Annotated in this window: 68 protein-coding genes and 3 pseudogenes (2 of these 71 only partly in view); 44 read left to right on the top strand and 27 right to left on the bottom strand. The window is 64.7% G+C overall.

The window, feature by feature from the left end; genetic code table 11:
- From OG874_RS00490 to OG874_RS00655, 35 genes and pseudogenes are all read left to right on the top strand, one after another.
- Positions 1–988 carry the 3' portion of a hypothetical protein gene (locus OG874_RS00490; protein ID WP_330253129.1) on the top strand. Its footprint begins 518 nt before the window's first position, so 988 of the gene's 1506 nt are visible here — the last part of the coding sequence; its start codon lies beyond the left edge, outside the window; the stop codon is at positions 986–988.
- The gene (locus tag OG874_RS00495) at positions 985–1158 is read left to right on the top strand and encodes a hypothetical protein (protein WP_330253130.1); all 174 of its coding nucleotides are present in this window, start codon (positions 985–987) and stop codon (positions 1156–1158) included. Before OG874_RS00490 ends, OG874_RS00495 begins: the two co-directional genes overlap by 4 nt.
- Entirely contained in the window at positions 1158–2549 is a 1392-nt protein-coding gene (locus OG874_RS00500) for a phage portal protein (RefSeq protein ID WP_330253131.1), read from the top strand. Before OG874_RS00495 ends, OG874_RS00500 begins: the two co-directional genes overlap by 1 nt.
- A complete protein-coding gene (locus OG874_RS00505; RefSeq protein WP_330253132.1) occupies positions 2518–3450 on the top strand; it encodes an HK97 family phage prohead protease in 933 nt (310 codons plus the stop codon). Before OG874_RS00500 ends, OG874_RS00505 begins: the two co-directional genes overlap by 32 nt.
- A complete protein-coding gene (locus OG874_RS00510) occupies positions 3447–4904 on the top strand; it encodes a phage major capsid protein (RefSeq protein WP_330253133.1) in 1458 nt (485 codons plus the stop codon). Before OG874_RS00505 ends, OG874_RS00510 begins: the two co-directional genes overlap by 4 nt.
- 59 nt (positions 4905–4963) lie before the next feature.
- Positions 4964–5428 carry an aspartyl/asparaginyl beta-hydroxylase domain-containing protein gene (locus OG874_RS00515; protein WP_330253134.1) on the top strand — a complete coding sequence of 155 codons (465 nt, stop codon included), beginning with the start codon at positions 4964–4966 and terminating at the stop codon, positions 5426–5428.
- Complete coding sequence (locus OG874_RS00520) at positions 5425–5733, top strand: hypothetical protein (protein ID WP_330253135.1); 309 nt, start codon at positions 5425–5427, stop codon at positions 5731–5733. Before OG874_RS00515 ends, OG874_RS00520 begins: the two co-directional genes overlap by 4 nt.
- Position 5734: 1 nt before the next feature.
- A complete protein-coding gene (locus tag OG874_RS00525) occupies positions 5735–6151 on the top strand; it encodes a hypothetical protein (protein WP_330253136.1) in 417 nt (138 codons plus the stop codon).
- A complete protein-coding gene (locus OG874_RS00530) occupies positions 6151–6699 on the top strand; it encodes a hypothetical protein (protein WP_330253137.1) in 549 nt (182 codons plus the stop codon). Before OG874_RS00525 ends, OG874_RS00530 begins: the two co-directional genes overlap by 1 nt.
- The gene (locus tag OG874_RS00535; RefSeq protein ID WP_330253138.1) at positions 6696–7040 is read left to right on the top strand and encodes a hypothetical protein; all 345 of its coding nucleotides are present in this window, start codon (positions 6696–6698) and stop codon (positions 7038–7040) included. Before OG874_RS00530 ends, OG874_RS00535 begins: the two co-directional genes overlap by 4 nt.
- A 6-nt stretch (positions 7041–7046) precedes the next feature.
- Positions 7047–7322 carry a hypothetical protein gene (locus OG874_RS00540; RefSeq protein WP_330253139.1) on the top strand — a complete coding sequence of 92 codons (276 nt, stop codon included), beginning with the start codon at positions 7047–7049 and terminating at the stop codon, positions 7320–7322.
- The gene (locus OG874_RS00545) at positions 7315–7716 is read left to right on the top strand and encodes a hypothetical protein (RefSeq protein ID WP_330253140.1); all 402 of its coding nucleotides are present in this window, start codon (positions 7315–7317) and stop codon (positions 7714–7716) included. The genes OG874_RS00540 and OG874_RS00545 overlap by 8 nt, the downstream gene beginning before the upstream one ends.
- 74 nt (positions 7717–7790) lie before the next feature.
- The gene (locus OG874_RS00550) at positions 7791–8600 is read left to right on the top strand and encodes an IPT/TIG domain-containing protein (protein WP_330253141.1); all 810 of its coding nucleotides are present in this window, start codon (positions 7791–7793) and stop codon (positions 8598–8600) included.
- A gap of 92 nt (positions 8601–8692) precedes the next feature.
- Positions 8693–9016, top strand: coding sequence for a hypothetical protein (locus OG874_RS00555; RefSeq protein ID WP_330253142.1), 324 nt, complete (start codon positions 8693–8695; stop codon positions 9014–9016).
- Positions 9017–9275: 259 nt separating this feature from the next.
- Positions 9276–12353: a phage tail tape measure protein gene (locus tag OG874_RS00560; RefSeq protein WP_330253143.1), complete on the top strand. Its 3078-nt coding sequence runs from the start codon at positions 9276–9278 to the stop codon at positions 12351–12353.
- Positions 12353–13294, top strand: coding sequence for a hypothetical protein (locus OG874_RS00565; RefSeq protein ID WP_330253144.1), 942 nt, complete (start codon positions 12353–12355; stop codon positions 13292–13294). The genes OG874_RS00560 and OG874_RS00565 overlap by 1 nt, the downstream gene beginning before the upstream one ends.
- Positions 13295–13395: 101 nt before the next feature.
- Positions 13396–14421: pseudogene (locus OG874_RS44570) on the top strand (Gp37-like protein); the annotation flags it as partial.
- A gap of 92 nt (positions 14422–14513) precedes the next feature.
- Positions 14514–15038, top strand: coding sequence for a Gp37-like protein (locus tag OG874_RS44575; RefSeq protein ID WP_442943485.1), 525 nt, complete (start codon positions 14514–14516; stop codon positions 15036–15038).
- A gap of 35 nt (positions 15039–15073) precedes the next feature.
- Positions 15074–15580, top strand: a complete 507-nt coding sequence (locus OG874_RS00575; RefSeq protein WP_330253146.1) for an NUMOD4 domain-containing protein — start codon at positions 15074–15076, stop codon at positions 15578–15580.
- A complete protein-coding gene (locus tag OG874_RS00580) occupies positions 15556–16293 on the top strand; it encodes a translation initiation factor IF-2 N-terminal domain-containing protein (RefSeq protein WP_330253147.1) in 738 nt (245 codons plus the stop codon). The genes OG874_RS00575 and OG874_RS00580 overlap by 25 nt, the downstream gene beginning before the upstream one ends.
- Positions 16290–16475 carry a hypothetical protein gene (locus OG874_RS00585; protein ID WP_330253148.1) on the top strand — a complete coding sequence of 62 codons (186 nt, stop codon included), beginning with the start codon at positions 16290–16292 and terminating at the stop codon, positions 16473–16475. Before OG874_RS00580 ends, OG874_RS00585 begins: the two co-directional genes overlap by 4 nt.
- A gap of 10 nt (positions 16476–16485) precedes the next feature.
- Positions 16486–16623: a hypothetical protein gene (locus OG874_RS00590; RefSeq protein WP_330253149.1), complete on the top strand. Its 138-nt coding sequence runs from the start codon at positions 16486–16488 to the stop codon at positions 16621–16623.
- A complete protein-coding gene (locus OG874_RS00595; protein WP_330253150.1) occupies positions 16623–18074 on the top strand; it encodes a glycoside hydrolase domain-containing protein in 1452 nt (483 codons plus the stop codon). Before OG874_RS00590 ends, OG874_RS00595 begins: the two co-directional genes overlap by 1 nt.
- Complete coding sequence (locus tag OG874_RS00600; protein ID WP_330253151.1) at positions 18071–18424, top strand: hypothetical protein; 354 nt, start codon at positions 18071–18073, stop codon at positions 18422–18424. The genes OG874_RS00595 and OG874_RS00600 overlap by 4 nt, the downstream gene beginning before the upstream one ends.
- 70 nt (positions 18425–18494) lie before the next feature.
- Positions 18495–18725 (top strand): hypothetical protein, encoded by a 231-nt coding sequence (locus OG874_RS00605; RefSeq protein WP_330253152.1) that lies wholly within the window; start codon positions 18495–18497, stop codon positions 18723–18725.
- Positions 18718–19251, top strand: a complete 534-nt coding sequence (locus tag OG874_RS00610; RefSeq protein WP_330253153.1) for a hypothetical protein — start codon at positions 18718–18720, stop codon at positions 19249–19251. Before OG874_RS00605 ends, OG874_RS00610 begins: the two co-directional genes overlap by 8 nt.
- A gap of 171 nt (positions 19252–19422) precedes the next feature.
- On the top strand, positions 19423–19779 hold the full coding sequence (locus OG874_RS00615; protein WP_330253154.1) for a hypothetical protein: 357 nt from the start codon (positions 19423–19425) through the stop codon (positions 19777–19779).
- Positions 19780–19785: 6 nt separating this feature from the next.
- Entirely contained in the window at positions 19786–20643 is an 858-nt protein-coding gene (locus OG874_RS00620; protein ID WP_330253155.1) for a hypothetical protein, read from the top strand.
- Entirely contained in the window at positions 20643–21050 is a 408-nt protein-coding gene (locus tag OG874_RS00625; RefSeq protein ID WP_330253156.1) for a hypothetical protein, read from the top strand. Before OG874_RS00620 ends, OG874_RS00625 begins: the two co-directional genes overlap by 1 nt.
- Positions 21047–21460 (top strand): hypothetical protein, encoded by a 414-nt coding sequence (locus OG874_RS00630; RefSeq protein ID WP_330253157.1) that lies wholly within the window; start codon positions 21047–21049, stop codon positions 21458–21460. Before OG874_RS00625 ends, OG874_RS00630 begins: the two co-directional genes overlap by 4 nt.
- 46 nt (positions 21461–21506) lie before the next feature.
- The gene (locus OG874_RS00635; RefSeq protein WP_330253158.1) at positions 21507–21944 is read left to right on the top strand and encodes a hypothetical protein; all 438 of its coding nucleotides are present in this window, start codon (positions 21507–21509) and stop codon (positions 21942–21944) included.
- A 1-nt stretch (position 21945) separates the two neighbouring features.
- Positions 21946–22797 (top strand): hypothetical protein, encoded by an 852-nt coding sequence (locus OG874_RS00640; protein WP_330253159.1) that lies wholly within the window; start codon positions 21946–21948, stop codon positions 22795–22797.
- Positions 22798–22871: 74 nt separating this feature from the next.
- Positions 22872–24131 carry an SGNH/GDSL hydrolase family protein gene (locus OG874_RS00645; RefSeq protein ID WP_330253160.1) on the top strand — a complete coding sequence of 420 codons (1260 nt, stop codon included), beginning with the start codon at positions 22872–22874 and terminating at the stop codon, positions 24129–24131.
- 10 nt (positions 24132–24141) lie between these two features.
- Positions 24142–24531, top strand: coding sequence for a hypothetical protein (locus OG874_RS00650; RefSeq protein ID WP_330253161.1), 390 nt, complete (start codon positions 24142–24144; stop codon positions 24529–24531).
- Between the two features lie 117 nt (positions 24532–24648).
- On the top strand, positions 24649–25308 hold the full coding sequence (locus tag OG874_RS00655) for a hypothetical protein (RefSeq protein ID WP_330253162.1): 660 nt from the start codon (positions 24649–24651) through the stop codon (positions 25306–25308).
- Here the strand turns inward: OG874_RS00655 and OG874_RS00660 are convergent.
- The 8 genes from OG874_RS00660 to OG874_RS00695 all read right to left on the bottom strand — a co-directional run bounded on the left by OG874_RS00660 (position 25301) and on the right by OG874_RS00695 (position 27663).
- Positions 25301–25492, bottom strand: a complete 192-nt coding sequence (locus OG874_RS00660; RefSeq protein WP_330253163.1) for a hypothetical protein — start codon at positions 25490–25492, stop codon at positions 25301–25303. The two genes, OG874_RS00655 and OG874_RS00660, sit on opposite strands and share 8 nt — an antisense overlap.
- Before the next feature lie 156 nt (positions 25493–25648).
- A complete protein-coding gene (locus OG874_RS00665) occupies positions 25649–25945 on the bottom strand; it encodes a hypothetical protein (protein ID WP_330253164.1) in 297 nt (98 codons plus the stop codon).
- Positions 25938–26240: a hypothetical protein gene (locus OG874_RS00670; RefSeq protein WP_330253165.1), complete on the bottom strand. Its 303-nt coding sequence runs from the start codon at positions 26238–26240 to the stop codon at positions 25938–25940. Before OG874_RS00670 ends, OG874_RS00665 begins: the two co-directional genes overlap by 8 nt.
- A gap of 78 nt (positions 26241–26318) precedes the next feature.
- A complete protein-coding gene (locus OG874_RS00675) occupies positions 26319–26447 on the bottom strand; it encodes a hypothetical protein (protein WP_330253166.1) in 129 nt (42 codons plus the stop codon).
- A 62-nt stretch (positions 26448–26509) separates the two neighbouring features.
- Positions 26510–26638 (bottom strand): hypothetical protein, encoded by a 129-nt coding sequence (locus tag OG874_RS00680; RefSeq protein WP_330253167.1) that lies wholly within the window; start codon positions 26636–26638, stop codon positions 26510–26512.
- An 80-nt stretch (positions 26639–26718) separates the two neighbouring features.
- Positions 26719–26949: a hypothetical protein gene (locus OG874_RS00685; protein WP_330253168.1), complete on the bottom strand. Its 231-nt coding sequence runs from the start codon at positions 26947–26949 to the stop codon at positions 26719–26721.
- Positions 26946–27356 (bottom strand): hypothetical protein, encoded by a 411-nt coding sequence (locus OG874_RS00690; protein WP_330253169.1) that lies wholly within the window; start codon positions 27354–27356, stop codon positions 26946–26948. The genes OG874_RS00685 and OG874_RS00690 overlap by 4 nt, the downstream gene beginning before the upstream one ends.
- Positions 27357–27519: 163 nt before the next feature.
- Positions 27520–27663, bottom strand: coding sequence for a hypothetical protein (locus tag OG874_RS00695; RefSeq protein ID WP_330253170.1), 144 nt, complete (start codon positions 27661–27663; stop codon positions 27520–27522).
- Positions 27664–27878: 215 nt separating this feature from the next.
- Here OG874_RS00695 and OG874_RS00700 point away from each other — a divergent pair, with 215 nt between their 5' ends.
- Entirely contained in the window at positions 27879–29111 is a 1233-nt protein-coding gene (locus OG874_RS00700) for a helix-turn-helix domain-containing protein (RefSeq protein WP_330253171.1), read from the top strand.
- Between the two features lie 222 nt (positions 29112–29333).
- Here OG874_RS00700 and OG874_RS00705 read toward each other — a convergent pair whose 3' ends face one another.
- The 7 genes and pseudogenes from OG874_RS00705 to OG874_RS44580 form a co-directional block, all read right to left on the bottom strand.
- Positions 29334–29852, bottom strand: coding sequence for a hypothetical protein (locus OG874_RS00705; RefSeq protein ID WP_330253172.1), 519 nt, complete (start codon positions 29850–29852; stop codon positions 29334–29336).
- 76 nt (positions 29853–29928) lie between these two features.
- The gene (locus OG874_RS00710) at positions 29929–30096 is read right to left on the bottom strand and encodes a hypothetical protein (RefSeq protein WP_330253173.1); all 168 of its coding nucleotides are present in this window, start codon (positions 30094–30096) and stop codon (positions 29929–29931) included.
- A complete protein-coding gene (locus OG874_RS00715) occupies positions 30093–30599 on the bottom strand; it encodes a hypothetical protein (RefSeq protein ID WP_330253174.1) in 507 nt (168 codons plus the stop codon). Before OG874_RS00715 ends, OG874_RS00710 begins: the two co-directional genes overlap by 4 nt.
- 274 nt (positions 30600–30873) lie before the next feature.
- Positions 30874–31149, bottom strand: coding sequence for a hypothetical protein (locus OG874_RS00720; RefSeq protein WP_330253175.1), 276 nt, complete (start codon positions 31147–31149; stop codon positions 30874–30876).
- A 41-nt stretch (positions 31150–31190) separates the two neighbouring features.
- On the bottom strand, positions 31191–32801 hold the full coding sequence (gene mdlC / locus OG874_RS00725) for a benzoylformate decarboxylase (RefSeq protein WP_330253176.1): 1611 nt from the start codon (positions 32799–32801) through the stop codon (positions 31191–31193).
- A 439-nt stretch (positions 32802–33240) separates the two neighbouring features.
- Complete coding sequence (locus OG874_RS00730) at positions 33241–33735, bottom strand: AraC family transcriptional regulator (protein ID WP_330253177.1); 495 nt, start codon at positions 33733–33735, stop codon at positions 33241–33243.
- A 54-nt stretch (positions 33736–33789) separates the two neighbouring features.
- A pseudogene (locus OG874_RS44580) lies at positions 33790–34041 on the bottom strand (AraC family ligand binding domain-containing protein); the annotation flags it as partial.
- A 54-nt stretch (positions 34042–34095) separates the two neighbouring features.
- Here OG874_RS44580 and OG874_RS00735 point away from each other — a divergent pair.
- On the top strand, positions 34096–35085 hold the full coding sequence (locus tag OG874_RS00735; RefSeq protein WP_330253178.1) for a zinc-binding dehydrogenase: 990 nt from the start codon (positions 34096–34098) through the stop codon (positions 35083–35085).
- 583 nt (positions 35086–35668) lie between these two features.
- Here the strand turns inward: OG874_RS00735 and OG874_RS00740 are convergent.
- The 6 genes from OG874_RS00740 to OG874_RS00765 all read right to left on the bottom strand — a co-directional run bounded on the left by OG874_RS00740 (position 35669) and on the right by OG874_RS00765 (position 42459).
- Positions 35669–36502 carry a GNAT family N-acetyltransferase gene (locus tag OG874_RS00740; protein ID WP_330253179.1) on the bottom strand — a complete coding sequence of 278 codons (834 nt, stop codon included), beginning with the start codon at positions 36500–36502 and terminating at the stop codon, positions 35669–35671.
- A 75-nt stretch (positions 36503–36577) separates the two neighbouring features.
- On the bottom strand, positions 36578–37816 hold the full coding sequence (locus OG874_RS00745; RefSeq protein WP_330253180.1) for an MFS transporter: 1239 nt from the start codon (positions 37814–37816) through the stop codon (positions 36578–36580).
- Between the two features lie 2 nt (positions 37817–37818).
- A complete protein-coding gene (locus tag OG874_RS00750) occupies positions 37819–39483 on the bottom strand; it encodes an aKG-HExxH-type peptide beta-hydroxylase (protein WP_330253181.1) in 1665 nt (554 codons plus the stop codon).
- Positions 39484–39486: 3 nt separating this feature from the next.
- Complete coding sequence (locus OG874_RS00755; protein ID WP_330253182.1) at positions 39487–40728, bottom strand: FxsB family cyclophane-forming radical SAM/SPASM peptide maturase; 1242 nt, start codon at positions 40726–40728, stop codon at positions 39487–39489.
- Between the two features lie 97 nt (positions 40729–40825).
- The gene (locus tag OG874_RS00760; protein ID WP_330253183.1) at positions 40826–40957 is read right to left on the bottom strand and encodes a hypothetical protein; all 132 of its coding nucleotides are present in this window, start codon (positions 40955–40957) and stop codon (positions 40826–40828) included.
- Positions 40958–41541: 584 nt separating this feature from the next.
- Positions 41542–42459: a thioesterase domain-containing protein gene (locus OG874_RS00765; RefSeq protein WP_330253184.1), complete on the bottom strand. Its 918-nt coding sequence runs from the start codon at positions 42457–42459 to the stop codon at positions 41542–41544.
- A 634-nt stretch (positions 42460–43093) separates the two neighbouring features.
- Between OG874_RS00765 and OG874_RS00770 the strand changes: the two genes are divergently transcribed.
- The gene (locus OG874_RS00770; protein ID WP_330253185.1) at positions 43094–43405 is read left to right on the top strand and encodes a hypothetical protein; all 312 of its coding nucleotides are present in this window, start codon (positions 43094–43096) and stop codon (positions 43403–43405) included.
- On the opposite strand, the gene OG874_RS00775 is transcribed toward OG874_RS00770, so the two are convergent.
- Positions 43389–44090, bottom strand: a complete 702-nt coding sequence (locus OG874_RS00775; RefSeq protein ID WP_330253186.1) for an NAD(P)-dependent oxidoreductase — start codon at positions 44088–44090, stop codon at positions 43389–43391. The genes OG874_RS00770 and OG874_RS00775 overlap by 17 nt on opposite strands.
- 98 nt (positions 44091–44188) lie before the next feature.
- Between OG874_RS00775 and OG874_RS00780 the strand changes: the two genes are divergently transcribed.
- Positions 44189–44911 carry a TetR/AcrR family transcriptional regulator gene (locus tag OG874_RS00780; protein ID WP_330253187.1) on the top strand — a complete coding sequence of 241 codons (723 nt, stop codon included), beginning with the start codon at positions 44189–44191 and terminating at the stop codon, positions 44909–44911.
- 109 nt (positions 44912–45020) lie between these two features.
- On the opposite strand, the gene OG874_RS00785 is transcribed toward OG874_RS00780, so the two are convergent.
- On the bottom strand, positions 45021–46259 hold the full coding sequence (locus OG874_RS00785) for a serine hydrolase domain-containing protein (RefSeq protein ID WP_330253188.1): 1239 nt from the start codon (positions 46257–46259) through the stop codon (positions 45021–45023).
- A gap of 218 nt (positions 46260–46477) precedes the next feature.
- Between OG874_RS00785 and OG874_RS00790 the strand changes: the two genes are divergently transcribed.
- Positions 46478–47068, top strand: a complete 591-nt coding sequence (locus OG874_RS00790; protein WP_330253189.1) for a short chain dehydrogenase — start codon at positions 46478–46480, stop codon at positions 47066–47068.
- 55 nt (positions 47069–47123) lie between these two features.
- On the opposite strand, the gene OG874_RS00795 is transcribed toward OG874_RS00790, so the two are convergent.
- The 4 genes and pseudogenes from OG874_RS00795 to OG874_RS00810 all read right to left on the bottom strand — a co-directional run bounded on the left by OG874_RS00795 (position 47124) and on the right by OG874_RS00810 (position 51325).
- The gene (locus tag OG874_RS00795; RefSeq protein ID WP_330257679.1) at positions 47124–47258 is read right to left on the bottom strand and encodes a hypothetical protein; all 135 of its coding nucleotides are present in this window, start codon (positions 47256–47258) and stop codon (positions 47124–47126) included.
- A pseudogene (locus OG874_RS00800) lies at positions 47253–48305 on the bottom strand (AAA family ATPase); the annotation flags it as partial. The pseudogene OG874_RS00800 and the gene OG874_RS00795, both read right to left, overlap by 6 nt.
- Entirely contained in the window at positions 48211–48801 is a 591-nt protein-coding gene (locus OG874_RS00805; RefSeq protein ID WP_330253190.1) for a hypothetical protein, read from the bottom strand. The gene OG874_RS00805 and the pseudogene OG874_RS00800, both read right to left, overlap by 95 nt.
- Before the next feature lie 55 nt (positions 48802–48856).
- A complete protein-coding gene (locus OG874_RS00810; protein WP_330253191.1) occupies positions 48857–51325 on the bottom strand; it encodes a phosphoketolase family protein in 2469 nt (822 codons plus the stop codon).
- A gap of 234 nt (positions 51326–51559) precedes the next feature.
- Here OG874_RS00810 and OG874_RS00815 point away from each other — a divergent pair, with 234 nt between their 5' ends.
- The 4 genes from OG874_RS00815 to OG874_RS00830 form a co-directional block, all read left to right on the top strand.
- Positions 51560–52141, top strand: a complete 582-nt coding sequence (locus OG874_RS00815; RefSeq protein WP_330253192.1) for an FKBP-type peptidyl-prolyl cis-trans isomerase — start codon at positions 51560–51562, stop codon at positions 52139–52141.
- Positions 52142–52353: 212 nt separating this feature from the next.
- Entirely contained in the window at positions 52354–53730 is a 1377-nt protein-coding gene (gene tig, locus OG874_RS00820) for a trigger factor (protein ID WP_442943252.1), read from the top strand.
- 258 nt (positions 53731–53988) lie between these two features.
- Positions 53989–54597, top strand: coding sequence for an ATP-dependent Clp protease proteolytic subunit (locus tag OG874_RS00825; RefSeq protein ID WP_330253194.1), 609 nt, complete (start codon positions 53989–53991; stop codon positions 54595–54597).
- A gap of 47 nt (positions 54598–54644) precedes the next feature.
- Positions 54645–54788, top strand: the start of a protein-coding gene (locus OG874_RS00830) for an ATP-dependent Clp protease proteolytic subunit (RefSeq protein ID WP_330253195.1). It continues 525 nt past the right edge of the window; the window shows 144 of its 669 coding nt (coding positions 1–144); its start codon is at positions 54645–54647; the stop codon falls past the right edge of the window.

Raw genomic sequence — 54788 nt, forward strand, 5'->3', positions numbered from 1 at the left:
GTTCGCTCTGCAGGCGGTGCATACGGGGGCTGTGTTGCCGACGTTGGCGGCCCGGCCCCGTTCTCAGGTCGCCTACGGATCCTCGGCCGGCACAGCGGGCGCGGCGATTCTGAGAGGAATCAGAGACCGCGGTCGCGCAGGCGGCGATCCATCGTTGGGGTACATGGAGTACTGCGCACCGCCTGGCGGATGCGCGAGCGACGCATGTACCCACATGCTGGGCATTGAGGGGTGCGCCCTCGACGACCGGGAGAACTGGCGAGTCGCGAACTCTGCGCTCGGCCGCCGGATCACGATCGCGAAGATCGCTGCGTTTCGTCGGGCCGAACCGCCGATCGAGTTCGCTCGCGAGCATATGGGCTGGTGGGAAGAACCTTCGGCAGCTGAGCTGCCGCTGATCTCCGAGGACACCTGGCGCGACCTGCGTGACCGTGAGTCGAAGCCCAACGATCCGGTGGCGTTCGGGCTGTACCTGTCCCAAGACCGATCGGTCGCTGCGATCGCGGTAGCTGGCCGTCGGGCGGACTTCAAGATCCACATTGAGATCGTCCCAGCTCAGAGCGGTAACGATGCCGATTCGTTACCTGGTACGGCGTGGATAGCACCCCGGCTGGCGGAGTTGAAGGAGAAGTTCAACCCGTGCGCGGTGGTGATCGACTCGTTCTCCGCCGCGGCATCCCTCATCCCTGCGATCACTGAAGCCGGGGTGGAGGTGACCACCACCGGAGCATCCGATATGGCGCGGGCGTGCGGCCAGTTCTACGACGCGATCGTCGAGGACGAACTCCGCCACCTCGGCGCCCGCCCGCTGCAGGCTGCGGTGTGCTCAGCGAAGAAACGAAACCTGCGGGACGCGTGGGCATGGGACCGCACCAGTCCCAACACCGACATCACACAGCTTGTGGCGGCCACCTTGGCGGTGCACGGGCTGATCGCGCACGGACCTGTCGAGAAGACCGAGACCGAGGTTTGGGGGTTCTGGGAGTGACGCAGTTGACCCTGATCCTGCTGGTAATGGCGGTGCTGGGCGCGGCGGCTGTTGTCGCTGGCGTCGGGATGCTGGTCGGGGCACCGTGGGCGCTGATAACTGGAGGCGTGCTGGCGATCGTGGCTGCTGTGGTGCTGCTCGATCCTGCTGATATGCGCGGTCGGCGCTGATGGCGTCACTGCTGGAGCGTTTCAAGGGCGGCGAACGCAGCGTCCCTATCGTCACGACGATCGACGACTACGCCGCGATGCTGAACCAGTTCCAGTTCGGCGGATACAGCTACCAGACGGGGCTGCAGCAAACCCTGGCAGGGACGGACACAGAGCGGCCGTCGAACAACTTTGTTGGCCTCGCCTCTGGCGCGTACGCAGCGAACGGCGTGGTGTTCGCGTGCATGCTGGTCCGCCAGTTGGTGTTCAGTTCGCCGCGGTTCCGGTGGCAGCAACTGAGGGACGGCAAGCCCAGCGACACATTCGGCACCGCAGATCTCGGCCTCCTCGAACGGCCGTGGCCAGGTGGTACGACCCAAGATTTGCTGGGCCGGATGATCCAGGACGCCGACCTGGCCGGTAACAGCTATTGGGTGCGCCAGGGTAGCGAGCTGGTGCGGCTGCGGCCGGACTGGGTGGAGATCGTCGGCCAAAAGCGGTACATGAACACCGACCGCGCTGGCCGCAATCGCGGCAACGGTCAGGTGGGCTGGATCAAGAAGGGCTATTTGTATACGGAGGGTGGTCGGGCATCCCAGAGTGAGGGCGTCGCGTTCACGGTGGACGAGGTGGCGCACTTCGCGCCCATCCCCGACCCGCTGGCCGTGTTCTCGGGGATGTCGTGGCTGACGCCGATCCTGCGTGAAATCCAAGCCGACCACGCGATGACCCGCCATCAGCGGAAGTTCTTCGACCATGGCGCCACCCCGAACCTTGTCGTCAAGCATGACGTGGCCGCGAATGAGGAGAAGGTCAAGCGGTTCGCCGAGATGATGGCGGAGAAGCACGGTGGCGTCGAGAACGCGTACCGCACCTTGCACCTGTATCCGGGCGCGGATGTGACACCGGTCGGCGCGAACCTCAAAGAAATCGACTTCAAATCTGTGCGCGGCGGTGGGGAGACGCGCATCGCCGCAGCGGCGGGTGTGCCGCCGATCATCGTCGGTCTATCAGAAGGCCTCGCCTCCGCGACCTACTCGAACTATGGGCAGGCGCGGCGCAGGCTCGCGGACGGAACCGCCCATCCCCTATGGCAGAACATGGCCGGCTCGATGGAGCAGGTCGTCCCACCGCCTAGCGGCAGTGTGCGCCTTTGGTATGACGCGAACGATGTTCCGTTCCTCCGGGAAGACGAAGCCGACGCCGCAACGATCGCGGAAACCAAATCCCGGACCATCGAGGCCTATATCCGGTCCGGGTACACCCCCGACTCGGTTGTCGCCGCGGTGAACGCGAACGACCTTCGTCTGCTTGTCCATTCCGGACTCATGTCCGTCCAGCTGCAGAAGCCGGGCGCCGACCCAACACAGGGAGTAACAGATGGCAACGGAACTGACGTCTCCGGCGCGTGAGGACCTGTGTCGGTCGGTCCCGTTCACGCTGACCCGTGACGGCGATCCTGCGGGCGACGGGCTGACCTTCGAAGGCTACGGCGCAGTGTTCAACGCACCCACCAGGATTGATTCCTGGGAGGGGACCTTCGACGAGCAGATCGCCCCGGGGGCGTTCAAGAAGAGCATCCGGGAGAACACCCCGAAGTTCCAGTTCGACCACGGCCACCACCCGCTCATCGGGAGCATCCCAATCGGGCGGATCACCGACATCCATGAGGACACCAGCGGCCTGTACGTCGAAGCGCGGCTGTCGGACAACTGGCTGGTCGAACCCATTCGCGACGCCATCGCCGAAGGCTCCGTCGACGGCATGAGTTTCCGCTTCTCCGTGGTTCGGGAGGAGTGGCGCGACCAGGCCGGCAAGGTCGTCAAACCAGAAGACGTCATCGACATCCTCTGGCAGGACGCCGAAGGCCGCGGCCCGCTGATGCGCACCCTGAAAGAACTGAAGGTCGCCGAAGTGGGCCCCGTCGTGTGGCCCGCCTACGAGCAGACCTCCGCAAGCGTTCGTTCCACGGTGATCGACCTGGGACGGCTGAATGACCCCGAGCAGCGCAAGTTGCTCGCTCGTGCTGTGTTCATGGTGGACGCAGCCGACAACTCCGATTCGTCGGAGCGGTCCGATGAAGAGCCGCAAGACACCACCTCAAGGGTGGCCGTTGAGCACTCGGACGAGGACGCCGACCCGCCGCAACCCACCGAAAAGGCCGGGGAGCACGAGACGGACTCAACCGAACCCGCACCCACCGACGACGTTGACGCCGCCCGCGCTGCTGCTTTCGAGCACCAGTTCGAGGTCGCTCTCAACGAAGTCACATATGCGCGGGCATCAACCCCACCCCTAAGGAAACCGCAATGAGTACTGCACTCACCCATCAGCAGGCGGTGAACCGCGAGAAGGACATCCAGGACGAACTGGAGCGTCTGAAGACGAAGGAGAACAAGACCTCCGACGATCTCGCCAAGGTCGCTCCGCTCGTCGACGAATTCCGGACCGTGCATCAGCACCGCCTGGACCTCGAGCACGACGCGGCTCTCGCCGAGATCCGTACCGCCACCGGTGCGCCCACTCCCGCGGCGTCGGAGTACATCGAGCAGGCCCCGCAGTTCGACAAGGTTGACCAGGTCCGCAACGGCGCACCATCGCTCGGCGGCAAGTACCGCAATCCGTGGGACACCACCGAGATGCGGTACGGCCGCGATGGCACCAGTGGTGAACTCCGTTCGCGCGCACTGGATGCGATCGAGCGGATGCCGCACGCCAGCGACAAGGTGCGTGAAGTGTCGGCGCGCCTGGTCGAAGGTGAGGATGTCAAGTCCACGCGGATGTCGGAGTTCGTTCTCGGCACGACCAGCCCGGAGTACTCGAGCGCGTTCACGAAGATCATCCGAGCGAAGGGGCAGCAACTGGCCCTGAGCTCCGGCGAGCAGCAGGCGCTCTCGCGTGCCATGTCGCTCACCGACACCGACGGCGGCTTCCTTGTCCCGTTCCAGTTGGACCCGGCGGTCATCATCACCGCGAATGGTTCGTTCAACCAGGTGCGTCAGATCTCCCGGGTTGTACAGACTGCGGGCGATGTGTGGCACGGCATCACCTCGGCTGGCGTGACCGGTTCGTGGGATGGGGAAGGCGTCGAGGTTTCCGACGATTCGCCGACCCTGGCTCAGCCCGCCATCCCCGTCTACAAGGGCGATGTGTTCGTGGCTCAGTCCTTCGAGGTCAGCGCTGACGCGTCGAGTCTGGCGAACGAGATCGCGAACATGATCGCGTTCGAGAAGGACCGTATGGAGTCGGTGGCATTCGTCACCGGTTCGGGCTCCGGTCAGCCGACCGGCATCATTACCGCCCTTACTGGCGGCTCCAGCGTCGTCGCATCGGCCACCACCGACACCTTCGCCGTGGCCGATGTGTACGCCGCCGATGGCGCCCTCCCCGCCCGGTATGCGGCGAACGGTTCCTGGTTGGCGCACCGGATCATCTACAACACGATGCGCCGGTTCGACACCAACGGCGGTTCGGCCCTGTGGGGTCAGCTCGCCGAGGGCCGCAAGACCGAACTGTTGGGTCGCCCGGACTTCGTCGCCGAGGCGATGGATTCCAGCATCACCGCTCTGGCCGACAACCTGGTCCTGCTGTTCGGCGACTTCTCCAACTACGTCATTGCCGATCGTTTGGGCACCACTCTTAGTTACATACCCCACTTGTTTGGGGCATCGGGACGTCCGACCGGACAGAGTGGCTGGTATGCGCACTTCCGTGTCGGCGCGGACTCCGTTAACGACGCAGCTTTCCGGCTGCTGAACGTTACGTAGTCGCCCCCTACTGCGTAGTGGAGTTCGATCCCGAGCGGCTTCGCGCTGCTCTGGCTTCAGTGCCCGTGGATGCTTGGTCGCTGGCCAGTACCTACGCCGAAACCCGTGTACACCACGGCTACCGGCGGGTGGTGCTGGTCAGCGCCGGGCAACCCCAGCCCCACGCAGAACAATTCGACTGCGTCTTCGAAGCGCTGGCCCCGGTCCGCGAGGCGTGGCTGTCCTGGATCGAGCCCGGCGGATTCATCGCCCCGCATCGCGACGCCGGGCCGTGGCGGGAACGGTGGCAGGTCCCCATCAGTGCGACTGGGGATTGGTGCGGTGCGGACACATTCACCCCGGTCGATGGGCAGGCGTTCCCGGTCGAGCATTGGGCGCCGCACGCCGTCATCAACCGCACCGACCGCCCGCGTATTCACCTCGTCATCGACCGGGACGTATGGCTCGACAGGCCGCCGGAACCGTTCGCGGTCTACCCGATTCCTGACGAGATGTCCGACCTGGTTCGAAGGAGTATCCAATGAAGTACCGCTGCAACAACGGATTCATCTACTACACCGCCGCGGGCGAGAAGACGATCACCGGCGGCATGGAGGTGGACGGCGACGACCCAATCCTCCAGTCCCATCGTGCCCACTTCGTCGCCATGGCGGGTTCCGATCCGGAGCCTCCGGTCGCGGTCCGCACCGAAGTTGCGACCGCAGCCCCGGACGAGATGCGCGCCCTGCCCACTCCTAAGCGTGGCCCCAGTCGCGGCAGGAAAGCCTCACCTGCCGATGGGCCTGCCGAACCCGACCCGGCCGTCGAACCGGCCGCCAAGGAGAGCTGACATGCGCGAAACCCTCTACGTCAAGACCCTCGTTCGGGTCGCCCTGCCAGCGACCGTCCTCGATGACGACGAAGCCACCAACGGCACCACCGTCGACCTCGGAGTTTTCGGAAACGATTTCCGCACCGTGATGTTCGTGGTGCAGACCGGGACCGTCACCGACGGAACCCATGCCTTCACTCTGGAGGAATCCGTCAACGGCACCGACTGGACTGCGGTACCGGCCGCGCGGGTTCAAGGTGTACTGCCGACCGTGGCTGCGGCGCACGACGACGCCGTGTTCTCGTTCGGGTACATCCCGTCGACCCAACAGTATGTGCGCTGCGTTGTCACCTCGGCGTCGACAACCACGGGCGGCGTCATCGGCGCAGTCGCTGTGTGTAGCGAGGGCAGCAACTCGCCTGTCGCGCGGTCGTAATGGCGGCATTCGCGTCGACCACCGAACTGCAGAACTGGCTGCAGTTGTCTTCGATCGATACGAACGCTGCCACGCTCGCCGTGAACGTCGCCTCGAGCGCTATCCGGTCGTTCTGCGGTTGGGAGATCACTGAGCTCACCGTCGCCGCTGAGGTGATGGACGGGACCGGCGGGCGGTCGCTATGGCTGCCGACCCTGCGTCTCACCGCGGTCGCATCGGTAGTGGAGAACGGCAACACCCTCACTGTCGTCACCGATTACGACTGGACCAAGTACGGGCGGTTGATCCGTGCTGGATGCTGGCCGCGGACCGCCCGCTCTGTCACGATCACCTACACCCACGGGTATGCGACGGTTCCGGATGTGGTGAAAGGCATGTGCCTGATGCTGGCGTCACGGCTGTACAACAACCCGGAAGCCCTCAAATCTCAGTCGGAGACCTGGGGTCCGTTCGCCGAGTCGGCGTCCTTCGCTGACGGATCGGGTCCTGGCCTGTCGGTGCAGGAGATGGAGATTCTTGGTCCGTTCAAGTTGGAGCACGTCGGATGAGATCGAGGTTCCGGCTGCGCTGGACCGCCGGGCACAAAGTGTATAGCGAGACCGGCGGCCAGGATGCGCACGGTAATGACATCCCGACATGGGCTTCGGCCGTGAACATTCCTGCGATCTGGTGGTCACCGTCCTCGACGGAACCCGTTGTCGCCGGTCATGACCGGGTGCAGGTCGACGTGGTGATGGTGGTCGATTCGACGCTCCTGGTTTCACCACACGACCGGATGGTTGTCGCCGGCCAGGAGTACGAGGTGATCGGGTTCCCCGAGGACTACGACCGCGGCCCCGGACGGCCCGCGGGCCGCAAACCGGTGAACCTGGTTCGAGTGGACGGATAGAAGCGCATGGCCACCAGCAACGTTCGGATCGACTGGAACCTCGACGGATTCAAAGAGCTGCGCCGCGACGCGGGCGTCGTCGCTGATCTGGAACGCCGCGGCCAAGCCGTCCTGGACGCTTGCGGCGGCGAAGCTGAAGGCTACGGGATGGTGAGTCACCAGGGTGCTGCCCGGCCGGAAGGTCGCTGGCAGATCGAGGTCGGCACCGTCACCCCTGAAGCGATGGTCGAGAATGCCCGCGAAAACACCCTGATCCGCAATTTCGGGGCTGCAGGTGGGTGAGGTCGTCGCGCCCCCGGACGCCGAAACCATGTATGTGGCGTACCTCAAAGCCGCGTTCGTGTCCCGCAGCGAGACCGCGCGCGTCGGCACGAGGGTGCCGACGAACCGCCCGGATCGGATGGCCCGAGTCTCGCTGGTCAACATGGTCGAGCAGACCGACATCCACTTCTATGTACGGCTGCTGGTCGAATGCTGGGACCTCACTGAGACCGCTGCCTACGGGCTGGCACGCCTCGCGTACGCCCTCACTCGCGCAATGGAAGGCGGAACCAGCGGCGGCGTGTACGTCGCCGAGGTCGTCACCGTCGGCGGCCCTGTGCACCTCGACGACCCCGACGTTGGCCCCCGCTACCAGTTCACCTGCGACCTGCTGGTTCGCGGCAGCGTCATCTGACTTCCCCCGGCAACGGAGGAGAACAAGAAGAAATCCCCATCAGGGCCTGCGAATCCTGAAGGGACACAATACACATGGCCGGAAACTCCGTTGCCAAGATCGGCGTAGGCGCACCGCTGGCCACCGGCGGTGTCCTCGTCACCGCCGCGGGCACTACGCTCCCGACTGGCGTTTCGGGATCCACCTCGAGCTTCACCAAACTGGGCTACGTCGCCGACGACGGTCTGCGCCCGTCCGGTGAACGCAGCTCCAGCCCTATCTACGACTGGGCTGGGGACCTCATCTACTCGCCGCAGGATAAGCATTCGGCGCAGTTCCAGTTCAAGCTGTACGCCACGTTCGACAGCGACGTCCTCGCTGAGGTGTTCGGTGACGAGAACGTCAGCACCGTAGGCAGTCTGACGACAGTCCTCGAGACCGGTTCTCCGCTGGCGATTCACCCGTGGGTGTTCGACATGAAAGACGGCGACAAAAGGACTCGCATCGCGGTCCCCCTGGGGCAGATCACCGGCGTCAAGGAAGACCCGTTCGTCCGCAACGCGCTGCAGGCATTCGACGTCACCCTCGAGTGCTACAAGGACTCCAGCGGCCGGAAGGCATACCGGTACTACGACGACGGCTCCGCCGCGTCGGTGCCGACAATCTCCTCCGATCTCCCGGCCACCGTCGGGGCTGCTGGCGGCGACCTGGTCACCCTCGCCGGCACCAACTTCACCGGCACCACCGGCGTCACAGTCGATGGCGATGCCGCTGCTGAGTTCATCGTCGTCAACGACCAGACCCTGGTCTTTACGGCCCCGGCCCAGTCAGCTGGCACCTACGCGGTGATCGTCACCAATGCGACCGGCCCGTCCGCGTCGTACACCGGCGTCACCTACGTCTAACCTCACGATCCCCGGCGGCGCGGTCTACCTCGCAGGCCCGCCGCGCCGTCGGGCCCTAGGGCTTGCGAGGAAATGAAAGGGCCTGCACCCCAATGGTTTTCCAAATCCCCGAACCCGGCGGCAGCAAGCCGGAGAACCGGTTCGAGTTCGAGCTCAAGAGTAAGACGTATTCGATCCCGAAAGCCGAGTATCTGTCGTCGGATGCGTCCAAATTCCTTGAGGACATGTCCACAGGAAAGATCAGCGATGTCGGGTTCACCGAGTACATCCGCATCCTGTTCTTCAAGGCTGAACCGAAGCTCCCGAAGGCATTATTCGAGGGCCTGTCTCGCGATCAACTCACCGCACTGCGAGACGCCTGGTACGCAGCATCCAAGGTGACAACGGGGGAATCCTCGGCCTCCGAGAGTTCATAAGAGAACACGAGGAGGCGTTAACCGCCGACCTTATCGACCGCGGATATCACCTTCATGACATCGGGGTCCGGCTGTCGTGGTTCGAGCTCCGCTGCTGGATCAAATGGCTGCCCGAGAATTCCGCGGTGGTTCGCCTCCGGCGTGAACGCGCCGCCGAGGAAGCGATTCCCGAAGAAGCCCGCACTGTCGGCCGCGAAGCGCTCCCTCTCAACGAGATGGACGCCTACCTGGAACAACACTTTGGATAGGGCGGTGATAAGTGTCGGCTGAACTCGCTGCGGCGCACGTCTCCCTATACGCCGAGACCAGTCACCTCGCCCGAGACGCGGCACAAGCGATCGACCGCATCGGCCGCGACATGGAACAGACCCTCGGCCGGGCATTCGACCGCGCGGGCGACGACCTCCGGCGCGCGATGGGGCAAGCGACCAACCAGGCCGGCCGTGAGATGGAGCAGTCGTTCGGCCAAGCCGGGCGCGGCGCTGGACAGCACGGCGGCCAAGAAGCAGCGGGTGGCATCCTCGACGGACTCAAAGGCATCAAGGGTGGTGTTGTCGGGGAAGTCCTCGGCTCGGCGTTCGCTCTTGCGGGGGTGTCGGCCGGCGGGCTGTTCATCAAGGCGCTGCAGCAGGGCATGGAACGCGAGAAGGTACTGGACCTGAACCAGGCCCGCCTCGGCGTTGACGACGCGACCATGCAGAAGATCGGGTTCGCCGCAGGGCAAGCGTTCGCCAGCAACTTCGGCGAATCGGTCGAAAGCAACATCGACGTCGCCCGGCGGGCGATCAACAGCGGTCTGCTGGACCGGTCGGGGACCGCGCAGGAAACGCAGCAGATCATTCAACAGCTGACTAGCGTTTCGGACTTGATGGGCGAGGAAATCCCCGCCGTCGCCCGAGCTGCAGGTCAGGCCGTCAAGACCGGAATCGCAGGGTCGGCGACCGAGGCTTTCGACCTGTTCACCGCCGCAGAGCAAAACGGGCTGAACGTGTCCGAGGACTTCTTGGACACGATCACGGAATACGGCACCCAATTCCGTAAGCTCGGACTGTCCGGTCCGGAAGCTGTCGGCCTGATCAATCAGGCCGTGCTCGCAGGCGCGCGCGACACCGACGTCGCCGCCGACGCGATCAAAGAATTCTCCATTCGTGTCGTCGATGGAAGCGACTCCACGACGGAGGCATTCCAGACGCTTGGGTTCAATTCTGACGATCTGGCGAAGAAGTTCGCGCAAGGCGGATCGGTAGCACGCGGCGCGGTCGGGGATCTGCTCGGCAAGATCCGCGAGATCAAAGACCCGCTGGAGAAGAACAAGGTCGCACTGGCATTGTTCGGAACCCAGTTCGAAGACCTCGGTGGTGCGCTCGACCAGTTCAACCTCGACGACGCTGCGGCGAGCCTCGGCAACGTCGCGGGTGCGGCCGGTGCCGCGATGAACACGATGGGTGACAACGCCGCGGGCTCCATCGAGAGCGCGCAGCGCAGCATCCAGATCAGCACGGACGCGATCTCTTCGGCGTTGGCGAAGGCGTTCGGGCCGGAACTGGCGAAGGTCGCCGACTGGGTGAGCACTCATCAGCCCGAGATCCTGGGATTCCTGGGTAGTGTGGTGGATTTCGCGTTCAAGGGCGCGGATGCTTTCCTCGCGTTTTCGTCGTCCAGCCTGCGCGCCCTCGCGAACTTCGCTGAAGGCGCCGCGCCGTTGCTGGCCATGGTCCTGGATCCAGTCGGCAAGGTCGCCGAGGTCTTCGGAAAGCTCACCCACAACGGCGACCTGGAGAATCTCGGCAAGTCCGTCCAAGGTTTGGACGACAAATTCCGGGGTGTCGCCGACGGTGCGCGAGCCATCGCTGACGGAATCGACAACACCGCGCGCCCAGCGCTTGCCGGGCTGGGCCAGAGCGTCCACGACAACATCGAGAGCACTCGCCTCGCCCAAGAGGTATTTCGCGCGCTGGGCCAGGAAGTCACCGCGATCCCGACCGAGCACGACATCATCCTCAAGGACAACACCCCCGAAGCCACTGCCCGTCTCGAGGCGATGGGGCTCAAAGTCACCACCTTGCCGAACGGTGAGGTACACGTCACCGCCGACACCGCTGACGGGCAGGCGAAGCTCGACGCGTTCATCGTCAACAACACCGGCCGCGTCCTGCCGTTAAAGGGATACGTCAGCTTCAACCAGTCCATCCCGGTCGAGACATTGTCGAAGGTCCACGACATACCGCCCGGTCTCGCTGGCGGCGGCGTGTTCCGCGGGCAGGGTGGCCCCACCGACGACGCCAACCTGGTCCGCATCTCCGACCAGGAACACCTCGCCTACATCACCCGAGCTCAAGCCGTGAACCCGGCGACCATCCCGTTCCTGGACGCGATCAACGCTGGCTGGGTACCGCCGCCGGAGTTGCTGCACGGGATGGTGCCGGGGTTCGCCACCGGCGGGCTGGTTCCAGGTAAAGCGTTCGCCCAGTCGATGGATCCCGCCGTCTACGAGTTGGGCGGATTCTCGAAGTCATCGATCGACTGCTCCGGCCTGGTTTCTGCTGTCGTCAACGACGCACTCGGGCTTCCAGCGTTCTCCGAACGGATGGCCACAGCCAGCGAAGGCGGATGGCTGGCAGCCAAGGGTGCACTGTCCGGGCTCGGCGGGTCAGGGGATATCAGCGTCGGCTGGTACAACGGTGGCCCCGGCGGCGGCCACACCGCGATGACATTGGGCGACGGCACCAACGTCGAATCCAACGGCACCGATGGCGTCATCATCGGCGGCCCGGTCGGCGCGAACGATCCGATGTTCACCAACCGCATGCACATCCCTGCCGCGTTGTTGCGCGGCGGCGATCTCGGCGGCGGATCGGCCACCGGCGGCGGGGCAGGTGGGCTGGGCGGATCCGGTGCGCTCGGCGGCGGCGGGACCGGCGGCGCGGCAGGCGCAGGCGGCACTTCGGCCGGCGGCGGCGCGATCCCCGCAGGCGTCACACCCGTGTGGATCGTCGGCGGTGCACTCACGGGCAGCACCGGCGGTGCGAGTAGCGATACCACGGCGACGTCGTCGGAGTCGTTCGCACCGCAAGCGTCTACCTCTGGTGGCTCGAACGTTCAGACCGTGGACCAGGTGCTGGCATCTGTACCTGGCAGGGCAGCGCAAGCCGGACAGGGATTCCTCGACGCCAACATCGATCAGCTTCTCGGCGATGTCGGGTTGCGCCGATCTGGTGGCGGGATTCAAGCGCTCGTGTCGGCGGTTTGGGAAGCCGCTACCAATGCTGCGGCGGCGGAAGTGAAGAAGGCCATCGGGCAGCAGAACACCGCGATTGCACAGTTCGGGAGGCGTTAGTGGCCGGGCTGACAGTGATCCTGCACGGCGGTGACGGATCAACCTGGCATGTGCACGGTGACGGTGCCGGTGCTGAAGGCGTGTGGTGTGCCTACAACGCGATGAAAGGCGTGTGGGATCCACCGGTGCGCACAGCGTGGGCGTCCGGTGCCCGCCAGCGTGGCGGCAAACCCCGCGGCCGATGGTACGACCCACGTGACCTCGACCTGGGATTCCATCTCGTGGCGTCTCGGGTTCCGGGTGGCGACCAAGAATCGTTGATGTCGGCGTTCCGCAACGCCTTCGACTTCCGCGAAGACGACTACGACTTCGACGCGGTCCTGCCGCGTATACAGGTGATCTCACAGAAGTCGACCCGCGATATCGATGTGCAGCTACGTCAGCACATCGACTTCGACCCGCCGACCGATCCGGTGCGACGTCAGCACGCCGACCCGGTCCTTCCGCTGCGTGCAGGGAACCCGTTCTACTACGAGACGCCCGAGATCTCGACATGGTCGACAGGCAGTAGTTCGGGTAGCGGCACTGTGCCGGTCTGGAACCCAACCCCGATCCCGATGTTCCACAAGTGGATCCTGACCCGCGGGGATTGGACGCTGCCGGACCGGTCGATCGAAGGACCGAAGCATCACCGGTTCATCGGTTCCTCGAAGCGCACCGGTCGTGATGACAGCGGGCGTGACATCCTCATCGCACCGATCGGCACAGTGCAGGGCGGCGCCACTGTCGATCTTGATCCGGACGCGTTGATGATCCGTGACGCGCACGGCACGAACATGCTCGGCCAAATGCCAGTGCCGGGCATGTATTTCGAGTACGAGATCCCGCCGTGGACGCAGCCGCTCGAGCTACCGGTGTCCGTGACGAATGCACCCGCCGGTGGGGCGATGGTTCAGCTGGTCATGCCACGCCTGTGGCCGTTGCCGATCGGAGGCCAGTAATGCCTGCCCCGGCAACAGAAATCAACTTCGGCCTGAGCCTCGAAGACCAGTGCGAGCAGATCTGGTTGGCGACCCGCGAGCAGGAACGCCGCCAAGAACGCATGCGCCAAGCCGACCCCGTCGTCCGCCTGTTCGACGCCGAGATGCGGCTACAGCATTTGGTGCGCAACGAGTACGGCCAGAACCTCGTCATGCCCAGCAACGACACCGGTTCGATCGAACTCCCGGTGCCGTTCGATTCGCCTGTCGGCCAGTGGCTGTGGGAGGAGAAGGAACGCCTCGACCGCGGCGAGGGCAAGAACATCAACATCATCGTCGAGTACTGCGGCAGCAGGATCGGCGGATTGATCGACACGATCGATCTGGACCTGGACGAGAAGACCGGCGACCAGATCATCACCCCCAAATTCTTGACCGACATGGAGCGGCTCAAGTGGTATAGCTGCTGGTCAAACCCTTGGTTCCCTGAGTGGATCCAGTGGCCGCAGGTGTTCATCTGCCCGGGTCCGATTACGTGGGTTCTGTCCTTGATGCTCGACCTCCAAATCCAGCGTGAGGCCGGATCTAGTTGGGCGGTCGCCTCCGATCCCATGGACGGCGCGCAGCGCGGAGACCTCGACCAGTCCACGTATTCGATGGTGGTCAAACCCATCTCGTTCATCGAGGCCATGGCCTCCGGTGTGCTGTGGGGCATCGCCATCAGCAGGTTCAAAAACTTCGCCGCGCTCGCCAAGCCGATGATGGACGACGGCGAAGTCTGCGCGCAGATCGACATCTTCATGGAGGGCGATCCCGAACCGTGGCCGGGCGCGAACCTGCGGCCGGGCACCAGGATCGTACGGTTCGAAGACCGGTCCGGAACCTATTCCGGTACCTCGCATGGCGGCACGATCTGGGATGGGCTGATTCGTACGGTCGACGAATTCGTTGGCGACATGATCGACAGCACCACGTCGATCATCACCGGCGCGACCATCCCGCCCGAGTACTACGACCCCAACGCGCCACCGCGAACACAGAAAATCTTGCCGTTCGCTGTATGGCGCGACGGTGAGATATCAGGACTCGACAGATACAAATACCGAAGAACACACAGCAAGGGCATCCAAGTCGTCACAGGCGGGCACTCGATGCCGGGGGTCGTCGGTGCCCCAACTCGTAAAGGGTTGGGGCACCGGCGATCTCGCCAGTCAATGAACTTATCTCGGCCGCAATACAAATGGCCTTCGACCTCCTGTCGGCAGCGATCATTGTTCCCGCCCTTGGGGGTAGTGCTGACGCCCTGCTGGCCCCTATCTATACAGATGCGCTGCTCGCATTCATGGTGGCGCGCAGTGCATTACGCGCCGCAACCCAAGGCTGGACCCGCTACTTCGAACTGTTCCAGGCCAGCGGCGGAAAGGCGTACACCCTCTCCTCCTTGCTGGTCCTGCGTGCTGGTTTCTGGAAGACAAGGGCTTTCGACACCGTCCAATTCGGTGCGCGTGATGCCAGCCCGTTCGTCATCGGCGAAGCCGGGCACGTATGGCTGGATGACCGCTGCGGATTCACGATCCGCGGCGATCGCACCGGCCGCATCTACATGGACCGCGTCTCCAAAGTCCAACTCACCTGGGACCGGCAAACCCAACCGACGTGGACCATCACGATCGGGTCCGATGCGGAGATCCGAGACCCTGTCGCGGCGGCGTTCGAGCAGCTCGAGGAGTTCACCGACGCACTTCAGCAGCTCGGTTTATTCTAGATAGTTCTAATGCTAGAAATGCTAAACTGTTGGATATGGAAGAGATCTGGAAACCAATTCCAGGATTCGGTGGGGATTACGAAGTCAGCAACATCGGGAGCGTGCGAAGTCTGAAGTTCAGACAGCCCCGACTAATGAAGATTCATGTGCAGAAGAGCACAGGTTATCCGACGCTGACCCTGACGATGAATGGCAAATTCCGCCCGCACCATGTGCACCGTTTGATATTACTCGCCTTCGTTGGGCAACCGACCGGTGACGAAAAACAGTGCAGGCATTTGAACGGCGTCAGGACGGACAACCGACTAGAAAATTTGGCGTGGGGTTCAGTATCCGAGAACACCATAGACCAGGTCGAACACGGCACCCATCATCATTCCCGTCTGACCCATTGCAAACGAGGTCATGAGTTCACTCCCGAGAACACAACGACGCACGCCAAGGGCGGGCGCGTGTGTCGAGTTTGCCGCAAGATCCGGTGGGATCGTTGGTACGCGGAGAACCGGGCAAGCCGCTATTGGAAGAAACCCAATACGACCTAACTAAACTGGGGGGCCTGCGCATGGAAGAAACACGGCAGCAACGGCGCGCCCGCGAACGCGAGAAGAAGACCAAGAAAGCCTCGCAGGACAAGGCGCTCGGCAACATCGTCGGCGGCAAGATCGGCGGCAAGAGTTTCCATCAGTGGCCGGCGTGGGACGGGACCGGTGTCCCGCTCCGTACGAACTGCGACCTGAGCAACCCTCGCCAGAAGTTTTTGTGGATGTTCACGGCGATGCCGGGCATGCGGGGTGCTCCGTTGATGATGCCCGCCGAGTACTGGGAGATGCAGTCCTGGCGGATGTGCGTGCTCGGCGGCGACGTCGTCAACGAACCCACCCAGAAGTGGCAGGCCCCAGAGAACGCGGTCAACCCGCACATGGCAGCCGGATCGTGGGTCGACCTCGACGCCCCAGAGCCGCAGCGCAAGACCATCAAGGACATGATGCTCGCGCTGCCACAGAAGGACCGCGCCGATATCCACGCCGCGGTGCTGGCGGAGCTGGGCATCGACGACATCGCAGCAGGCAAGGATCGGCCCGGCCCGCCCGCCATGCAGTACACGGTGGCGACGCTGGCTGACCGGCTCAAGACCTCCGTGTCCGAGCTGCTCGAGGTGCTCACCAACCTGGGCATGTCCAACCTGCACGCAGGTAGCCGCGTAGGCCGCGATGTGGCCGACCGGATCGCCGCACATATGGGGCTCGACGGATGAGCTTCGACCCTGGCGACTATTCGTCGGAGGAAGTCCTAGCCCTGCTCGCTGACGCGGAGCCGTGCGAGATCGGCCGCGTCCTCGCCGCCGAGCGCCGAGGGCTCGCGCGCCCCGCAGTCCTGTCACAGTTCCCGCCGTCGTTGGGCGGCAGGACATTACCCACCGGAAAGGCAATGCCATGACTGACCACGCGTGGATCATTCTCGGCGTCATTCTCGACTGCGTCATCCTCGCAATGCTGCTGCTCGGGCGTTGGCGGCCGTGATGCGCATCGGCTGGATCGGACTGGCCGTGGTCATCGTCTGCATCATCGTGCTCATCGTGCTGTGATGCAGCTCCTCGACTTCTCCGCTGCCCTGATTGCTCCGCAGGCGATCAAGGACGCTGGATACGCGGGCGCCGTCCTGTATATGTCCGCCCGCCGGCCGGGCGCGGAATGGATGCTGGCAAAGCCAGCGACGCGCGACTACTGCGACCAGCTGCGCGTCGCCGGGCTGGAAATCGTTTCCTGCTACCAGTTCGGCAAAGGTCCGACCGCGGACTGGCGCGGCGGCTACGACGCTGGCGTCAGGCACGCTGAGATCGCTGCCTCCTTCCATGAGCAGGCAGGCGGCCCACCGAGCACGCCCATCTATGCGCCGGTGGATGACAACCCCACCCTGCGGGAGTGGAACACCTACATCGCGCCGTTCCTGCGTGGCTGGGCATCAATCGTCGGGCTCGGGCGGACGGGCATGTACGGCAACTCTGCCTGCATCGATTGGGCGCTGGAAGACGAAGCGGCCACCTGGTTTTGGCAGCACAACTGGGGAACCCCGAAGGGGTTCGTGCATCCGGCCGCGCACCTGCATCAATCCGAGATCGACAGGCGTCAGGTCGGTGGCGTCGGCGTCGACGTGAACAACGTCCTGAAGCCAGGCTTCGGCCAGTGGTCGGCTGCCGCACCAGCCCCGGACGGAGAGGCAATCGTGGTGAGCAAGCCCGACTTCAACGAAATCGACCAGACAGGCGTCTCGCCCAACTGCAGCTCCAGGGGCGCCGCGAAACCGATCTGGTTCCTGCTGCACACCCAGGAAGGTGACGGCACCGCACAGTCGCTCGCGGGCTATCTGCAGAACCCTGGCAGTGGAGTGTCCTACCACTACACGGTCGACAACGGCGGCACGGTCGTCGACGTGGTTGACACGGACATGGCGTCCTGGTCGGTGCTCGACGCCAACAACCGCGCGATCAATCTCTGCTTCGCTGGCAGCCGCGCAGACTGGGGTCCGACGCAGTGGATCGAGAACATGGGCCGCGCCATCGACATCGCCGCCTATATCGCGGTGAAAGACTGCCTGAAGTACGGCATCCCGCCGCGCATCATCTCGCCCGAGCAGCTGGGCCGCGGCGAGTCCGGCATCGCCGACCACTGGGCCATCACCTCTGGGCTCGGGATCGGCAGCCACACAGATGTCGGCGATGGGTTCGTGTGGGACCGCTTCGCGACTGCGGTCGACAAATACGCCAACACCACCTTGAAGGAGGCCGTCATGTCCCTGTCCGATGACGAACTGAGTAAGCGGTTCCCCTCGCGGTCGAAGTACCGCACCGACGACAACCCGGTCGACACGCTCGCCGGATTCGTCCTCAACATCGACGCCCGTATCCATGAGGAGCACGTCGAACGCGAGGCCCTCAAGGGTGTGGAGTGGGCGGTCACGCTGGTGAAGCGCGAAGCCGACAGGGGCGACGAGGGTGCACGCGCGGTGTTCGCCCAGGTCGAAGGCGGCCAGCGATGAATCCGATCGACTACCTGCGCGGGCTCCGCGGCAATGAGCCAGTACGAATGATCCTGTGGCCCGCTCTTATCGCGCTGATCGGCTGGCTCGTCGCAAGGGGCACGATCGACACCGACGCCGCTGACCTGATCACCGCGGTTGCCTTGCTGATCCTCGGACCGGTCGGTATCGAGGTGGCGCGCGCCCAGGTCACTCCTGGCGCGCACGTCACGACAGCAGTAGAGGCCACCGTTGACCAGGTTCGCGATCAGGTCGGCGAGCGCTTCGGTCAGCCCGGCCTCGACGTTCTGTCGCAGGTCCAGGAAGTACTCCAGGCGGCAGCAGAATCGCGCGGACGGCACGCGGAGTAAGTCGAATTGTCAAATAACACTTCGGGGCTTACAACTTTCGGCAGCGATCGGGGGTGGAGGGTGGTGGCTGGTGAACGAGACCCTTATATTGAGATTGATCGCTGGAATTACGATCGCCGTTTCTGTCGGCTGGTTCGTAGCCGTGGTCCTTTGGCCCCTCTGGCAACCAAATTTTCGGCCTCCGATTGAGATAACCGGCGTGATGACAACCGTTATCACTGCGCTATTTGGTCTATACCTCAAGGCCAAGAATCCGAAGAACGGTGAAACCCCGAAACGCGGTGGTGACGAGGATGATTGATTGGAGCTTGCTTGTTGGTTGCGCGATCGGCGCGGCTGGTGGCCTGCCGGTTGGATACTTTCTGGGATTCCGGAGAGTGCGCACCGATGACGGCGAACCCGCCCTCGAGCTGGTAATAGATAGCCGCCCACTTCGCCAGCGTATCCGGGAAGCAAATCCCAGGCAGGCGCTGCATTGGGCTGCGCAACGCTGGCTAGTTGTCTTGATGACCTGCATGGTTTTGGTGGGTTTGGTGCAGATCACGACGGTCAGCTACCGCTACCGGACATGCAGTGACAGGTTGTGGGACACCATAATAGATCGGTCGTCGATCGCGGGCGACACAGAAGCGGCACGCCGCGAGAACGACGAGGCCACCTATCGGTGGGCTCGCGAGTGGCTGGAGCTGTCGGAGAATCCCGCTGGCGCGAACCGGCCGGAAGCTATCGAGGCGTTGCGTCAGTACGTGGCAACGTATGAGGAGAACCGGGCGCGGCAAGAACAGAACAGCCGTCTGCGGGCCGACAAACCATTCCAGCGGTGCTGAGTGGCCGAACCTGGTCCGGGTGTCGATGCGTCTGGCCGACCCGTTATCGACCCCACCCAGAACGTCCTGCAGCTGGTCGAGGCTGCAATCAAACGGCAGGACGATCTGCGTGACGCTGAAGCGCGACATGTTCGAGAGATAGCCGATCTGCGCGAACTGCACGCGGAACGAATGCGGATAGCCGAAGCCGACCGCATCAACGCCATCCGGCAAGTCGACGTCAACGCGGTACAGCGTGCTGCGGAGGTGGCAGACAACCGGGCCACCACCCTGGCCGGGCAAGTCTCGACCGCGGCGGAGGCAATGCGCGCCGCGCTCGCGGCGGCACTCGAACCGATCCAGAAAGACATTGCCGACTTACGTCAGGCCCAATACCTGACGGCGGGCGGGAAAACGCAAATCGTCGAAACGCAAGCCAAAGGCGCCAGCGCCGGTTTATGGATCGGCGTCGCCGTCGGCGGATTCGGGTTGCTACTCACCATTCTGATCGCCGCCGTCACGGTCGTGATCACTCTCTCGGGGAGGTGATGAGTCTTGACCGCTCCTGATGGAGGGTCACCGCCTGGGGCTCTAGGCGTAGGGCTGTTCCATGCGCTGCAAACCAAGACCGTCGACGATGCGAAGGCTGCAATGTCCGGCGGCATCGTAGGTGCCGTCACCGGCGCCGAGGAGCAACTCGACGACGAGGTGAAAACCCCACTCGCCGGGAAACCCGACGTCGAAGAGATCCCGATCAACTCCGCGATCTGGCATTCCATGAATCAGAAGGAGCAGGCGACCTTCCCCCGCGCCTCGCTCGTCAAGGTCGTCAACTCCACTACCGGTTCGAGTAGCGGAACCGGCTCACATTCCCACTCTGTGTCCCAATACGCGACGATCCCCGACTATCAACCATCCGGCAACGGAAATGACTTCCTGGAGATCGGATTCATCCGGGTCACCAAGGACTGTCAATTCTCGCACGCCGGATTTATCACCGGGGATTCCGCGACATTCGCGGGCATAACTGGCGCGTATCTGGGCGTGTTCCGGATGAATGCATCTACCGGCGCTCTGACATTATTGAACACGGCGACAGCAACTTCGAACCTTAAAGCCAGCATCACCACCCAAAACACCGAACACATTTTCAACCTCGGCGTAACCGTGACGGCTTCCCAGGACGAGGTCTACGCGGTCGGGGTGTTGCAGGATACGAGCGCGTTCCAAAGCGCGGCAAGCCTGATGTGTACGCGCATCACCGATATCAGCCGCGATACGGGCGGATTGTTCCCTCGGAAGCAGTATTGCTATTCGGGGACATATGCGGCGATCCCTTCGTCGATCGCCGAAGCCAGCCTGAACTACTCGGCCTCTACGAAACTGCCGTTCTATTACCTGCGGGAGATTTGATGCCCGATCGGCTCGCCAACGTCAAAAACTTCTACTACTCCTTGGCTCTCGACGGGTTCGGGATTCGCCGACACATCGGCATTGACGCCCTACCTGACGACGTGAAGGCACTGCACAACCGGATCGTGCCAGCTTTGTTCGACGCGATCCGCGCGGACGACCCCGGCTACGACCCGCAGGGATTCCACATCGACGGCAAGCCCGGCACCGCCGCGAAGCGTACCGCCGCGGTCCGTTGGTTCCTTGAGCTGCTCGAAGCGAACAAGGCATTCATGGAGATAACCGGCGAAAAACATGGGGCGCTGTATGAGCGGCTGTATCAGCCGGGGCAGCACTCGTGTTTCCTCGACGACCTCACCGAAGCTCTGCGCAAGGACGATCCCAACTGGAGAGGGCCCGTCGAATGACCGTCATCTCAGAGCCGATCGAAGACATCGGCGGCGCCGACAACAAAACGAACTTCGAGTTCTCATCGGCCATCGTGCGCGAAAACAACGCTGGCACAGGGCTGATCACCCGACGCCCGGTGTTCCTCGTCGCCGAGGACGGTGTCCTTACCACCCCAGATCTGGATCCCGGCATGGCGACGGTGCGGATCGGGCAACGCGCCTATCTGATCGACATCCCCGATTCGGGGACGCCCGTCAGGCTGTGGCCGTTGATCGAGGCCGGATTGCCCATCCCTCCCGAACAGGAAGCGACGGCCGTCATCAACGGCGGCGGAGTCGCTCGGGTGCAAGCAATGACCGCCGCCGAGTACTCCGACCTCACCTCCAGCACCACGCCTGACCCGGGCAGCACTTTCTTCGTCTACTGATCTCCATCCCCGAAGGGCCTGCGAATCCTGAAGGGACACAACAAACATGGCCGTGAGTGCGAAGTTCTACGGCAAGTTCTTCAACAGCGCATTTACCAAAAAAGTGGACCTGAGCGCGGACACCATCAAGGTGATGCTGTGCACGTCCTCGTACACTCCCGACCAGGACACCCACGACTTCAAAGACGACGTCTCAGCGGAGGTCACCGGCACCGGCTACACCGCCGGCGGCGCCACGCTCGGCTCGCCCGCCTTGTCGTACACCGGCGGCACGAACACTCTAGCCTTCGACGGCGCTGATGTGTCCTGGGCGGCATCTACTTTGACTGCCAGGTACGCCGTTGTGTACGACTCGACACCCGGCACCGACGCCACCCGGCCGCTCATCATGTTCGTGGATTTCGGCGCCGACGTTTCGACGACCGCGGGCACGCTCACCATCACCTGGGATTCGGCCGGCCTGTGCTCGGTCACTGTGGCGTGATGTGTCTGTCTTCAAAGGCGGGCAGGCGCCGAGTGCGATCTATTACTGGGATTCCTCCCAGCACCTGATCGCCCAGATCTTCTACTGGGACGCCGCGGGCGTCGAGCACCTGCTCTACGACCAAAGCGTCTCAGCGGTGGTGTCTGCGGTGCGCGCGGCAGCGACAGCGACCGGGCGCGCCACGACTGTGTCGTCGTCCCCGCCCGCCGTCGCATCCCCGCGCGCATCCGCTACAGCAGCGGCAGCGGTTCCGGTGGTGTCTGGCTCGGCGTCCATCCTCGCGGCACACGCCCAAGCCACTGCCGCGGGCGTTGCTCCGGGTGCGACAGCGGACGCCATCGTGACCGTGACGGTGGCGACCGCGAACGCCGACGCCCTGCCGATCGTGCAAGACGCGACGGTCGCCTCTCCGATCGCAGCTGCCAATGGCATCGCGATCGTGCCCACGGTCTCGCCTCCTGGTGGCGCGATCCTCTCCCCGGTCGTGGTGTCCGCGACAGCAACAGCGCATGCGCCGGCGGTCGTGGCGGACATGACGCTCACCGTTTCTGTGGTCACAGCCTCTGCCACGGCGAACGTCCCGGTTGTGTCCGCGGGTGTCGGCATCGCCCCGGCGACCGTGACAGCTACAGCCATAACCCCGACTCCGGGCATGGGTGCGGGCAGTTCGGTTGTGGCACCCAAGGCGTCGGCCACCGCGGCTGGATCCGTCCCCGTCGTTTCGGGTGACGCGAACATCACCGCCCCCGCTGCGACATCCACCGCTGCAGCAGCAGTGCCGACGGTGACCGGCACGCCGTTCCCCGCCACAGACCTGTATCCGTCCACGACTCTCTACCCGGGAGCACCTTAATGGCGTATTCACAGCAGACGTGGACAGACAGCCCGTCCACAGCCTCCCCGATCAGCGCGGCCCGCCTCAATGTCATGGAGGACGGGATCGCGGCGTCTGCCTCGTCGCTGAGGTATTACCCCTCTGTAACTCGCACGCTGTCATTTTCAAACGGCGGGCAGGGTGGCCAAAGCGCGTATTTCGTTGGTGGCGCTGCTACTACCTTGGCGTCGGTAACTAATCTCTCGTTTCGCCTGCCGTTCCGTCTGCCCGCCACTACCACGGCATGGCGGATAAAGATCAGGAACTACAACAGCAGTACGTCGGCGAATGGCACAAATTCGCTGACGATCGACAGCATCAAGGTTGGTCAGGCGACCGTGCAAACCGTGGGGACGGCAGGCCCAACGGGCAATTTTCTCGGTAGCACGGCCACAACCGTGGCGACATCGGGGACCATTCCCAATACCACGTCCTACTACACCAGCTCCGATATCACTGCGGGCGGCGATCAGGTGCTGGACAATACGGACTGGTTGATTGCGATCGCATGTCACGGTTCATCACAGACCCTGCAAACCGGTATAGGTAAGGTCTGGCGGTGGGCTGATACGACATCAGCCGTTAACGCTGCAACGGCAAGTTCCGGCGGCACCGTCGACTGGGTGCCTCTGGATGTCGTGATCGAATACGACACCACGAGCCGTAAGAAAGCCCTGCTGGTGTTGGGCGATTCAATTCCCGAAGGGTCGCAAGGTCCATGTTTCGCTCTGGCGGGTACTTCCAGCACCGGCGCGGCGACCAACATTGTCCCCACTCCGCTGTACGACCGGTTCTGGGATCAATGGGCTGCCCAGCGCGGCGACTGGATGGTCCAGAACCACTCGCTGTACGGGATCACCGCTCAGACGCTGGTGAGCTCATCTCACACCGAGTACACGCGCCAGAGCACGGGTAGTGCTCATTTCGACGCGGCTGTCATCGCAATTGGCTGCAACGACATGGCCTTAGCTAGGACGCTGGCCCAGATCCAGGCCGACTGGACGAGTTGCTTGACCAACATCCGAGCCATTGTGGGCACCACTGTTCCGATCTACACCGTGAACTTCACTCCATACTCCGGAGCAACTGCGGGGAAGGAGGAGGTCAGGAAACGATTCAATCAGTGGCTATCGCAACGTCCGTACGGGATTGCGGGGGTAATCGACGCGGACAAACAACTGAGCGTTCCTCTGGCTGCGAGTGGTTACCAGACCGCATCCAATATGGACGCGCATCTCACTTGCGACGCGGTCCATCCGAGCTATCAGGGTACGACCGCATACATCAAGGCCATTAGCGCCGTTATTCCGTAGGAGTTATGTAATGCAACTATCGCGCCTTAAGGTAACCATCACCGATGAGAAGACTGCCATCTTCCTCCCGCGCGATTCCGTGCCCGTCGATATCCAGTATATTCCCGAGGATGAATCCTTCCTGTACTACAATCTCCCGGATATCGCCTCAGTCGACCAGTTAGGTACAGACAAATGGCTTATCTGGAGTGTGATACCCGGCGGTATCGCGCCGGTGACCGATCCCGCGTATCAGCCCGCTCCGGCAGGGGCGATTCTTTTGAACATCAAGGGCCTGTGGACGGAAGACGAGCACGCCGTCTACGTCTACCGCGTAGGCTCTGAGCCTATTTATCAGGACGAGAACAGTGTGATCACAGAGTCTCCGATCAACGCCTCTTACCCAGCGCCGCCTGAGTAGTCCTGCTGAGGGCCGTCCCGTAGACGTAACATCGGACGCCTTCCCAACCGATAACCGGCCGTGGAAGAATCGCGACCCATGCAGCGCGCATGGACGCTGGCACTCACACTCCTGGCGATGGGGATCGCAGGATGTAGCGCCGAGGAAACGTCCAGTCCGTCAACACCATCCACTACAGCAGCGCCGCCGCGCACTACCCAAGCCGCGGCTCCGCGTTACGAGTTCTCCGAGAAGGGTCGCCAGCTGACCGCGCTGGTATGGACCGACGACACCGAACAGCTCAGGCTGGCGTATCGGGAGATCACGAAGAACGTCCTGGCCACACATGCTGAGGGCGGCTACTTCCTGAACCTGGACTGCGGCATCGGAAACGACCCGAGCAAAGCAGCGAACCGGCTGGCGGTTGCGAAGATCGCGGTCGGGAAACTCGGTGCCGCACAGACCGGGTTGGCTGAAGGTAAGTCGAGCATCGACTTCAACACCGGCCGCACCTGTCGTGAAGACCAAACCCCAGCAACGTTCGACCCGAACCGCCAGTTGGACAAGGACTACGCCGTCGAGCTGTGCAGGGGAAAGATCGAAGAGAAGTACGTCGCCGATCAACGCCCCGTGAAGTTGGCGAACGTGTCGACCACCGAGGCCGGCGGCCGATGGACCACCACCGGGAAAGCACAGGGCGCCAGCAAAACCGGAGGCGATATGGCGTTGGTGACGTTCGAATGTGTCTCCACCAGCGGTCCGCTACGAACCGAGCTGACGAAGTTCAACGTCAACTAGCCGCCTCGGTCGCGGGCACCAGATACCGGATGGGTGTCGCGAACGGGTAGATCCCTGGCCGTTCCTCGCCGACCGCCTGGACCAGGGCCTGATCCGGGTCGCCCGCGGCACCGATCTCCAGCACCTCGAAGACGTGCACCCCGCCCGCGACGAGATAGACGCGGTCGCCCTGTTTGATCTCCACCGCCGCACACTATCCGGTCCACCTGAATCGCCCCGCCGTCGAGGTGGGGCGATTTCAGCGTTTCTCGGGCACGGCGCACCAGCTGCTCTACCCCGACCCAGTAGGTGGCGTACTCGCGGCTCAGGTCGGCTGCCGCACGCAGCATCCGCAGTTCAGTCAACGGTGGATATCCTCCTCGGCTATCGCTTGCTCGAGCCATGCCCAGCCCGCGCCGGCGTCGCCGCTGTCTTGCTCGGCGATGCGCTTCTTCATGGCCTCGAACAGTTCGCCTACCTGCGCGCGCCGTTGAGGGAGGTCGCCCGCGACTGTGTCGGCCTCTCTCGGTTGTGCGGGGGTATCCCAGCCAGCCTCCCGCATGCGTTCGAAGATGTACGTCAGCTGCTCGGCCGTCGGCCGTACCCGCAACTGCTGGAACACCTGCCGGTAGTCGATCTGCTGCGGGGTATCAGGCATCGGCCCCCCTGCGACTTATCGTGCGGGTCGGCGTCACCAGCATGCACGCCAACGCGACCGCGCGGGTTGCGGCACCGAAGTGGTCCAGCCCTGGCGCGACTATCGCTGTCGCGCCCACCTGGGATGCGGTGTGCACGATCAACGTCGTCGGCATGTAGGTGTTCTCGTCGACGGTGAGTAGTCCCGCTGACTCGTAGCCGCGTGAGCGGATCAGCTGCGCGATCAGTTGTTCGTCGCGTGCACGGTGCTCGCCGGTCACTGCGGAGTTGATCAATCCGATGGCCTTGTCAGGCATATGTTCTTCGCTCCTGTTGCAAGACAGCCCCGAACCTCATCGCGAGGTTCGGGGCTGTTTCGTCATTTCCGGGCTAGATCAGTCCTGGGCGTTGATCTGCCGGAAGTCTTCGCCGAGCCGGTACTTCGGCGCATCCGCACCACGCGGATCCTTGTTGTGGCCGTCATCGGAGTTGCCACCCATCGAACCCGGGTTGTACTGCGGCATAGGAGGTTGTCCCTTCTCACTGTCCCCGGCTGACTGCCGGGGAGGTCTGTGTCGCGCCGTTGCTACCGCTTGCCCCACGGGCTGATCACGCCGTGACCGCGCACGTCTTCGCTGCCGCGATCCTCTTGCGGGTCGGTGTTCCAGGTGTCGGAGTTGTTGCCATCCGGTCCGGGGTCATGCAGATACGCCATTAGATCCACTCCCTAATCGGTTGATTCCTTCTATCCGCCCCGGCGATGCCGGTACGTTTATGCGGGCAACTGCCCGTGTTTCATCTCCGGCTCACGACGCGGGTGAACATCGCGGAGAGCTTGCGTTCACGCTTCAGGTACTGCTCAAGCTCGTCTAGCGACCCGTATGTGGCGACACCTCCGCCGTTGTAGAGCTCCCAGCCGAAGGGCTGTCGGTATTTCGGGCGCAGCAGCAGGCCGTACTCGGCTGCCGCTTCCGCGACGTCGGCGTACCAGGCGGCGATCGACGGCGGCGGCGTGTAGGTGCTCACATCAGCCACCCGGGCCGGTCGTCCACCCACACAACCGGTTTGGGGATGGTGCCGTCGCCGATGCACGCCCACAAGACCGATGTCGGCATCCCGTGGTAGCGGGCTTTCATCGCGGCCTGATCCGCGAATTTCACGGCGCGCGGCCGGTTGAACGGTGGCCCGCCCAGCGACCACGCGCGGATGCAGGCCAGGGACCAGCCGGGGCGCCCGCCGACTTCGATATCCGGCCCGGGCACCCAGGTCATAGCGCTGTGCCGCCACGTGCACAGCTGCCGGTAGGTGGCGTTGCTGAGGAGCGCGAACTGTCCGATCCCGTAGTAGCGGCGCACTCCAGCGTCGTGAGGGCCGGGCTGGTATGAGATCGGTTTCGGCATCGCCGACGCAGGGAGCCTCACGGGGACGCTCATCCGCATACCTCTGAGCTGTGGCGCAGCGCAGCATGGAACTGGATGCAGCCATGTCCGGCGTGGGTGGTGAGCGCGAACCGTGCATGCTCGATGCCTGCGATCAGCTGGTCGTCGCACGGTTGGAGCCGCCACAGGTCCAGGACGCGAGCGGGCGCTACGGCGTTCACGGCTCGACCCGCTCAGTCGGGAGTGCCTCAGCAGCGCGCCGATCTCTCGGATCGAGAATGGCCGGGCGGCCGACGGCGAAGACGAGGAACCCACCCCAGATCAGGGCGACGACTACGACGGTGATGATGACTGCGGGCATTGGGCGTACCCCTGTGGTGTGGTGTCTGGCGTGCGTTGGAGACGCTCAGCGCCGGGGAGTCCTCGCTGCCGGGGTCGGGGTTGAAAACCGTTGGCGATTCGCCGCCCGGCGCTGTGCGTCGTTAATGAGCCTGACGCCGAACGGACACCCGAACTAACAAAAACTTTGTTAGTTTTGTAGGCGAGGGGATAGTCCAATGGGATCGTGAGCACACAATGACCCGAACAGATGCAGGCAATGGTGTCGCCGAGCGTGTACGCCAGGCACGGAAACTCAAGGGCTGGACACAGGAACGGCTAGCCCAGGAGGTGGCAGCGGCAGTCGGGAAAGAAGCCCGGGTGTCGCTCAGCCTGATCCGCGGGGTCGAGCGGGGGGCGGTCCAAGCCTCCCCGACATTCCTGTCGGCGGTATCGAAAACCCTCGGCACCAGCGTGCCCGAACTACTAGGACAGCCATACGCGCATACCTCCACCGAGGACAGCGAGGTCGCCACAGGGATAGCGGTCATCCGCCGCGAGCTGGCCGCCTACGACCTGCCCAACTCGATCACTCCACGGCCTATCGAGCTGATCACCGCCGACGTAGACCAGCTGCGCGGGTACCGGCGAGCAACCAACTTCCGGAAGCTGTCCGCCGCCCTGCCAGCCGTGCTCCCCGAAGCGCGGGCGCTGGCGCACAGCAGCAAGGGCCGCACGCGGGAACTGGCATTCGGCCTGCTGTGCGACCTGTACTCGGCGTCATGGAGTTTGGCTCACAAGCTGGGCTACGCAGACTTGGCGACGATCGCAGTGGAGCGGCTGTCGTGGGCGGCGAACCTTTCCGGCGATCAACTGTGGATCGCCGCGGCACAGTTCCAGCGGGCGTCGGTTTTGACGTCGGTGGGGGATTGGGATGCGGCACAGACCTACCTGGATGTGTGCCGTGCCGCGCTGGATGTGAAGACCGACGACCGTCGCAGTCTGGTGAGTTGGGGTGGGCTGCACCTGCAATCCGGGCTGGCTGCAGCGCGCGCCGGGGACAGGCAGACATCCGACGCGCATTTGGCTGAAGCTCGCGAGACCGTGGCACGTATCGGCGACAACGAGTTCCAGGATCCGGTGCTCGTGTTCGGGCACTCGAATGTGGGGATCTGGTCTGTCGGGTTGGCGGTGGAGATGCTCGACGGGGTCGAGGCGATCCGCCGCGCCGGCCAGATGCAGATCGTGCCGGGCACCCCCCGTAGCCGGGTGGGTCACCTGTATATAGATCTGGGGCGAGCGTATCTATTGAACGGGGATCGGAAGCGAACCTTGGAGTCGTTGCAGCAGGCTCGTGAGATCGCGCCGTCCCAGACCCGCTATCACCCGATGGTGCACGAGACGGTGCGGGTGCTGGCCCGCAGGGAAGCGCGGAGCACGGAGTCCCTGCGGGGGTTCGCCGCGTGGTGCGGCGTCACCAGCCTGGACTAGAGGTAGGCTGACAGCCCTAACAACAATCGAGCTGCCGCAATGCCCGATTGCTACAGAACAGCCCCGGTCATCTCTCGATGGCCGGGGCTGTTTGTTGCGTTCAGGGGTGACCGGTGATCGTCGCATGGGACACCGACAGATTCAGGAGTCGTCCCGCATCCTTCCATCTGCACGCACCCCGCCTCCCAGAACGGGAGGCGGGGCGACTTTTGCGTTCGGGGTCTATTCCGGGACGAGCGTCCAGGTGCCGCACCGCTTCGGATGGAACGCTCGGTCCGACGCAAGGATCGTGACGAACTGGGGGCCGTCGCCGAGTTCGTTCGCGATGATCCCATCGAGGGTGCCGGTCAGGTCGGACAGGCGTTCCCAGTAGCAGCCGCTCCCGCCGGTGGCCCGCCAGGTGCCGGGCAGGATGTCGACCCCGACGAGGTAGGTGCCGTCCCGCGTGATAGTCGATGCTGGCCCTGCGGGCACCGCCGGCAGGGCGGAGGTCTTCGGCGCGATGGGCAGGGTGGAGGTTGGGGCGGTCCAGTCCGCGACCGCCGCGGCGGGTACCCGCTTCACTGTGGTCGGGGCGGTGCTGTCCATGTTGGAGCCGACGCTGGCGACCACGGCGGTACAGCCAGCGAACAACAGGACCGGGATGGCCAGCAGAAACCACGGCCACACACGCTTCTTGCGGGGCGGGTAATACAGGTGATGCAGTTGCCGTGGGGAGTGAGGCGGCAGCGGACTCGTCATCAGTGGATCCTTTGCGTGGGGAATGAACATCTCGAGGTCCGGGCGTCCCCTCCAGCCCGGCGAGAAATATGGGGGGTTACTGCTGTGGGATGCCGACGAGCTGCACGGGAATACATGGCTCCCAGCGCCGACCGTCGGAGTGCACCCATGTGCCCAGTGGGGTGCGGGCGGCGAGGCGGCCATGGTCGGAGATGATCGCGCCCAACGGAAGCGCCTCAAGCGCCTCGAGACTGGCGATGGTCATCTGGCGTCGAACGCAGCCTGATCGGTGATCACCCAGACCTTGACGTGCCAGCCGTCGATGACGCCAGACCAGGCTCGGGTGCCATCGCTCGGGTCGGGAGCCTCACGTAGGCGCAGCTCCGTCGCCCACTGCTGCGCTACCGGGACCGGGTCGTTGTGCTCCCATTCCGAGATGAGGGCGCTCACCTCCCGCATGTACCGGGCGAGCCCGTTGGTGTCGCGTAGTTGCGAGACGGGACCGTAGCGGCGATGCCACCTGAGTGCAGGCAACGATGACCGCTCGGTGATGGCGGTCACCGACTGCTCGGCCTCGCTGGTGTACAGCGACACATCACCGAGGACGAGTTCGGCCATCGCCTTCGGGTGCTCGCTGGCGAGTGCATCGCGGAGGTGAGCGAAGATCCAGTCGGGATCGCGGACGGCCTCCGCACTGGCCGGGGCGTCGGGCTCGACGGATGGTGTGGCTTCCCATTCAGGGAAGGCGGGGGATTCGAGGGTGGTCATGGGTAGATCTCCGAAGAGTCATAGCCCACAACTTGGACTACAGTCCGGGGAAAATATGACTCTGACCATGCGATATTGTCCTGACAACTCCGCTTTGGGAGCGGAGGGTCGCAGGTTCAAATCCTGTCACCCCGACAGTATCGGCAGTTCGGAGGCCTTTTTGAGGCTGGCCGACCCACCGGCATTCGACACGGTTTCACGCCGTCGGCTTGTGCAGGTTCGGCACATCGGAAGTTGTTTGGTTCGAACGGGGTTCCGTCGCGGCTGGTGAAGATCAGTTCTTCGCTGCCGGGATCCATTCCCGTCGTGGCGCGGTCGAGGGTCTCGGCCGGCCGGGCAGGATCACGATCCGGTACCCCTCGTCGGTCTCGGTCCAATCCTGCCGGTGCGGACCCAGTGTGTCGGTGCGGACCATGGCTCCGGCGATGGTGCGGGTCGGAGTGGTTTGCTGGTAGCCGCACCGGCGGATAGCCAACGCTTCGCCCGGGCGCGCTCCGGTGTCGAGCAAAACGTCGGCACGCAGCGCCTCATTGAATCCGTCGACGGTCACCCGCTGGACTGACACAAGCCCGCAGTCGGCAGGCGCGGCCCTCAGAGCATGGCCTTCTCCGGTTGGGTGGTCACCACGATGACCGTGGTGGTGCCGGATTCCAGCGCGAGCCTGAACTCCTTTTCGAGGTCTCCGGTGGATGTGACATCGACGGCGTGGCAGCCCAACCCCCGTGCCACCGAGGCGATGTCCAGGCCCGGTAGGTCGAGCCCGGGCACACCCGGCGTCTCTTCCAGTGCGGCGAAGGATTTGAGGATCGAGTACTCGTGATTGCGCATCACTACGTACACGATCGGCAGGTTTTGCTGTACTGCGGTCCACAGGCCCTGGACCGAGTACTGGAACGACCCGTCCCCGATCAGACCGATTACCGGACGCGTGACCCCACGGTCCCGGTCGCCGAGCGCGACACCGACGGCAGCCGGTGCGGCCCAGCCGATACCACCACTGGCGGTGGTGAAGAACGAGTCGGGCTCCACGGTGGGCAGCCACTCGGCATGTTGGGCCATGGTCGAGGTGGACTCGTTGACGAAGACGGCGTGCTCCGGACGGACGACACTGAGGGCCGCGTAGACCTCGGCCGGTGTCAGCGTGCTGCTCGGGTTTTCCGGCAGTTCCCGGGGCCGCGGCATGGGCTCGGGCTGCACACGGCCGCTGCCGTCACCCACCAGCTCGGTGAGCAGTTCGATCGACAGCCGGGCGTCGCCGAGGAGGCTGTCACCGACACGGGCCGCTGCGGCGACCGTTGGGTCGTCGGTGATCTGCAGCAGTTCGGTCCCGGCGGGGAGGAGGTCGCCGGGCACATAGGGGTAGTAGCGGAAGACCTCGGCCCCGATGACCACGACGAGATCGTGCCCGGCGAGCCGCTCGCCGACCTCCTTGACCGACATGCCGACCGACCCCTGGTACAGGGGGTGATCCTCGGGGAAGGAGGCGCGGTCGGGAAGCGGCGGGCTGTAGACCGCGGCCCTCAGTTTCTCGGCCAGCGCGACGCCGGCTTGCCAGCCGCGGGCGCGGTCCACGTCGGGCCCGAGGATCAGGGCCGGCCGCCGGCTCGCGGTGATGCGCTCGGCGAAGCGCCGCACACGCTCCGGGGCGGGCGCGTAGGTCGTGCTGACATCACGCAGCACGGCGGGCCCTTCCAGGGGCTGGTTCCAGTCGTCGAGCGGGATGGACAGGAACACCGGTCCTGCAGGCGGCTGCACGGCCATCGCGTAGGCCCGCATGAACGCTTCGGGCACGGCCTCGGCGCGTGCGGGCTCGTAGGACCACTTCACCCACGGCCTGGGCATGTTCGTCGCGTCGCGGTTGCACAGGTATGGATCGCCGATCATCAACTCGCGATGCTGCTGGCCGGCCGTGACGATGAGCGGAGTGTGCCCGTGATACGCCGAGACCAGGTTGCCGATGCTGTTGCCCAGCCCCGCGGAAGAGTGCAGGTTCACCAGTGCCGGACGCCGGGTGGTCTGGGCGAAGGCGTCCGCCATGGCGACGACGGACGCTTCCTGAAGACCCAGCACATAGGTGAAGTCGTCCGGGAAGTTCTTGAGGAAGGTCTCCTCGGTGGATCCCGGATTACCGAAGACTGTCGTCAGGCCCAGCGACCTCAACAAATCGTATGTCACGCTATGGACGCTCGATTTCTCGGTCATGGTGGTCAGTCAGCTCCCTTCGCTAGCGGGCACCAGCAGACCAGGCGAGCTTCATCGTGTGCGCATGGATTCCGGCCGATGGCCTTTCTCCAGCCGTATGCCACACAATCCAGTACAGGCTGCCGGCGGCGGGTGTAAGCGCAATGACGAGGAACAACGCTACCCCGCATCAAGATCTTGTGCTGAGGGATCGAAGGTCTCTTCGCGATGGCCGGTGGGCGATCGATCACCCGACATACGTGGGCGACATTCTGACAAGCGCAGCACCCCGCGAGCGCGGTCAACGAGTACTCGGCGCCGGCCGGAAAGCGAGATCGAACAGATCTTTCCTACACGGTGTTCGGCCACGGATTACGTGATTCCTGATCACCCGGCGCACGCCTGCCCAGCGTGATTACATTCTGGGCCGCAGCGGATCTCGCCCTGCCGCCTATGTTCGCTACTTCGCCGGATGCGTTGCTCGGTAGCGGCCGGGTGTTGTGCCGATGATATTGGTGAAGGCAGTGATGAAGCTGCTGGGGTTCGCCCATCCGCAAGCGTGGGCGACGTGGGTCGTGTCGTGGCCGTCGGCGAGCAGGACCAGGGCGTGATAGATGCGTAGCTGTGTACGCCACTCGTAGAAGGTCATGCCGAGTTCGTTGTGGAACAGTCGGCTGAGAGTGCGAGCGCTGGCTCCGATCGTCCGTCCGAGTTCGGCCAGCGACGTGTTGTCCGCGGGCTGCTCGCGCAGCATCCGCGCAATGGCTTGCAATCGGTCGTCGCGTGGTTCCGGCAGGATCAGTGGCTGCTCGTGTGCTTCGTGGAGTTCGTCGACGAGAACTCGACGGAGCCGAGTGCGCGCGGCGCGGTCATGGTCGCTCGCCACGCGGTCGTAATTGCGTGAATCGGTGAGGGCGAGCAGGACTTCGCGGACGAGACCGGATGCCGTGAACACGGCAGGATGAGCCGGTACGAGCCGGGCCAGGGACGCCGGTAGAAATACGATCCGCATCTCGGTGTGGCCGTGAGCACGGTGGTAGTGCGTGAATCCGGCAGGGGTCCATGCGACTCGATTGGCGGGAACGATGGATGTGCCACGGTCGGTGTGCACCGACAAGACGCCACGGGCCGCGTATACGAGATGTCCACGTGGATGGGAATGCGACGAGCTCGTTCCTCCCGACGGCCATCGATGAACCCCTCCGGACGGCCATATCTGCGACGTCTCACCGGGCCGAGGATATTGGCGGCGAACAGGCATGAGTTGGCATTCTATCGGTGGCCGGCCAGACTGCCTCCTGGCGACAGTGAACACATGAGTACGACGATGCGAGCGGCGGTATGTGTCAGGGCTGGTGGTCCGGAGGTGCTGGAGATCCGTGAGCTGCCGGTACCAGCGGTTCGGGAGGGCTGGAGCCTGGTGCAGGTGAAGGGCGCGGGCTTGAACCGGTCGGAACTGAGGACCCGGCAGGGGCATTCTCCGAATGTGACGTTCCCGCGTGTGCTCGGGATCGAATGTGTGGGAATCGTTGCGGCGTCAACCGATCCCGAGTTGCCGGATGGCGCGACCGTTGCGGCGGTGATGGGCGAGATGGGCCGGGAATTCGACGGCGGTTATGCGGAGTATGCGTTGTTGCCCAATTCGCTGCTGATGCCGATCACTACCGCGTTGCCCTGGGACGTCTTGGCCGCGCTACCTGAGACATATTTGACCGCGCAGGGCTCGCTGGACGCGTTGGGGGTCGTGCCGGGTGGCCGTGGGCGGTTGCTGATCCGTGGCGGGACCTCGTCAGTGGGGATGGCGGCCGCGTCGATCGCGTCCGGCCACGGTATCGAGACTGCGGCCACGACTCGGCAGCCGGGCAAGATCGATGCGTTGGCCGCGGCCGGCGTCGACTACGCACTCCTCGACGACGGTGGGTCGCTGGCGGTGAGCATGCATGCGCTCTGGCCCGAGGGGCCGGACCAGGTACTGGATCTGGTCGGGGCGAGCACGGCCGTGGATTCGCTGCACCTGGTCCGTCGCGGCGGGACCGTGTGCGTCGCGGGCTCGCTCAGTGGGTGGGCGATCCAGAACTTCGAACCGGTAGCGATGATCCCCTCCGGAACCAAACTCACGGCTTTCCACAGCGACAACATGAAGGGCAGCGCGGGCACGGCCGTGCTGCAGCGGATCGTCCACGAGGTCGAGGCCGGCGTGTACCGCCCCAACGTGGACCGTGTCTTCGGCCTGGACGAAATCGTTGCGGCCCACCGGTACATGGAGCACAACCAAGCCACCGGAAAGATTGTCGTCGTGCCCTGACCACGCGGCGACGATCAGCGCGACTCGCATGCTCAGTGGCTCTGCCGGTAGGGCTCGAGGTACACGAGCAGCCGAGGGTGGTGCTGCTGCGGCCGCTGGTCACCTCGCCGCTGGTCGAGGTCGGGGACCACCCAGCCGGTACTCCAGCGCTTACTGCTTCCTCCGGTGGAAACGTCCACAAGGCTTCCCGTAGACGGGCGTCCATCGCATGGTCAGTGCGCGGACCAGTGAGGTGACCACGTCCCCGCGGGCGGCTATATCGTTGTATTCCTGCCCGCGTTGAACCGCGACCCCGACCTGGCGCCATGTCCGCACGCCTACCTACCCGACCCGGCATTCCGCCGATATATCCGGGGATGTCCCTCTTCGGTCGTGGCGCATTCGGCTGTGTAGCAAGAGAATTCAGTAAGACACCGACCGCCGTCACGCTCGACAGTCTGCTGACTCGCTACGGCCTGGCTCTGCTCGCCCCGCCCCCGACCGTCGCTGCCGGGTTCACCTCACCTACCCGTCCGGTCGGACCCTGGTCCGGGTCGAGTGCCGGGCCGGCGCATCGACGTCACTGGATTGCTGAGTTGGTGGCCTACCGATTCCAGAGCCTCAGCAGTGCCGCCCGGGCGTTGCGGTCCATGCGAATCGCCTGCTGTTCACCGACGAGCCCGGCAGCCTGCATCGGGGGCGGGGTTGCTGTCAGCGCTCCTTCGGGTTCGAAGCCGAGTTGCAGGTATTTCTGGTAGGCCTCGGTGCGCTGGGTTGTGCCTGAGTAGACATCGACGTCGCCCATAGTGTCCAGCGCTTTGTGCATCAGGGCTCGCGCGACGCCCGTCTTCTGCCATTCCGGTTGTACATACCAGGAATCTATCTGGCCCGCGCCGTCTGAGCGCATGGACATCCCTAAGAAACCGGTGACCTCGCCTTCGGGCGTCCGATGGACGAAAATCGTTGAGTTGCCGTCAGATAGGCTGTGGGTGAAGGTGCCCGGTAAGCGTGTTTCCATATCTGCTATCAGACGGTCCACCCCGCCGTTTTCAGCGCCCGGGAGGTTCGCGTAGCCCTTCCGGATTGCTGCGAACAATGTGCGGACGATGCCGGATACATCCGCCGTAGTGGCCGGAACAATCTCGAATGTTCGCCTGACGGCCGCGGTGTCGGCACGACTGCTCGCCGCGAGTAGTTGCTCTGCGCCCATCGTCGTGCCGGCGCTTTCTCCCCTGGTGTGTAATCGTGCTTCTCGGCCGCCGGCGGTGTTGATCACGCCAGCGCTGTCATGATCGAGCACCGCTGTGCGCCTGGCAATTTCACGTAGGTCGCCACCCGCCTTCGTATAGTAGCGATCCACGCTGACACCGGCTGCCATGGCCGCGTCGACTGAGCGTTTGGCCAGCCCGACAACGGTTCTGGCGATATCCTCAACCACGGATGGACCTTCCTGCCGCTGATAGCCGCGCCGTGCATTGACCTCGGTAGCCCCCGTACCCGCTCAGCTCGAGCGTTATCGATCCGCGGCGGTGGCGCTTCCCGCCGGTTCGGCGGGCAGGTTACGGGTCTGTGGCAGTGTAAGCCCGAGGAAGGCGACGCCGAATTGGATCAGCCCGGCCGACCACAGCGTCGCGGGGATGCCGATCGCGGCGGCGACCGGGCCGGCACCGGCCTGTCCGATCGGTTGGGCCGCAAGCGATCCGAGCTCGGTGAATGAATTGACGCGCGACAAAACGGCCGCGTCTATATGCCGCTGCTGCAGGGTTCCCCACATCACATTAGATACCGTCGTGCCAGCACCGGCGAAAAGGCACAGCGCCATGAGCACAGGTATGGGCAAGTGTGCGGCGAGGCCGATGACAGGCAGGGGGATCAGCATTTGCATCCGGGAGGCGATCCGAGCGGGATAGCGTGGGGCGATTTTCGCGGCCACCGTGCCACCGAGCAGTGCACCGATGCCGATGGCGACGGCCAGCGCGGACCATTGGGCGGGACCGGTGCCGGCGCGGCCGACGACCGCGGGACCGAGCACTATGAACACCGCGAACAGCATGTTGTTCAGCGACACTATCGACAGGTATGCCCACAGCCAGCCGCGCACCCGGAACTCGGCCCAGCCCTCGGCGAGATCGCGCAGCATCGACTGCGAGCGTCGTGGCTCCGCGATACCAACTACCCGCAACCGGGCCAGTTGGTAGGCGCTGATCGCGAAGGACAGCGCGTCCAGAACGAACACCCAGCCTGGGTTGGTGGCAGTGATCATGACCCCCGCGACCGCGGGTCCGACCAGATAGGCGAGCGAGATGGCTTGCCCGCGTAAAGCGTTGGCCTGTTGCAGTCGTTCACCGGCGATCTGCGGCAGCAGTCCGGTGACGGCCGGAGTGAACATCGCGGTGGCGGCCCCGTACACCACCTGCATTGTCGCCAACTCCCAAATCCTGGCATGCCCGGACAACAGCAGCACCGCCATTCCGGACTGGGTGAGGATGCGGACCACGTCGGCTGTGAGCATCACCCGTCGCCGTGAAAACCGGTCCGCGACAACACCACCGGCCAGCATGGCCGCGAGCAGCGCGATTGTGCGGGCGGACAGCACCGTGCCGAGGTCGGTCGGTGACCCGGTGAGGTCGAGCACCGCGAAGGCCAGCGCCATACCAACCATGCCGTCACCGAGCAGCGATGTGAAGTGCCCGGCGAAAAATCGGCGGGCGTTAGGATCCCGGAGCACCGTCCCCGCGGCCGAATTCGCCACCGCTACGTCGCCTGTGCGAGCCAGCGAGCCAACTCCACCGGCTCCGGATCGACGGAGCCGAGCAGGGTGGCCTGCCGATAGCTGCCGGCGACCACCTCGGGGATGGTACGCAGGGAATGTCGTGCGGGGTCGTGCGGGGGAACGGACAGCGCCAATCCGGCCCAGGCGTCGAGGTCGTCCGGATCGCGATGGATCCGATCGGCATAGGCATCGCGGGCCTGCTCGTAGCTGCCCAGCGCACACAGCAGGTCGGCGTCGGCGTCGGTTCCCGGCCGCAGGGTGCCCGCCATCCGGCAATACATCAGTTGCGTGCGAACGGCGCTGATCTCCCGCGGTTGCGGCGTTCGTTGGACCAGGCTGTCGACGGGAGGCAGGTCTGGTTGTTCCTGCGCGAGCCATGCCGCGGCGATCTGGGTAGCGGCATGGGGATCGACGGCGAAATTCCGCAGGCGCCACGACACCGCGTGGTCCAGCGTGATGCGCTCGGCAAGCTCGGCCGCTGCCACCTGAACCGGCTCCTTGCGGAGCCGGTTCAGCTCAGCCGCGAGCGCCTCGACAAAAGCTCGTCCGACGTCGGTGAACGCCGGATCGCCGACGATACCTTGGCATGCCTGCCAGGTGTCGTCGCGCCAGCGAGCGAATTCGGTATCGGCGCGCAGGGCATTTTCATGCGCGGTGGTCCGGTGGGTGCCCCAGAACTGGGCGACGCCCAGATGCGCGTACACGCCTTGCAGAAGAGCGCCTAGCGGGCGGGGGTCGCCCCGCCACGGGGCGTAGTGGGCCGCTTCGTCGTTCTTGGTGTAGAGCACCGCAATATCCAGTGCCGCAGCCAGTTTCGCGTGCTGGAATTCGTGCACGAGGGTGACCGCGGCCGATGCCGGATCCTCGGGGAATGACATATACACCGCGCCGAACATGCCGTCGATCGTGCAACTGGTCGCATCGCCGTTCGGCTCTGCGGGGATCGGGACGATCGTTCGCAGACCGGCGGCGAGAGCTGCCGCGTGGCCGGGCCGTTCGGCCTCGAGCAGCCGCCAACCGGCCCCGATCGCCTGCTGCCAGTCATCGAGTGAGTGGCTGCGGAAGATCTCCGGCGCACCGTAGACGTCAGCGAGTGGGCCGTCGGTGGCCAGCGTGAGGTTCAGGTGGGCTGTGTGGCCGACCGCGATGCGTGGCAGCGGTTGCCACGACGCGGTTGGTGTCGTCAGATCATCGGGCAGTTCGACCACCACGCCTGCGGCGGTCGTGGACACCGCGGTCCGGCCGTCCTGGACATCGACATGGATCGTCGCGCTCTCGCGGTGGAATCTGTTGCTGGAGAGTGGAAACCGAATAGTGCCCAAGGTCGGCAGGGTCACTTCGCCGTGGCGCAGGTCCACACCGACGGTTGCTGGTACTCGGGCGGCGATGGCGGCCGCCGCGGCCAGTGGGCCGGTGTCGCGGCGGGCACCGGCCACGATCCCCGGGTCGAGCAGCAACCCTCGGAACACCTGTGGCGCGGTGGACTGTACCTCGGTCAGTAGCGTGAGATTGGCACGGGACTGCCGCTTGGCGAGCGCGGCGATCTGTACCAGGTGCTTGCCGAGTTGTGCCTTGGCCAGCAGCTGGACCAAGTCGACGTCATCGGGTGCGGTGGCGAGCCGGACCACGAGGTTCTCGACATCCATATCTCACGCCTTTCCGATGGTCGCAAGGTCCGCCCGCATCCGGGCGGCCACATGGTCGAGGAAGGTCATCAGGTCGCCGCAGTAGACCGAGGGATTAAGGAATCCGCTGCCGGATCGATAGCGGTGCGAATAGTGTCCGCCGCCGCAGGCATCACGCAATCTGCAGTCCTGGCAAGTCTCGCTGAGCGCCTGGATGCCGATCTGCCGCGCAACCACCCCGGGGTGTGCGAACGCGGCGTCGAGTTCGTCGCGCAGTACATGCAGGCCAGTCCAGGCCGCGCCTTCGAAGGCCCCCTTCAGCGAATCGACCTGTTCGATGGCTCCGTTGGTTTCGATCACCAGGAACGACAGGGTTCCGGTTCCCAGCTGTTCGGAGGCGCCTTGGCGGCCCAGCAGCTGGCGGATCGCACTGCGGAACAGTCGAACACCGATTCTGGACTTGCCGAGCCCGTACCAATGATCGAAGGCAGTGTTCAGCCAATTGCCGTAGCTGGTATCGGAAGTGTCCGCACCTGCTCCGGAGGTGGCTCGGCCAGGGGGTGGGGCGGCCCAGGTGGCGTGCGGGAGGAGGAAGTCGATACCGGGCGGGGAGAACGCGGCGAGACTCTCATAGGTGCCGACCGGGTCGTTGCGCAGGTCGATCACGGTGAGTAAACCGTCGAACAGATGCTGATAGCGGGACGTAGTGAGCAGCTGAAGGCCTCGGACGACGTCGTCATAGCTGCTGTCGCCGCGGCTGTTGCGCCGGTGCCGGTCGTTGGCCACCCGGTCGCCGTCCACGCTCACCCCGACCCCGATGTCGTGATCGAGCAGCACATTCAGCATCCGCTCCGACAGTAGAGCGCCATTGGTTTGAAGGCCGAGCTTCAGTCGGACGCCCGGATCCATCGCCGATCGGAATTCCTGTGCCGCCGAGGCGATTCGATCCGGTCCGGCCATTAGTGGCTCACCACCGTGTAGGCCGATCGTGACCGAATCCAGGTCGTGCCGCCGGGCGTGGTCGGCAATGCGTTTCGCCGTCACCTTGACGACATCGGGCGACATCGTTTTGGGTTGATTTCGCCAGCTTTGGTCGGCGAGCTCGTACATGTAGCAATAATCACAGGCCAAATTGCATCGACTGTGAATCTTGACGACGAACTGATCAAATGGAGAAGGGCGCCAACCCGAACCCCTCAACGCTTCGATGTCCAGGCCTCGGTCCGGCCATTCCGGAATGGGGGGTGAAGAGATGTTTACAGGCACGATGAAACTCTCATACCAGCGTTGCGGGGATATTGGTCAAAGGAACGGAGCTGGGACTGGTGGCCATCTGTCTGCGTGGATGGCCACCAGCTGTTGCTCAGGGGTGCATGGACGTGAATCGCATGCGGTCCGGCGGGGTGTCGTCCTCGAGCCGTGCTTCGACGAGCGGGGAGTCCCCGAGCTCGGCGACCTTGTCCAGCGGGAGATCGGCGAATTCCATGAAGCTCATGATTTTTTCTCCAGACAATTATTGATGAATAATTCGTGAATAATCGAAATTTCTGGTCAGGTCAAAGTATCTCCCGTCTGGTGTTGGTGTCCGCCAGCGGTTTCCTTCTTCTTATGGACTGCCGGAGAGAGTTCGTGGTCGGCTTTAATCGCCGGAAGGGTTAGGTAAGGAACTCGAGTCGCACCCACGTGACGGCGCGGTCGGCGCACGGCCTCACGCTAATTCGGCATCGAGGATTCGGGAGTGGCGAAAATCTGCTACATAATGCATGAACACCCTTAATCGCCCCTGTCGGCCCGGGACTTGACCGCCGGCCGCAGCACGGCGGTTGCTATCACGCAAAGCGTACCCCCAACTAGCGGCACAATCAATAGTGTACCGTCATCTAGTGGTAGGCGTTGTCTGAACCGGATCTTGTTGCCGGTTGGCGTGTCGGCCCGAGGGGTTTGCGACGGGGTTTGTGTCAACCCTTACGGTCGATGGGCGTGTGCGCTCATCGGGTCGACTGCCGGGCTCCGCGAGCCAGCGGGGGTTGGCATCCGCTGGTGGGTAGGCGTTGCGAGGCCGGCGGTCCGGTTCCCTGCTCAGGTGCTGAGCAGGGTATTGAGGTGGTCGCCGTACAGGCGCAACGATTGCGGCTGAAGCATGGCAAAGTGGCCGCAGTCGATCGAATACTTGCGTACACTGCCGGTCGCGTGTTGTTGCCATCCGCCCGCATCTCGGGCGTCCGACCGGCTCTGCTCGGCGACTATGACGTCAATATCGCCCTCAAATATTCCGGGGGTATGGTTCGCAAGGAGGCGGTTGTTGAACCTGGAGTTTTCCGCAATCATTGTGAAGAATTTCTCGGATGGTATCAGGCCGGTTAAACCCCGCTGCTCCGCCAATTCTTTGGTCTTGCGGTATGTGAGTGGCTCGCGCAGCGTGAGAACGTCGATGCCACGGCTTCGCAGATAGTCGCTGAGCACGTCGTGTTCTGCCAGATCGTCCTCGATTTGCGGTTGCTCGCGTTCGGGGTCGATATATGCATCCAGGACGACAAGGTGATGTACCGAGTGCCCGCGTTCGCCGAGGGCAATGGCAACTTCGTGTGCCACGATGCCGCCAAAAGACCAGCCCAGCACACTGTATGGTCCCTGCGGGTGAATGTTCTGTAGCAGATCTGCGTATCCGCTTGCCATATGACGGATCGACTCCGGGCGAATTTCATCGTCAACTTGTCGAATAGCGATGATCGGGCAGTCGAGGTAGTCGCGGAGGTGTCGATATGGTGAACCCATGCCCCCGCTGGGATGAATGCACAACAGGGGTGTTCCTGCCCCTTCTTGGTAGACCTCCACCGGAGTGGACGGCACTCGATTGTCGGGCCCGCTATTCGTAGGTTCCGTAGGCTCTTTCGTTTCTTGACGCAGGTCGCTCAAAATCTTTCCTCGGGTCATGATGGGTGAATTGCCACTGAGTTGGTCAACTGTATTGCGTTTCCGTGATGAATACTCGATCACGATAGATGAATACCCTGGATGCGACTGCCGGACATGGGAACTGGGACCACCGGCGGTGCGACCAGCTGCTGCTACCGCTGGGGTTCGAGCCGACTCGGCAGTGTCCGCGTGATGCGGTTACGTGCCCGGCCAATTGGTGGATCGTCCCTGTTCGCGCAGCCCCTTCCGGCCGCAGCGGATGTCGGCCACGCGAGGGTGCCGCCCGGCGAAAGCTGATCATTGTGGTGCGCCAGGCGTGCACCTCCTGCCGGGTTCGGGTCCCTTAGGTTCTTCCCAGCGGCGGGAAGGGTGTGCCGTGGCGGTGGAACAGCTCACGTCAGCCCGCGCCGTGCCGGAGGTGACCGCCCCTGCAGCACACTCAGGCCCGCCAGAACCAGCGCTCGACACGCCATCGACACCACGCCTCGAACGCGGGTCCCCGTGCCCTGCAGTCGAATCCGCCGAAAACAGCTAGCGATACCGCACCAGCCGCACCTTGAGCACCGGCGCCGACAGCCCCCGCGGCCGATTGGTCGCCCCCCGGCGACCCTGCGGCTGATATCGGACGGCGCCTGCGCGGGAGGCGTGGGCGGGCAGGACCCGGCGCGGGCCTGCTCATGTACATGGATATTCGTATGCCACAGGATATTTCGTCTTGGCGGTGCTGCGCCTCTCGGCCGGAGTGATCGTGTCCGCCGCTGCGAACATCCAGGACACCCACGAATCCGCGACCCGCGTCGTCAAGGACATGGGTTCGGTCTATTCGGGATATTCCTACGAGCAACTGGTCGCGGCGTGGGCCGCGATGAGCGCAACGCATATGGCGGACCTTGATCTGGCGTGCAAGGTTGTGGCGCGGGTGTTGGAGGTGGCCGCGGAAGTGATCACCGTGGTGAAGGTCGCGGTATTGGCCGAACTGGCCGCCGCGTGCACGGCCGGTCCGGGGCGCGCTAGTAGCCGATGGTGAAGCGGCGCTGGACGAATCGCGGCAGCTCGACCTCGTCGAGCAGGGCGACGGCGGCGTCCTCGATCGAGATGCGACTGTGGCCGTCGGTATCGCGGACCGGCTGGTCGCCGCCGACCCGGTAGCGGCCGGTGCGTTCACCGGGTGCGATCAGCTCGGCCGGGCTGAGATAGGTCCACAGTCGGTTCGAGGTGCGCAGGACGTCGAGGGCGGCGCGGTGGCCGCGGACCGCGGCGGCGTATTCGAGGGGTAGGCCCAGCTCGCTGAGGGTGTCGGTCAGGAGTTGGTCGTCATCGGCCGTGACCCGGCCCGGCGCGTATTCCAGGCTGCCCGCGCCGCCGACCACGATGAGGCGGGTGCGCGGGTGGGTGTCGAGTGCGCTCAGCAGCGAGCGTGCGGCGCTCGCGTAGACCGTCGGGTCGGCGATCGATCGGGCGACCGTGTCGTTGAAATCCGTTGCGGCATTGCCTGGTTGGTAGCAACTGAGCAGGACGTCCATGCCGGGCAGGGCCGCGGCGATGGCTGTGCTGTCGAAGACGTCGAGGCTCTGCCAGGTGACATTCGGCTGGGTGCTGGTGATCTGACTGGCGTCCCTGGTGAACGCGGTGACGTGGTGGCCGCGGGCGACGGCCTCGCTGAGTACCCGCTGGCCGATATTGCCGGTCGCGCCGACGATTCCGATGAACATGGTTCTCCTCGATCTGATTGTTACGGCGTGTAGAAACTATACGCCGTGAAGTATTTGAGCAACGTCAAGTTTTCTCACGCCGCTGTACAGTTGCCTCTGTGGGCACTGCGACGCCGAGTAGGCGGGAGTTACGACGCGCCGAGACGACCGCGGAGATCAAGCAGGTCGGGCTGCGGTTGATGGCCGAGGGCGGGCCGGGCGCGATCACGCTGCGGGCGATCGCGCGCGAGATGGGGATGACCGCCAATGCGGTCTACAGCTACTTCCCGACGCGCGACGACCTGGTCACCGCGCTGATCAACGATGTGTACTCCGACCTCGCCGATGTGGTCGAAGCCGCCCGCGACGCCCGGCCCGCCACGGATGCGTCCGGCCGAATCCTCGCGTGGTCCTGCGCATTTCGCGACTGGTCGCTGGGGAATCCGGCCGGGTTCCGCCTCATCTATGGCGATCCGGTGCCCAACTATCAGCCGCCCGAAGGCGGTGCGGCACCGGACGCGGAGCATCGCGTCTGTGCGGGGCTGACCGGATTGGCCGCGGGTGCTTGGCCGCACGCCGAAAAGCTCTACGCGGACAGCGGTTTCGAGTGGTCGGACTTCGAACCGAAGCTCGTCGGCGAGGTCAAGGCGGAGTTCCCCGGTCTACCGCCCGCGGCCGTCGCGATAGCGTTGCGCATCTGGGGCCACCTGCACGGCCTCGTCTCCCTCGAGATCCTCGGCCATCTACGTTCCCAGACAACCGACCCGGCCAAGCTGTACCGCAACGAAATCGGCCACCTCATCCGCTCCCTCGGCCTGGAACCCCCGAAGCCGGTGGGCTGAGCGGGGTGTCGCGCCTAATGCGCGGTGTGCAGCGATACAAGGCGTTTCGGATCGCACGGGTCGGCGGTTCCGGTCGCGTGCGCCCGGCGGGTGGCTCGCGTGTGGGTCGTCAGCTCGCGGCCCGCGTCGTATCCAGGGTTCCGTCGGCCTGAGTGGCGCGGTCGGATCGGACGGCGCGTTCGGCGAGGGCGGCGAGGAAGGGCAGGCGGGCGTCGCCGAGGGACATGGCGTGATTGCCCAGGTGGTTGGTGACGAAGGCGACGGATAGGCCGAGGCGGGGGTTGGCGACGGCGCCCGAGCCGCCGATGCCGAAGTGGCCGAAGGTCTGGCGGGTGAGGCGGGTGCCGACGATGGCGCGGTGGTAGCCGAGGGCGAAATGCGGTGGGGCGCCGAGGACGTAGTCGTAGCGGCTGTTCGGCGGCATTTCGGCGATGTGGCCGGTGGTCTCGGGGCGCAGCAGGCGGCGGTTGCCGACCAGGCCGTCGTTGGCGATAGCGCCGTACATCTTGGCCAGCGCGCGAGCGGTGAAAACGCCGTTCCAGCCGGGCATCATCGCATCGTAGGGTCGTGTGCCGAGGGTCATATCGGCCCAGCCGTCGTAGATCGCGCCGCGGGCGGAGTCGACCAGTTGGACCGAGGCGAACGGTGCGATCAGCGTGTCGAACGGGATCTTGGCGACACCCAGGCGGGGCGAGAGCCGGGCCACGCGGTATCGCTGATGTTCGGGCACGCCGAACCAGAAATCGTTGTCCCCGAGCGGCTCTCGCAGCTCGGTACGGACCAGGTCCAGGAAATCGCGGCCGGTTGCGCGCTGCGCGATCTCGGCGACCAGCGTCCCGAAGGTCAGGCCGTGATATCCAGAAGCCCGCAGCCGCAACGGGTCCGGTGCGGCGGCGGCCATGGCCGCGGCGACCGCGTCGTGGTCGAGCTGATCGTCCGGATTCGCGACCAGACCGCGGGTGCGCTGCAATCCGGCACGATGATTCAGCACATCGCGAATCGTGATGTCGCCCTTGCCGTTCGCGGCGAACTCCGGCCAGTAGGTCGCCACCGGTGCGTCCAGGTCGAGGATGCCGCGCTCGATGAGCCGGTGCGCGACTGTTGCGGTGACGCCCTTGCCGGTCGAGTAGGACAGCGCCATGGTGTCGGCGTGCCAGCGACGGTTCGCATCGGCCCACCCCGCCCAGATATCGAGGACCGGCTCCCCGTGCAGGTACACCGCCAGCCCGCCACCGCCGTGGCTCTTGCGCCGGAACATCGCGAAGAACTTGGTCGCGACGGCGGTGAACCGGTCATCGATCAGCATATGACCGGGCACGGTAGTGCCCTCGGCGCGCACAGCGGGCATGGTCAGACTCCTTTGTCTGTCGAACAATGCCGGACAAGCCGACCGCATAACAGTTGCAAGCACCTTGCTAACACTGACTGTAACCGTGTCATCCGCGCCGGACAATCGGCCGTTCTGGTCAGCGGACAACCGCGGCCGATCCGGAACTTTGATCACGGCGCGTTCGCCGCGATCGTGAACTCGGAATAGTCCGTGCGCGAGCGAGGTTGGGCAGTCCCGTGAAAATCATTGTGATCGGCGCAACCGGAACCATCGGATCTGTCCTGGCTGACGCGCTAGAGGCGAATCCGGATCACCAGGTCGTGCGTGCCTCCCGGCGCGGGACGGTGCAGGTCGACCTGGCCGAACCCGAGTCGATCGATGCACTGTTCGCGGCGGTCGAGAACGTCGACGCGGTAGTCGCCGTCGCCGCGAGCGGCCAACTCGCCGAACTCGCCGACTCAACCGACGACGCATACTTCCTCGGCTTGGAGGCCAAGTTCCTCGGCCAGATCCACTTGGTCCGGCATGCCATCCGGCAGCTCAGCGACGGTGGTTCGATCACTCTCACGAATGGCATCTCGACATTCACCGAGCCCGGCCTCTCCTTCGCGGCCGCGGTCAATGCGGGGCTGGACGGGTTCGTTCCGGCGGCGGCGCTCGAGCTGCCGCGTGGGATCCGCCTGAATGCGGTGAGCCCGGGGTGGATTTCGGAGACGTTGGCGGCGTTGGGGCGCGACGGCTCCGCGGGCACGCCGGTCGCCGAGGTGGTCCGGGCCTACGTGGCGCTGATCGAGGGATCGGCCAACGGCCGGGTGGTCGTGCCGTGACGACGCGGCGCCCACCCGCCGCCCCGCATGCAATCACTGGGCGATGCGGTACTCATTAGAGGCGCGGGTCCACCGGCTCGGATTCGAGGGCGAGGACCGCGAAGACGGCCTCGTGTACGCGCCAGAGTGGTTCGCCCGCGACGAAGCGGTCCAGTGATTCCAGGCCCAGTGCGTACTCGCGCAGGCGCACCGGCAGGCCGTATTCGTCGGTCTCCCCGGTGGTTTCGCCGTACATGGCGAAGGCGCGGACCCGGCCCGAGGCGCGTCCGTGGTACTCCTGCTTGAGTCCGGCGTGCGCAATCACCAATTGGCCGCCGTCGAGGACATAGTGACTGACAAGACCGCGGCAGAAGTCGAGGGCCGCCTTGCGAAAGTCCTCGTCCTCGGTCTCCAGCTGCGCCAGCGACTCCGCGAGGCCGTGCGCGATGCGCACCTTCTTGCCGTCGAGTGCGCGCACCAGCTTGTTCTCGTGATTTCCGGTGACGCACAATGCCGTTCCGGCGCGGACCATGCCCATGACGAGTCGGAGCACCCCCGGTGTGTCCGGACCGCGGTCGACGAGGTCGCCGACGAATACCGCGGTGCGCCCGGCCGGGTGGCTCGCGCCGACGGTCCGGCTCGCGTCGTCACGGAGCAGGTCATAGCCGAGTTCGCCGAGCAGTGTCTCCAGTTCGGCGCGGCAGCCGTGCACATCGCCGATCACGTCGAACGGTCCGGTGAGTTCGCGTTTGTCGTTCCACGCCTTTTCGTCGACGAGGGTCGCGGCCTCGATCTCGTCGATGCCGCGCAGCACATACACCTTCCGAAAACCCTCGCGCTCGAGACCGCGCATACCGCGGCGCAATTCGCGCTGTTGCCGGGAGACCACGTGTCTGGCCAGGTGCGACCGGTCGGGGCGTCGGGTATTGCGTTCGAAGCACACGTCATCGGGGACGTCGAGCACGATCGCCACCGGCAGCACGTCGTGCGCGCGGGCCACCGCGATCAGCTCCTGGCGGGCCTTGGGCTGCACATTGGTGGCGTCCACGACGGTGCGCAGGCCGCGCCGCAGCCGGATACCGGCGATGTGGTGCAACAGCGCGAAGGCGTCCGGGGTCGCCGACTGATCGTTCTCGTCGTCGCTGACGATGCCGCGGCACGCATCAGAGGAGACGATCGCAGTCTGCCGAAAGTGCTTGCGCGCGAACGTCGACTTCCCCGAACCGGTGCTGCCGATCAGCACGACGAGGGTGTGAATCGCCCCAGTCCGGGAAGGCGGGATCGAGGGGGAGGGGTTCGGCGATCACGGCCCAGCCCAACGGTACGAAGACGCGCTCGGCCGCCTGCGGTCCGCCTTTGCAAGGCACCGCGGGCAACTCGATCCGCAACGGCAGTGCGGTCCGCACCAATTCGGGTCGCTGGTCGCAACGGCCGTGCAGGGCGGTGCGGAATACCGCGCCGAGGGCGACCGACAGCAGCGACGACGCCGCGTACGGCCGATCGTTGACGTACTGGCCGAGGCTGAAATCCGGTGTGCTGTGTGAACGTCCGCGCACCAACCGAATCGGATCGACCTCCAGCAGCAGGGCCGCCGTACACCGCTGCGCCGTGGCCTCCGGGTATACGACGTGCGCGGTGCCGTAAGACTGCTCGAACGCCTGCACTCGGTCCGGGTTCTTGTGCAGCAAGAAGCCCAGATCGGTCGCGGGCCAGGCCGCGCCCGCCGGCGGTGTGCAGGTGATCGTCAACAGCATCTTGCGATCGTCGTCGAGCCGTACACCGCATGCAAGGAAGTTTCGCCGCGGTCTTCTACAGGCTGAGGTCGGGCCAGGTCCAGTTGGCGACGACCGGGATATCCGCACCGTGTTCGCGGGTCCAGGCGCGGGCGTTCCACCGCGCGTCGACCATTTCCTGCCGTAGCCCCGCCGCCTTCTCCCGCAGTGTCGGAACCCGGTCGATGACGTCCATAACCAGGTGGTACCGGTCCAGGTCGTTGAGCATCACCATATCGAATGGTGTTGTCGTAGTGCCCTTTTCCTTGTATCCGCGGACGTGGAGTTCACCGTGATTGGCACGTCGATAGGTGAGCCGGTGGATCAGCCACGGATACCCGTGGAACGCGAAGATCACCGGCCGCTCCCGGGTGAACAGCGAGTCGAACTCGCTATCGGACAGTCCATGTGGGTGTTCGTCCGGCGGTTGCAGCCGCATCAGGTCGACCACGTTCACCACCCGGATGCGCAGTTCCGGCAGGCGTGCGCGCAGAATCGCCGCCGCCGCAAGCGTTTCCAGCGTCGGCACATCACCGGCACAGGCCAGCACGACATCGGGTGTGGTGCCCGGATCGTCGTTCTGCCCGGCCCAATCCCAGATGCCGGCGCCGCGCGCGCAGTGCACCGCGGCATCGGCGACCGAAAGCCAGTCCGCCTGCGGCTGTTTCCCCGCGACCACCACATTGACGTAATGCCGCGAGCGCAGACAGTGGTCATAGGTCGACAGCAGCGTATTCGCGTCCGGCGGCAGATACACCCGCACGATGGACGGTTTCTTGTTCAGCACCACATCGAGGAATCCGGGATCCTGATGCGTGAACCCATTGTGGTCCTGTCGCCAAACATGCGACGACAGTAGGTAATTCAGGCTCGCGATCGGTCGTCGCCACGGCACGGCCGCACTCGCGTCCAACCATTTGGCATGCTGGTTGAACATCGCATCGATAATATGGATGAACGCCTCGTAGCAGGTGAACACCCCGTGCCTGCCAGTCAGCAGATAGCCCTCCAGCAGTCCCTGGCACATGTGTTCGGAGAGCACCTCGATGACCCGCCCGGTGCGATCGAGATCCACATCGAATTCGCCGATCTCGGCCTGCCAGTCGCGCCCGGTGACCTCCAGAATGTCCTGCAGCCGATTGCTGGCCAGCTCGTCGGGGGCGAAGGTGAGGAAGTTGTTCGTATTGCGCGCGGTGACATCGCGCAGCCATCCGCCGAGCACTCGCGTCGCCTCGTGCTGGGTCGTGCCCGGTGACCGCACCTCGACGCCGTAGGACCGCCAATCCGGCAGCCGCAGATCCCGAATCAGCGTGCCCCCGTTGGTAACTGGATTCGCACTCAGCCGCCGATCACCCTCGGGCGCGAGTTCGAGCAGTGTCGGCACCGGCCTACCGGACTCGTCGAAGAGCTCCTCCGGCCGATAGGCCCGCATCCACTGTTCGAGCACCGCGCGATGGGCGTCATCGGTGCGCGCGGCGGTCAACGGCACCTGGTGCGCCCGGAACGTACCTTCCACCGGATCACCGTCGACCACCGGCGGGCAGGTCCACCCCTTCGGGGTGCGCAGCACGATCATCGGCCAGATCGGACGCGTCCCATCGGTGCCCGCGCGCGCGGCGCGGTGGATCGCTTCGATACGGTCCAGACAGGCGTCCACGGCAACGGCCATCTCTTGGTGCACGGTCGCCGGATCACTGCCCGCCACAATGATCGGCTCGTAGCCGTACCCGCGCAGCAGCATCAGCAACTCGGACTCCGGGATGCGCGCCAGAATGGTCGGATTGGCGATCTTGTACTGGTTCAGCGCGAGAATCGGCAGTACGGCCCCGTCACGCCCGGGATTGAGGAACTTGTTGGCATGCCAACTGGTGGCCAACGGCCCGGTTTCCGCCTCGCCGTCGCCGACCACGCAGAACACGGTGAGATCCGGATTGTCGAGCGCCGCGCCGAACGCGTGCAGCAACGAGTAGCCGAGCTCGCCGCCCTCATGGAACGAACCGGGCGTCTCCGGCGCACAGTGACTCGGCACCCCGCCGGGGAACGAGAATTGCGCGAACAGCGCGCTCATTCCGGTCTCGTCCTGCGAAACATGGCTGTACAGCTCGGAATACGTCCCCTCCAACCAACCGCACGCATTCGGACCCGGCCCGCCGTGCCCGGGTCCGGCGACGAAGACCGCGTTCAGATCACGCTGCCGGATCGCCCGATTGGCATGCGCCCAAACCAGATTCAGGCCGGGCACGGTGCCGAAATGTCCGAGCAGTCGCGGCTTGATGTGCTCGGCCCGCAGCGGCTCGCGCAGCAGCGGATTGCTCATGAGATAGATCTGACCCACCGCGAGATAGTTCGCCGCCCGCCACCACGCGTCGATCGATGCCAATTCCGCGCGGCCGAGCGGGCCGGGGACCTCCCCGAGCCGATACGGCCGTGGCGCGATGGTCGCACCGCCACTGCTGTCGACATTGTCGGCCGAGGTATCGCCCCCGGCACTGGCCATCTGGGTCATCCGCCGACTCTCCTCACACTCGGGGCATCGGCAGCGGTACCTGAGGAACCGCCGCTACCGGGTCCTACACGGTTGCCGACCACAGTCGACAACGCCGATGGAGAATTCCCCGTCAGCCTACCCACGCGTGCCGATCAGCTCTCACGTTCTCGCGCCACCGGTTGGTCCGTCTCGTGCCGGATGTCACCCGATCCGGTGCCATCGGTCTGCGCGCGGTGGATTATGGTCCGCCGCATGCAAACACTCGGCAGGATCATCGGGATCGCGACCATCGCCGCCGCCGCGTTCGGGCTCGTCGCCTGTGGCTCCGACGATGACAAGGGCGCGGCCGCGACCACGTCGGCGGCCACCGCGTCGACCGCGGCGCAGCCCACCTTCGGCCAGCTGCCCGCGCAGAACACCGGCGCCGAGTGCACCGCCGATGACATCGTGGTGATCGGTGGCTACGGCACCGCGCCGAAGATCACCATCCCGGACACCTGCGCCCCGCCGACACAGCTCGTCGTCAAGGATCTGGTCGCGGGCTCCGGGCCGGGCGCGGCCGCCGGCCAGCCGCTCACCATGAACTATTCGCTGGTCACCTGGTCGGATAAGAAGAAGCTGGACAGCTCCTTCGATCGCGGCAAGCCGTTCCAGCTCACCCTCGGCGCCGGGATGGTCATTCCGGGTTGGGATGAGGGTCTGATCGGCGTGCAACAGGGCGCGCGCCGCCTGCTGATCGTGCCGCCGAACCTCGGTTATGGAAAGGGCGGCAACGGCGTCAAGCCGAACGAGACGCTGGTCTTCGTCACCGACGCGGTCGCCATCGGTAAGTAGCTGATCTTTTCGAGCGACCTGCAAGCAATCGCTACGGATCTTTTCGATCGACCTGCGAGCAGTCGCTAACGGCACTGCCTGTAGCCCCCCACGACCGGTCAACTAACCTGGTCGAGATGCGCACGTAGGCCGTGCGGCGATTTCGCTCGTGATTACCCATAGCAAGTCGGCACAAGCAAGTCGACCAGAACCGACGAACAAGGAGCATGTCCGTGAAGAGCACCGTCGAGCAGCTGAGCCCGACCCGGGTCCGGATCAACGTCGAGGTGCCGTTCGAGGAACTGAAGCCGGATTTCGACAAGGCCTATAAGGCGCTGGCCAACCAGGTCCGCATCCCCGGCTTCCGTCCGGGCAAGGCCCCGGCCAAGCTCATCGAGGCCCGTCTGGGCCGCGGCGCGATCCTGGAGCAGGTAGTCAACGACGCGCTGCCCGGCCGCTACAGCGAGGCCGTCACCACCTCCGAGGTCAAGGTCATCGGCCAGCCCGAGATCGAGATCACCAAGATCGAGGACGGCCAGGAGCTGGCCTTCACGGCCGAGGTCGATGTGCGCCCCGAGATCACCCTGCCCACCTACGAGGGCATCGAGGTGACCGTCGACTCGTTCACCATCGGTGACGAGGACATCGAGGAGCAGCTGCAGTCGCTGCGCCAGCGCTTCGGCACGCTGACCGGTGTCGATCGTCCGGTCCAGGACGGCGACTTCGTGTCCATCGATCTCGCGGCCACCGTCGACGGCGAGGACGTGCCCGAGGCGGCGACCACCGGCCTTTCTCACGAGGTCGGCTCCGGCCAGCTGATCGAGGGCCTGGACGAGGCGCTCATCGGCCTGTCGGTCGAGGAGTCCAAGGAGTTCACCTCGACCCTGGTCGCCGGTGAGCACGCGGGCAAGGAGGCGGTCATCACCGTCACCGTCCGTTCGGTCAAGGAGCGCGAGCTGCCCGAGGCCGACGACGACTTCGCCCAGCTGGCCAGCGAATTCGACACCCTCGACGAGCTGAAGGACGACCTGCGCAACCGGGTCGAGCGGGTCAAGAAGGTCGAGCAGGCCGGTCAGATCCGCGACAAGGTGCTCGAGACGCTGCTGGAGCAGGTCGAGGTGCCGCTGCCCGAGGCGGTCGTGCAGGCCGAGATCGACGCCGTAGTGCACGATGCGGTGCACGGCTTCGACCACGACGAGGCCAAGCTCGCCGAGGCGCTCGAGGCCCAGGGCTCGAGCCGCGAAGAGTTCGACAAGGACACCAAGGAGTCCGCCGAGAAGTCGGTGAAGACCCAGCTGCTGCTGGACGCCATCGCCGAGGCGGACAACACCCAGGTCGGCCAGGAGGAGCTCACCGAGCGAATCCTGTTCCAGGCGCAGCGCTACGGCCTCTCGCCCGAGCAGTTCATCCAGCAGGTGCAGCAGGCTGGTCAGCTCGGCGCGGTCTTCGCCGATGTCCGTCGCGGCAAGGCGCTGGCCGGTGTGGTCGGCAAGGTGAAGGTCACCGACTCCGACGGCAACTCCGTGGACACCGCCGAAATGTTCGGCGGCCCTGAGGATTCCACCGACGAAGCGGACAGCACCGAGACCGCCGCGGCGAGCACCGAATAATTCCATGAAATATCAGCGTGATCGGGACGCGTGTGATTGCGTGATTGCGCTGTGAGCGAGCCTAGCGAGTGAACCAAAGACACAGGGCGCCCTCGCGCATAGCGCAACTGAGCGCCAGCGAAGTTGCGCTGTGAGCGAAGAAGGGCGGTACCGGGAGTTCGGTGCCGCCCTGCTTCGTTAATGTTTGTGACAAGCGAACCAGAGATGGCTTTTGGGCATCAGCAACGAGCCGGTGAGAGAAGGCAGGTATCCGTGACAATGAACAAGGCAGGGGTCGTCATGACATCCGCGACTGCTGGTCTGAACCTCAGTGATTCGGTGTACGAGCGCCTGCTGCGTGAGCGCATCATCTTCCTCGGCACTCAGGTCGACGACGACATCGCGAATAAGCTGTGCGCGCAGATCCTGCTGCTCTCGGCGGAGGACTCCACCCGCGACATTTCGCTCTACATCAACTCGCCCGGCGGTTCGGTGACCGCGGGTATGGCGATCTACGACACCATGCAGTTCGCCGAGTGCGATATCGCCACTTTCGGCATGGGTCTGGCCGCATCGATGGGCCAGTTCCTGCTTACCGCGGGCACCAAGGGCAAGCGCAGCGCACTGCCGCACGCGCGGATCATGATGCACCAGCCCTCGGCGGGCATCGGCGGTTCCGCGGCCGATATCGCGATCATGGCCGAGCAGTTCGCGCACACCAAGCGTGAGCTCAACGAGCTGCAGGCACTGCACACCGGCAAGTCCATCGAGCAGGTCACCATCGACGCCGATCGCGACCGTTGGTTCACCGCGACGCAGGCCCTCGAGTACGGCTTCATCGACCGCGTGATCACCCACGCGGCGCAGGCGAACGGCGCGGGCGACTAGTTACGGGCGCTGACCCGCGTTCCCCCTCAACGACTTTGGAGACGAAGATGGCCAATCTGTTCGATCCGCGCGCCGGTCTCGGCGGCACCGCTCCGGCGAGCCCACAGTCGCGCTACATCCTGCCCTCGTTCATCGAGCACTCGAGCTTCGGTGTCAAGGAGTCCAACCCGTACAACAAGCTGTTCGAGGAG

The sequence above is a fragment of the Nocardia sp. NBC_00565 genome, from assembly GCF_036345915.1.
GTDB lineage: Bacteria > Actinomycetota > Actinomycetes > Mycobacteriales > Mycobacteriaceae > Nocardia.

What these genes read in the sequence shown, in the direction of transcription:
- OG874_RS00530 (WP_330253137.1), top strand. Translation starts at nt 6,151, where the DNA reads ATGGCGGCATTCGCGTCGACCACCGAACTGCAGAACTGGCTGCAGTTG.
- OG874_RS00710 (WP_330253173.1), bottom strand. Translation starts at nt 30,096, where the DNA reads ATGACCATCGCCAGTCTCGAGGCGCTTGAGGCGCTTCCGTTGGGCGCG.
- OG874_RS00575 (WP_330253146.1), top strand. Translation starts at nt 15,074, where the DNA reads ATGGAAGAGATCTGGAAACCAATTCCAGGATTCGGTGGGGATTACGAA.
- OG874_RS00715 (WP_330253174.1), bottom strand. Translation starts at nt 30,599, where the DNA reads ATGACCACCCTCGAATCCCCCGCCTTCCCTGAATGGGAAGCCACACCA.
- OG874_RS00650 (WP_330253161.1), top strand. Translation starts at nt 24,142, where the DNA reads ATGCAACTATCGCGCCTTAAGGTAACCATCACCGATGAGAAGACTGCC.
- OG874_RS00700 (WP_330253171.1), top strand. Translation starts at nt 27,879, where the DNA reads ATGACCCGAACAGATGCAGGCAATGGTGTCGCCGAGCGTGTACGCCAG.
- OG874_RS00595 (WP_330253150.1), top strand. Translation starts at nt 16,623, where the DNA reads ATGCAGCTCCTCGACTTCTCCGCTGCCCTGATTGCTCCGCAGGCGATC.
- OG874_RS00655 (WP_330253162.1), top strand. Translation starts at nt 24,649, where the DNA reads ATGGGGATCGCAGGATGTAGCGCCGAGGAAACGTCCAGTCCGTCAACA.
- OG874_RS00585 (WP_330253148.1), top strand. Translation starts at nt 16,290, where the DNA reads ATGAGCTTCGACCCTGGCGACTATTCGTCGGAGGAAGTCCTAGCCCTG.
- OG874_RS00680 (WP_330253167.1), bottom strand. Translation starts at nt 26,638, where the DNA reads ATGGCGTATCTGCATGACCCCGGACCGGATGGCAACAACTCCGACACC.
- OG874_RS00615 (WP_330253154.1), top strand. Translation starts at nt 19,423, where the DNA reads ATGCGGATAGCCGAAGCCGACCGCATCAACGCCATCCGGCAAGTCGAC.
- OG874_RS00690 (WP_330253169.1), bottom strand. Translation starts at nt 27,356, where the DNA reads ATGAGCGTCCCCGTGAGGCTCCCTGCGTCGGCGATGCCGAAACCGATC.
- OG874_RS00815 (WP_330253192.1), top strand. Translation starts at nt 51,560, where the DNA reads ATGCAAACACTCGGCAGGATCATCGGGATCGCGACCATCGCCGCCGCC.
- OG874_RS00635 (WP_330253158.1), top strand. Translation starts at nt 21,507, where the DNA reads ATGGCCGTGAGTGCGAAGTTCTACGGCAAGTTCTTCAACAGCGCATTT.
- OG874_RS00775 (WP_330253186.1), bottom strand. Translation starts at nt 44,090, where the DNA reads ATGTTCATCGGAATCGTCGGCGCGACCGGCAATATCGGCCAGCGGGTA.
- OG874_RS00600 (WP_330253151.1), top strand. Translation starts at nt 18,071, where the DNA reads ATGAATCCGATCGACTACCTGCGCGGGCTCCGCGGCAATGAGCCAGTA.
- OG874_RS00500 (WP_330253131.1), top strand. Translation starts at nt 1,158, where the DNA reads ATGGCGTCACTGCTGGAGCGTTTCAAGGGCGGCGAACGCAGCGTCCCT.
- OG874_RS00610 (WP_330253153.1), top strand. Translation starts at nt 18,718, where the DNA reads ATGATTGATTGGAGCTTGCTTGTTGGTTGCGCGATCGGCGCGGCTGGT.
- OG874_RS00695 (WP_330253170.1), bottom strand. Translation starts at nt 27,663, where the DNA reads ATGCCCGCAGTCATCATCACCGTCGTAGTCGTCGCCCTGATCTGGGGT.
- OG874_RS00675 (WP_330253166.1), bottom strand. Translation starts at nt 26,447, where the DNA reads ATGCCGCAGTACAACCCGGGTTCGATGGGTGGCAACTCCGATGACGGC.
- OG874_RS44575 (WP_442943485.1), top strand. Translation starts at nt 14,514, where the DNA reads ATGGCCTTCGACCTCCTGTCGGCAGCGATCATTGTTCCCGCCCTTGGG.
- OG874_RS00525 (WP_330253136.1), top strand. Translation starts at nt 5,735, where the DNA reads ATGCGCGAAACCCTCTACGTCAAGACCCTCGTTCGGGTCGCCCTGCCA.
- OG874_RS00705 (WP_330253172.1), bottom strand. Translation starts at nt 29,852, where the DNA reads ATGACGAGTCCGCTGCCGCCTCACTCCCCACGGCAACTGCATCACCTG.
- OG874_RS00750 (WP_330253181.1), bottom strand. Translation starts at nt 39,483, where the DNA reads ATGGATGTCGAGAACCTCGTGGTCCGGCTCGCCACCGCACCCGATGAC.
- OG874_RS00535 (WP_330253138.1), top strand. Translation starts at nt 6,696, where the DNA reads ATGAGATCGAGGTTCCGGCTGCGCTGGACCGCCGGGCACAAAGTGTAT.
- OG874_RS00550 (WP_330253141.1), top strand. Translation starts at nt 7,791, where the DNA reads ATGGCCGGAAACTCCGTTGCCAAGATCGGCGTAGGCGCACCGCTGGCC.
- OG874_RS00670 (WP_330253165.1), bottom strand. Translation starts at nt 26,240, where the DNA reads ATGCCTGACAAGGCCATCGGATTGATCAACTCCGCAGTGACCGGCGAG.
- OG874_RS00825 (WP_330253194.1), top strand. Translation starts at nt 53,989, where the DNA reads ATGAACAAGGCAGGGGTCGTCATGACATCCGCGACTGCTGGTCTGAAC.
- OG874_RS00520 (WP_330253135.1), top strand. Translation starts at nt 5,425, where the DNA reads ATGAAGTACCGCTGCAACAACGGATTCATCTACTACACCGCCGCGGGC.
- OG874_RS00810 (WP_330253191.1), bottom strand. Translation starts at nt 51,325, where the DNA reads ATGACCCAGATGGCCAGTGCCGGGGGCGATACCTCGGCCGACAATGTC.
- OG874_RS00645 (WP_330253160.1), top strand. Translation starts at nt 22,872, where the DNA reads ATGGAGGACGGGATCGCGGCGTCTGCCTCGTCGCTGAGGTATTACCCC.
- OG874_RS00555 (WP_330253142.1), top strand. Translation starts at nt 8,693, where the DNA reads ATGGTTTTCCAAATCCCCGAACCCGGCGGCAGCAAGCCGGAGAACCGG.
- OG874_RS00665 (WP_330253164.1), bottom strand. Translation starts at nt 25,945, where the DNA reads ATGCCTGATACCCCGCAGCAGATCGACTACCGGCAGGTGTTCCAGCAG.
- OG874_RS00785 (WP_330253188.1), bottom strand. Translation starts at nt 46,259, where the DNA reads ATGCCCGCTGTGCGCGCCGAGGGCACTACCGTGCCCGGTCATATGCTG.
- OG874_RS00805 (WP_330253190.1), bottom strand. Translation starts at nt 48,801, where the DNA reads ATGCTGTTGACGATCACCTGCACACCGCCGGCGGGCGCGGCCTGGCCC.
- OG874_RS00760 (WP_330253183.1), bottom strand. Translation starts at nt 40,957, where the DNA reads ATGAGCTTCATGGAATTCGCCGATCTCCCGCTGGACAAGGTCGCCGAG.
- OG874_RS00540 (WP_330253139.1), top strand. Translation starts at nt 7,047, where the DNA reads ATGGCCACCAGCAACGTTCGGATCGACTGGAACCTCGACGGATTCAAA.
- OG874_RS00735 (WP_330253178.1), top strand. Translation starts at nt 34,096, where the DNA reads ATGAGTACGACGATGCGAGCGGCGGTATGTGTCAGGGCTGGTGGTCCG.
- OG874_RS00625 (WP_330253156.1), top strand. Translation starts at nt 20,643, where the DNA reads ATGCCCGATCGGCTCGCCAACGTCAAAAACTTCTACTACTCCTTGGCT.
- OG874_RS00505 (WP_330253132.1), top strand. Translation starts at nt 2,518, where the DNA reads ATGGCAACGGAACTGACGTCTCCGGCGCGTGAGGACCTGTGTCGGTCG.
- OG874_RS00630 (WP_330253157.1), top strand. Translation starts at nt 21,047, where the DNA reads ATGACCGTCATCTCAGAGCCGATCGAAGACATCGGCGGCGCCGACAAC.
- mdlC (WP_330253176.1), bottom strand. Translation starts at nt 32,801, where the DNA reads ATGACCGAGAAATCGAGCGTCCATAGCGTGACATACGATTTGTTGAGG.
- OG874_RS00510 (WP_330253133.1), top strand. Translation starts at nt 3,447, where the DNA reads ATGAGTACTGCACTCACCCATCAGCAGGCGGTGAACCGCGAGAAGGAC.